This is a genomic window from Pseudomonas sp. SMN5 (assembly GCF_052041925.1).
Classification (GTDB): Bacteria; Pseudomonadota; Gammaproteobacteria; order Pseudomonadales; family Pseudomonadaceae; genus Aquipseudomonas.
The window spans coordinates 54,095-109,615 of sequence record NZ_JBKGGX010000018.1 but is presented as its reverse complement, the minus strand read 5'-3'; the positions used below and the strand labels follow the sequence as shown (position 1 = coordinate 109,615).

Annotated in this window: 54 protein-coding genes (1 of these 54 running past the window's edge); 18 read left to right on the top strand and 36 right to left on the bottom strand. The window is 61.9% G+C overall.

Annotated features, from left to right (window positions below; translation table 11 throughout):
• Positions 1-87: 87 nt before the first annotated feature.
• The 14 genes from nuoF to ACLEJR_RS18835 form a co-directional block, all read right to left on the bottom strand.
• Positions 88-1,446, bottom strand: a complete 1,359-nt coding sequence (gene nuoF / locus ACLEJR_RS18900; protein WP_440792917.1) for an NADH-quinone oxidoreductase subunit NuoF — start codon at positions 1,444-1,446, stop codon at positions 88-90.
• Entirely contained in the window at positions 1,443-1,940 is a 498-nt protein-coding gene (gene nuoE, locus ACLEJR_RS18895) for an NADH-quinone oxidoreductase subunit NuoE (protein WP_042729785.1), read from the bottom strand. Before nuoE ends, nuoF begins: the two co-directional genes overlap by 4 nt.
• Before the next feature lie 2 nt (positions 1,941-1,942).
• Positions 1,943-3,727, bottom strand: coding sequence for an NADH-quinone oxidoreductase subunit C/D (gene nuoC, locus ACLEJR_RS18890; protein WP_440815721.1), 1,785 nt, complete (start codon positions 3,725-3,727; stop codon positions 1,943-1,945).
• A gap of 72 nt (positions 3,728-3,799) precedes the next feature.
• Complete coding sequence (locus tag ACLEJR_RS18885) at positions 3,800-4,474, bottom strand: NuoB/complex I 20 kDa subunit family protein (protein WP_245144832.1); 675 nt, start codon at positions 4,472-4,474, stop codon at positions 3,800-3,802.
• 10 nt (positions 4,475-4,484) lie between these two features.
• Complete coding sequence (locus ACLEJR_RS18880; RefSeq protein ID WP_003180067.1) at positions 4,485-4,898, bottom strand: NADH-quinone oxidoreductase subunit A; 414 nt, start codon at positions 4,896-4,898, stop codon at positions 4,485-4,487.
• Between the two features lie 634 nt (positions 4,899-5,532).
• Positions 5,533-6,858 carry an isocitrate lyase gene (aceA, locus tag ACLEJR_RS18875; RefSeq protein ID WP_041021072.1) on the bottom strand — a complete coding sequence of 442 codons (1,326 nt, stop codon included), beginning with the start codon at positions 6,856-6,858 and terminating at the stop codon, positions 5,533-5,535.
• 494 nt (positions 6,859-7,352) lie between these two features.
• Complete coding sequence (locus ACLEJR_RS18870) at positions 7,353-8,114, bottom strand: secretin N-terminal domain-containing protein (protein WP_440792922.1); 762 nt, start codon at positions 8,112-8,114, stop codon at positions 7,353-7,355.
• Between the two features lie 288 nt (positions 8,115-8,402).
• Complete coding sequence (locus ACLEJR_RS18865; protein WP_440815718.1) at positions 8,403-8,828, bottom strand: GNAT family N-acetyltransferase; 426 nt, start codon at positions 8,826-8,828, stop codon at positions 8,403-8,405.
• Positions 8,821-9,987 (bottom strand): ribosomal protein uL16 3-hydroxylase, encoded by a 1,167-nt coding sequence (locus tag ACLEJR_RS18860; protein ID WP_440815715.1) that lies wholly within the window; start codon positions 9,985-9,987, stop codon positions 8,821-8,823. Before ACLEJR_RS18860 ends, ACLEJR_RS18865 begins: the two co-directional genes overlap by 8 nt.
• 84 nt (positions 9,988-10,071) lie before the next feature.
• A complete protein-coding gene (gene purB / locus ACLEJR_RS18855; protein ID WP_440815712.1) occupies positions 10,072-11,442 on the bottom strand; it encodes an adenylosuccinate lyase in 1,371 nt (456 codons plus the stop codon).
• A 255-nt stretch (positions 11,443-11,697) separates the two neighbouring features.
• Positions 11,698-12,321 carry a high frequency lysogenization protein HflD gene (gene hflD, locus ACLEJR_RS18850; protein ID WP_440792930.1) on the bottom strand — a complete coding sequence of 208 codons (624 nt, stop codon included), beginning with the start codon at positions 12,319-12,321 and terminating at the stop codon, positions 11,698-11,700.
• Positions 12,318-13,442, bottom strand: a complete 1,125-nt coding sequence (gene mnmA, locus ACLEJR_RS18845; RefSeq protein WP_440792932.1) for a tRNA 2-thiouridine(34) synthase MnmA — start codon at positions 13,440-13,442, stop codon at positions 12,318-12,320. Before mnmA ends, hflD begins: the two co-directional genes overlap by 4 nt.
• 59 nt (positions 13,443-13,501) lie before the next feature.
• Entirely contained in the window at positions 13,502-13,948 is a 447-nt protein-coding gene (locus ACLEJR_RS18840; protein WP_440792934.1) for an NUDIX hydrolase, read from the bottom strand.
• Positions 13,949-14,160: 212 nt separating this feature from the next.
• Positions 14,161-16,386: an NADP-dependent isocitrate dehydrogenase gene (locus tag ACLEJR_RS18835; RefSeq protein ID WP_440815710.1), complete on the bottom strand. Its 2,226-nt coding sequence runs from the start codon at positions 16,384-16,386 to the stop codon at positions 14,161-14,163.
• A 481-nt stretch (positions 16,387-16,867) separates the two neighbouring features.
• Between ACLEJR_RS18835 and icd the strand changes: the two genes are divergently transcribed.
• On the top strand, positions 16,868-18,124 hold the full coding sequence (gene icd / locus ACLEJR_RS18830) for an NADP-dependent isocitrate dehydrogenase (protein WP_440792938.1): 1,257 nt from the start codon (positions 16,868-16,870) through the stop codon (positions 18,122-18,124).
• An 81-nt stretch (positions 18,125-18,205) separates the two neighbouring features.
• Here the strand turns inward: icd and cspD are convergent, their stop codons facing one another.
• The gene (gene cspD, locus ACLEJR_RS18825) at positions 18,206-18,460 is read right to left on the bottom strand and encodes a cold shock domain-containing protein CspD (RefSeq protein ID WP_440793085.1); all 255 of its coding nucleotides are present in this window, start codon (positions 18,458-18,460) and stop codon (positions 18,206-18,208) included.
• Positions 18,461-18,700: 240 nt separating this feature from the next.
• Here cspD and clpS point away from each other — a divergent pair, with 240 nt between their 5' ends.
• Positions 18,701-19,063, top strand: coding sequence for an ATP-dependent Clp protease adapter ClpS (clpS, locus tag ACLEJR_RS18820; protein ID WP_245144843.1), 363 nt, complete (start codon positions 18,701-18,703; stop codon positions 19,061-19,063).
• 29 nt (positions 19,064-19,092) lie between these two features.
• On the top strand, positions 19,093-21,363 hold the full coding sequence (gene clpA, locus ACLEJR_RS18815; protein WP_440792940.1) for an ATP-dependent Clp protease ATP-binding subunit ClpA: 2,271 nt from the start codon (positions 19,093-19,095) through the stop codon (positions 21,361-21,363).
• A 252-nt stretch (positions 21,364-21,615) separates the two neighbouring features.
• Here the strand turns inward: clpA and infA are convergent, their stop codons facing one another.
• The 4 genes from infA to trxB form a co-directional block, all read right to left on the bottom strand.
• Positions 21,616-21,834: a translation initiation factor IF-1 gene (gene infA, locus ACLEJR_RS18810; RefSeq protein WP_002553999.1), complete on the bottom strand. Its 219-nt coding sequence runs from the start codon at positions 21,832-21,834 to the stop codon at positions 21,616-21,618.
• Between the two features lie 100 nt (positions 21,835-21,934).
• Entirely contained in the window at positions 21,935-22,642 is a 708-nt protein-coding gene (locus tag ACLEJR_RS18805) for an arginyltransferase (RefSeq protein ID WP_440792942.1), read from the bottom strand.
• Between the two features lie 56 nt (positions 22,643-22,698).
• A complete protein-coding gene (gene aat / locus ACLEJR_RS18800) occupies positions 22,699-23,379 on the bottom strand; it encodes a leucyl/phenylalanyl-tRNA--protein transferase (protein ID WP_440792944.1) in 681 nt (226 codons plus the stop codon).
• 70 nt (positions 23,380-23,449) lie between these two features.
• Positions 23,450-24,409: a thioredoxin-disulfide reductase gene (gene trxB, locus ACLEJR_RS18795; protein WP_440792946.1), complete on the bottom strand. Its 960-nt coding sequence runs from the start codon at positions 24,407-24,409 to the stop codon at positions 23,450-23,452.
• A gap of 270 nt (positions 24,410-24,679) precedes the next feature.
• On the opposite strand from trxB, the gene ftsK reads away from it, so the two are divergent.
• The 6 genes from ftsK to cysG all read left to right on the top strand — a co-directional run bounded on the left by ftsK (position 24,680) and on the right by cysG (position 32,367).
• Entirely contained in the window at positions 24,680-27,133 is a 2,454-nt protein-coding gene (gene ftsK, locus ACLEJR_RS18790; protein WP_440792948.1) for a DNA translocase FtsK, read from the top strand.
• A 58-nt stretch (positions 27,134-27,191) separates the two neighbouring features.
• Positions 27,192-27,815 (top strand): outer membrane lipoprotein chaperone LolA, encoded by a 624-nt coding sequence (gene lolA, locus ACLEJR_RS18785; RefSeq protein WP_440792949.1) that lies wholly within the window; start codon positions 27,192-27,194, stop codon positions 27,813-27,815.
• 164 nt (positions 27,816-27,979) lie between these two features.
• On the top strand, positions 27,980-29,305 hold the full coding sequence (locus ACLEJR_RS18780) for a replication-associated recombination protein A (protein WP_440815708.1): 1,326 nt from the start codon (positions 27,980-27,982) through the stop codon (positions 29,303-29,305).
• On the top strand, positions 29,302-29,676 hold the full coding sequence (gene crcB, locus ACLEJR_RS18775; protein WP_440792953.1) for a fluoride efflux transporter CrcB: 375 nt from the start codon (positions 29,302-29,304) through the stop codon (positions 29,674-29,676). Before ACLEJR_RS18780 ends, crcB begins: the two co-directional genes overlap by 4 nt.
• 15 nt (positions 29,677-29,691) lie before the next feature.
• Positions 29,692-30,972 (top strand): serine--tRNA ligase, encoded by a 1,281-nt coding sequence (serS, locus tag ACLEJR_RS18770; RefSeq protein ID WP_440815705.1) that lies wholly within the window; start codon positions 29,692-29,694, stop codon positions 30,970-30,972.
• The gene (gene cysG, locus ACLEJR_RS18765; protein WP_440815704.1) at positions 30,973-32,367 is read left to right on the top strand and encodes a siroheme synthase CysG; all 1,395 of its coding nucleotides are present in this window, start codon (positions 30,973-30,975) and stop codon (positions 32,365-32,367) included.
• 138 nt (positions 32,368-32,505) lie between these two features.
• Here the strand turns inward: cysG and ACLEJR_RS18760 are convergent, their stop codons facing one another.
• The 7 genes from ACLEJR_RS18760 to ACLEJR_RS18730 form a co-directional block, all read right to left on the bottom strand.
• A complete protein-coding gene (locus ACLEJR_RS18760; protein WP_440815701.1) occupies positions 32,506-33,510 on the bottom strand; it encodes a glutathione S-transferase family protein in 1,005 nt (334 codons plus the stop codon).
• 88 nt (positions 33,511-33,598) lie between these two features.
• The gene (locus ACLEJR_RS18755; RefSeq protein WP_440815698.1) at positions 33,599-34,600 is read right to left on the bottom strand and encodes a glycosyl transferase family protein; all 1,002 of its coding nucleotides are present in this window, start codon (positions 34,598-34,600) and stop codon (positions 33,599-33,601) included.
• Positions 34,597-34,932 (bottom strand): TusE/DsrC/DsvC family sulfur relay protein, encoded by a 336-nt coding sequence (locus tag ACLEJR_RS18750; protein WP_440792962.1) that lies wholly within the window; start codon positions 34,930-34,932, stop codon positions 34,597-34,599. Before ACLEJR_RS18750 ends, ACLEJR_RS18755 begins: the two co-directional genes overlap by 4 nt.
• Complete coding sequence (gene tusB, locus ACLEJR_RS18745) at positions 34,929-35,222, bottom strand: sulfurtransferase complex subunit TusB (protein WP_440792964.1); 294 nt, start codon at positions 35,220-35,222, stop codon at positions 34,929-34,931. Before tusB ends, ACLEJR_RS18750 begins: the two co-directional genes overlap by 4 nt.
• A complete protein-coding gene (tusC, locus tag ACLEJR_RS18740) occupies positions 35,222-35,584 on the bottom strand; it encodes a sulfurtransferase complex subunit TusC (protein WP_440815696.1) in 363 nt (120 codons plus the stop codon). Before tusC ends, tusB begins: the two co-directional genes overlap by 1 nt.
• Positions 35,584-35,976: a sulfurtransferase complex subunit TusD gene (gene tusD / locus ACLEJR_RS18735; RefSeq protein WP_440815693.1), complete on the bottom strand. Its 393-nt coding sequence runs from the start codon at positions 35,974-35,976 to the stop codon at positions 35,584-35,586. Before tusD ends, tusC begins: the two co-directional genes overlap by 1 nt.
• 217 nt (positions 35,977-36,193) lie before the next feature.
• On the bottom strand, positions 36,194-36,529 hold the full coding sequence (locus tag ACLEJR_RS18730) for a DUF6388 family protein (protein WP_440792968.1): 336 nt from the start codon (positions 36,527-36,529) through the stop codon (positions 36,194-36,196).
• Between the two features lie 138 nt (positions 36,530-36,667).
• On the opposite strand from ACLEJR_RS18730, the gene ACLEJR_RS18725 reads away from it, so the two are divergent.
• Positions 36,668-37,018 (top strand): hypothetical protein, encoded by a 351-nt coding sequence (locus ACLEJR_RS18725; RefSeq protein WP_440815691.1) that lies wholly within the window; start codon positions 36,668-36,670, stop codon positions 37,016-37,018.
• A gap of 135 nt (positions 37,019-37,153) precedes the next feature.
• Here ACLEJR_RS18725 and ACLEJR_RS18720 read toward each other — a convergent pair whose 3' ends face one another.
• Complete coding sequence (locus ACLEJR_RS18720; protein ID WP_440815688.1) at positions 37,154-37,576, bottom strand: GNAT family N-acetyltransferase; 423 nt, start codon at positions 37,574-37,576, stop codon at positions 37,154-37,156.
• 109 nt (positions 37,577-37,685) lie between these two features.
• Between ACLEJR_RS18720 and ggt the strand changes: the two genes are divergently transcribed.
• Both ggt and ACLEJR_RS18710 read left to right on the top strand, forming a co-directional pair.
• Positions 37,686-39,413, top strand: a complete 1,728-nt coding sequence (ggt, locus tag ACLEJR_RS18715; protein WP_440815686.1) for a gamma-glutamyltransferase — start codon at positions 37,686-37,688, stop codon at positions 39,411-39,413.
• 81 nt (positions 39,414-39,494) lie between these two features.
• Positions 39,495-39,950 (top strand): cysteine hydrolase family protein, encoded by a 456-nt coding sequence (locus ACLEJR_RS18710; protein WP_440815683.1) that lies wholly within the window; start codon positions 39,495-39,497, stop codon positions 39,948-39,950.
• A 155-nt stretch (positions 39,951-40,105) separates the two neighbouring features.
• On the opposite strand, the gene ACLEJR_RS18705 is transcribed toward ACLEJR_RS18710, so the two are convergent.
• Together ACLEJR_RS18705 and ACLEJR_RS18700 are read right to left on the bottom strand one after the other, a co-directional pair.
• Positions 40,106-40,966, bottom strand: coding sequence for a CAP domain-containing protein (locus tag ACLEJR_RS18705; RefSeq protein ID WP_440815681.1), 861 nt, complete (start codon positions 40,964-40,966; stop codon positions 40,106-40,108).
• Between the two features lie 315 nt (positions 40,967-41,281).
• Positions 41,282-42,244, bottom strand: a complete 963-nt coding sequence (locus tag ACLEJR_RS18700; RefSeq protein WP_440815678.1) for an EamA family transporter — start codon at positions 42,242-42,244, stop codon at positions 41,282-41,284.
• Between the two features lie 201 nt (positions 42,245-42,445).
• Between ACLEJR_RS18700 and ACLEJR_RS18695 the strand changes: the two genes are divergently transcribed.
• Positions 42,446-43,537: an SMP-30/gluconolactonase/LRE family protein gene (locus tag ACLEJR_RS18695; RefSeq protein WP_440815676.1), complete on the top strand. Its 1,092-nt coding sequence runs from the start codon at positions 42,446-42,448 to the stop codon at positions 43,535-43,537.
• A gap of 87 nt (positions 43,538-43,624) precedes the next feature.
• Here the strand turns inward: ACLEJR_RS18695 and ACLEJR_RS18690 are convergent, their stop codons facing one another.
• A complete protein-coding gene (locus ACLEJR_RS18690) occupies positions 43,625-44,677 on the bottom strand; it encodes a LacI family DNA-binding transcriptional regulator (protein ID WP_440815734.1) in 1,053 nt (350 codons plus the stop codon).
• A 165-nt stretch (positions 44,678-44,842) separates the two neighbouring features.
• Here ACLEJR_RS18690 and ACLEJR_RS18685 point away from each other — a divergent pair, with 165 nt between their 5' ends.
• From ACLEJR_RS18685 to ACLEJR_RS18675, 3 genes are all read left to right on the top strand, one after another.
• Positions 44,843-46,009 carry a Gfo/Idh/MocA family protein gene (locus ACLEJR_RS18685; RefSeq protein ID WP_440792984.1) on the top strand — a complete coding sequence of 389 codons (1,167 nt, stop codon included), beginning with the start codon at positions 44,843-44,845 and terminating at the stop codon, positions 46,007-46,009.
• On the top strand, positions 46,006-47,103 hold the full coding sequence (locus ACLEJR_RS18680; RefSeq protein ID WP_440815731.1) for a sugar phosphate isomerase/epimerase family protein: 1,098 nt from the start codon (positions 46,006-46,008) through the stop codon (positions 47,101-47,103). Before ACLEJR_RS18685 ends, ACLEJR_RS18680 begins: the two co-directional genes overlap by 4 nt.
• Before the next feature lie 197 nt (positions 47,104-47,300).
• Positions 47,301-48,533, top strand: a complete 1,233-nt coding sequence (locus ACLEJR_RS18675; protein ID WP_440792986.1) for a nucleoside permease — start codon at positions 47,301-47,303, stop codon at positions 48,531-48,533.
• Positions 48,534-48,557: 24 nt separating this feature from the next.
• Here the strand turns inward: ACLEJR_RS18675 and ACLEJR_RS18670 are convergent, their stop codons facing one another.
• Complete coding sequence (locus ACLEJR_RS18670) at positions 48,558-49,214, bottom strand: polysaccharide lyase family 7 protein (RefSeq protein WP_440815674.1); 657 nt, start codon at positions 49,212-49,214, stop codon at positions 48,558-48,560.
• A gap of 257 nt (positions 49,215-49,471) precedes the next feature.
• Between ACLEJR_RS18670 and ACLEJR_RS18665 the strand changes: the two genes are divergently transcribed.
• On the top strand, positions 49,472-49,807 hold the full coding sequence (locus ACLEJR_RS18665) for a hypothetical protein (RefSeq protein WP_440792990.1): 336 nt from the start codon (positions 49,472-49,474) through the stop codon (positions 49,805-49,807).
• 133 nt (positions 49,808-49,940) lie between these two features.
• Here the strand turns inward: ACLEJR_RS18665 and ACLEJR_RS18660 are convergent, their stop codons facing one another.
• From ACLEJR_RS18660 to ACLEJR_RS18645, 4 genes are all read right to left on the bottom strand, one after another.
• A complete protein-coding gene (locus ACLEJR_RS18660) occupies positions 49,941-51,704 on the bottom strand; it encodes an L-lactate permease (protein ID WP_440792991.1) in 1,764 nt (587 codons plus the stop codon).
• 268 nt (positions 51,705-51,972) lie between these two features.
• Positions 51,973-52,515: a thioesterase family protein gene (locus ACLEJR_RS18655; RefSeq protein ID WP_440792993.1), complete on the bottom strand. Its 543-nt coding sequence runs from the start codon at positions 52,513-52,515 to the stop codon at positions 51,973-51,975.
• Positions 52,516-53,006: 491 nt separating this feature from the next.
• On the bottom strand, positions 53,007-53,387 hold the full coding sequence (locus ACLEJR_RS18650) for a RidA family protein (RefSeq protein ID WP_440815671.1): 381 nt from the start codon (positions 53,385-53,387) through the stop codon (positions 53,007-53,009).
• Positions 53,388-53,493: 106 nt separating this feature from the next.
• Complete coding sequence (locus ACLEJR_RS18645) at positions 53,494-54,177, bottom strand: SOS response-associated peptidase family protein (RefSeq protein WP_440815668.1); 684 nt, start codon at positions 54,175-54,177, stop codon at positions 53,494-53,496.
• Positions 54,178-54,444: 267 nt separating this feature from the next.
• On the opposite strand from ACLEJR_RS18645, the gene ACLEJR_RS18640 reads away from it, so the two are divergent.
• Complete coding sequence (locus ACLEJR_RS18640) at positions 54,445-54,729, top strand: hypothetical protein (protein WP_440792999.1); 285 nt, start codon at positions 54,445-54,447, stop codon at positions 54,727-54,729.
• A gap of 328 nt (positions 54,730-55,057) precedes the next feature.
• Here the strand turns inward: ACLEJR_RS18640 and ACLEJR_RS18635 are convergent, their stop codons facing one another.
• Positions 55,058-55,521, bottom strand: the 3' portion of a protein-coding gene (locus ACLEJR_RS18635) for a LysR family transcriptional regulator (protein WP_440815666.1). The gene runs 451 nt beyond the window's last position; the window shows 464 of its 915 coding nt (coding positions 452-915); the start codon falls outside the window, past its right edge; the stop codon is at positions 55,058-55,060.

Here is a 55,521-nt window from a genome sequence, read left to right as displayed (position 1 = left end):
CATTCGTCCGAATCCAAACAGCCTCGGTGAAAAGGCGTCATCGGACGAAAGGCGAAGGGCACGGACCCTTCGCCTTCTTAAGCGTCGTTACGCGCCGACCATGGTCGGCGAGACCACCTGATTGAGATCGCCCGCGCGGGTGGGCGCGATGCCGGCCTCGAATTCAGGGCGGAAGTATTTGATTGCGCTGCCCAACGGCTCCACGGCACCCGGTGCGTGAGCACAGAAGGTCTTGCCTGGGCCGAGGAAACCGACCAGGCCCAGCAGGGTCTCGATGTCGCCGGGCTGGCCTTCGCCGCGCTCGATGGCCATCAGCAGCTTGACGCTCCAGGGCAGGCCATCGCGGCAAGGGGTGCAGAAGCCGCAGGATTCGCGAGCGAAAAACTGCTCCATGTTGCGCAGCAGCGAGACCATATTGACGCTGTCGTCCACCGCCATGGCCAGGCCAGTGCCCATGCGGGTGCCGACCTTGGCGATGCCGCCGGCGTACATCTGGGCGTCCAGGTGTTCGGGCAACAGGAAACCGGTACCGGCGCCGCCAGGCTGCCAGCACTTGAGCTTGTAGCCATCGCGCATGCCGCCGGCGTAGTCCTCGAACAATTCGCGACCGGTGACGCCGAACGGCAGTTCCCACAGGCCGGGGTTCTTGACCTTGCCGGAGAAGCCCATGAGCTTGGTGCCCATGTCTTCGCTGCCGTCGCGGGCCAGGGATTTGTACCAGTCCACGCCGTCGGCGATGATCGCCGGCACGTTGCACAGGGTCTCGACGTTGTTCACGCAGGTCGGCTTGCCCCACACGCCGACAGCGGCAGGGAAGGGCGGCTTGGAGCGCGGGTTGGCGCGGCGGCCTTCGAGGGAATTGATCAGCGCGGTTTCTTCACCGCAGATGTAGCGTCCGGCACCGGTGTGCACGAACAGCTCGAAATCGAAACCCGAACCCAGGATGTTCTTGCCCAGAAGGCCTGCGGCCTTGGCTTCTTCCACGGCACGGTTCAGGTGCTTGGCGGCGGTGGTGTATTCGCCGCGCAGGAAGATATAGCCACGGTAGGTTTTCAGCGCACGGGCGCTGATCAGCATGCCTTCGATCAGCAGATGGGGCAGTTGCTCCATCAGCATGCGGTCTTTCCAGGTATTGGGCTCCATTTCATCCGCGTTGCACAGCAGGTAGCGGATGTTGATGGATTCGTCCTTGGGCATCAGGCCCCATTTCACGCCGGTGGGGAAGCCCGCACCGCCGCGACCCTTGAGGCCGGAGTCTTTCACGGTCTGGACGATATCGTCCTGGGCCATCTGGGTGAACGCCTTGCGCGCAGCGGCGTAGCCGTTCTTGGCCTGGTATTCGTCCAGCCATACCGCTTCGCCGTCGTCACGCAGACGCCAGGTCAGGGGGTGGGTTTCGGCCGAGCGCTGGATGCGGTTGGCGGGCCCGAAGGAAGTCAGGGTCATACGTAGCCCTCCAGCAGTTTGGCGACGCCTTCAGGTTTGACGTCACCGAAGGTGTCGTCGTCGATCATCAGCGCCGGTGCCTTGTCGCAGTTGCCCAGGCAGCACACCGGCAACAGCGTGAAGCGGCCGTCGGCGGTGGTTTGGCCCAGGCCGATGCCCAGCTTGCCCTGGATCTCGCTGACCACGGACTCGTGGCCACCGATGTAGCAGACCATGCTGTCGCAGACGCGAATGATGTGGCGGCCCACGGGCTGGCGGAAAATCTGGCTATAGAAGGTCGCGACGCCTTCGACGTCGCTGGCCGGGATGCCGAGGATCTCGCCGATGGCGTAGAGCGCGCCATCGGGCACCCAGCCACGTTCCTTCTGGACGATCTTCAGGGCTTCGATCGACGCCGCGCGCGGGTCTTCGTAGTGATGCAGCTCGTGCTCGATGGCCGAGCGCTCGGTTTCGCTCAGGGCGAAACGGTCAGTCTGGATAAGCGTGCTGTTCATGCTTAGCGGTCCACGTCGGCCATAACGAAATCGATGCTACCCAGGTACGCGATCAAGTCCGCGACCATGCTGCCTTTGATCACCGAAGGGATCTGCTGCAGGTGCGGGTAGCTCGGGGTGCGGATCCGGGTGCGGTAGCTCATGGTGCCGCCATCGCTCGTCAGGTAATAACTGTTGATGCCCTTGGTCGCTTCGATCATCTGGAAGGATTCGTTGGCCGGCATGACCGGGCCCCACGAAACTTGCAGGAAGTGCGTGATCAGGGTCTCGATGTGTTGCAGCGTGCGCTCCTTGGGTGGCGGCGTGGTCAGCGGGTGATCCGCCTTGTACGGGCCTTCCGGCATGTTGCGCATGCATTGTTCGATGATCTTGACGCTCTGGCGCATCTCCTCGACGCGCACCATGCAGCGGTCATAGGCATCGCCGTTGACCGCCAGCGGCACTTCGAATTCGAAGTTCTCGTAGCCGGAGTACGGGCGGGCCTTGCGCAGGTCGAAGTCCAGGCCGGTGGCACGCAGGCTCGGGCCGGTGACGCCCCATTCCAGCGCCTGCTTGGTGTTGTAGTCGGCGACGCCGATGGTACGACCTCTGAGAATGCTGTTTTGCAGGGCGGCCTTGGTGTATTCGTCCAGGCGCTTGGGCATCCACTCGACGAAGTCCTTGACCAGTTTTTCCCAGCCGCGCGGCAGGTCGTGGGCGACGCCACCGATGCGGTACCAGGCCGGGTGCAGGCGGAAACCGGTGATCGCTTCGATCACGGTGTAGGCCTTCTGGCGGTCAGTGAAGGTGAAGAACACCGGAGTCATGGCGCCGACGTCCTGGATATAGGTGCCCAGGAACAGCAGGTGGCTGGTGATCCGGAAGAACTCGGCCATCATGATGCGAATCACGTTGACCCGGTCCGGCACGGTGATGCCGGCCAGTTTCTCGACCGAGAGCACGTACGGCAGGTTGTTCATCACCCCGCCCAGGTAATCGATACGGTCGGTGTACGGAATGTAGCTGTGCCAGGACTGACGCTCGCCCATCTTCTCGGCGCCACGGTGGTGGTAGCCGATGTCAGGGACGCAATCGACGATTTCTTCGCCGTCCAGCTGCAGGATGATGCGGAACGCACCGTGGGCCGAAGGGTGGTTCGGGCCGAGGTTGAGGAACATGTAGTCCTCGTTCGCCCCGGAGCGTTTCATGCCCCAGTCTTCGGGCTTGAAGCGCGCGGCTTCTTCCTCGATCTGTTGTTTGGCCAGGGACAGGCTGTACGGATCGAACTCGGTGGCGCGGGCCGGGAAGTCCTTGCGCAGCGGGTGACCTTCCCAGGTCGGCGGCATCATGATGCGGGTCAGGTGCGGGTGGCCGGGGAAGTCGATGCCGAACATGTCCCAGACTTCACGCTCGTACCAGTTGGCGTTCGGCCAGATGCTGGTGACGGACGGCACGCTGAGGTCGCTCTCGGACAAGGCGACCTTGATCATTACGTCACTATTACGCTCCACCGACAGCAAGTGGTAGAACACGGTGAAATCGACACCGTCGGGCAGCCCGTGGCGCTTGGTGCGCAGGCGCTCGTCCACGCCGTGCAGGTCATAGAGCATGACGTACGGCTTGGGCAGGTTGCGCAGGAACGTCAGGACTTCGACGAGCCTGGCGCGGGCCACCCAGAGCACCGGCATGCCGGTGCGGGTCGCCTGGGCGGTGAACGCGTCAGGACCAAAACGGTTGTTCAGTTCGACGACCACATCCTGGTCGTCTGCCTTGTAAGGCGGGATGTACAGAGCACTGCCTGTAGTCATGGTTATTTATCGCTTTCGGTCAACGTAAAGAATGAAGCCAGTGTCTCGTTTCCTGGGCAGGACAGAGCTGGATCAGACTTCGTCGGGGCTGCGCAGGTTGGTGACTGCGATTCGCTGTTCGCGGCGCTCTTCCTTGGTCGACGGCATGTCGGCGCGGTAGACGCCTTGATCACCGACCACCCAGGACAGCGGGCGACGTTCCTGTCCGATGGATTCCTGCAACAGCATCAGGCCTTGCAGGAACGCTTCGGGGCGGGGCGGGCAGCCGGGCACGTAGACATCCACCGGGAGGAATTTGTCGACTCCCTGGACCACGGAATAAATGTCGTACATGCCGCCGGAATTGGCACAGGCGCCCATGGAAATGACCCACTTGGGTTCCAGCATCTGTTCGTACAGGCGCTGGATGATAGGGGCCATTTTCAGGAACGGCGTGCCGGCGATAACCATGAAATCCGCCTGGCGCGGCGATGCCCGGATCACCTCGGCGCCAAAGCGCGCGATGTCGTGGGGCGCCGTGAAGGCGGTGGTCATTTCCACGTAGCAGCACGAAAGGCCGAAGTTGTACGGCCACAGGGAGTTCTTGCGACCCCAGTTGACCGTGCTGTTCAGCACGTCTTCGAGCTTGCCCATGAAGATGTTCTTGTGGACTTGATCTTCTAACGGATCGGCGACGGTTTCCCGCTTGCCGATCGGATACTGCTCGTTAGGAGCATCGGGGTCGATCCTGGTGAGATTGTATTGCATTGCCAAAGCCTCATTGTTTCAGCTTCGCTTGCCGCTTGCGCCGAGCTTCCGGAGCCCAATCAAGTGCCCCCACCCGGTAAAGGTAGACAAGACCTGCCAACAGAATTGCTATGAAAACGAGCGCTTCGACGAATCCGGTCCAGCCGCTTTCGCGGACGGACACAGACCAGGCAAAGAGAAAGAGGGCTTCGATATCGAAGATCACGAAGAGCATCGCGACCAGATAGAATTTGGCTGAGAGCCGCAAGCGGGCGCCACCGGTAGGTAGCATGCCGGACTCGAACGGTTCGTTTTTGCTGCGGCCCCAGGCTCGTGACCCGAGGAGGCTCGACACGCCGAGCATGAAGGCGCACAGGCCGACAACACCCAGAAGGAAAATGGCAAAGCCCCAGTTGTGGGCCATGAGTCCTGTCGCTTCGGGCATGCTGGAAATCCTTAACAGAGGGCAAGGGCCTCTGAGCTTGAAAGAAATAACGCAGTGACGATATGTCGCAGCAATCAATCGCGGTGATTTTATGGCTAAACACCGGGCAAGTAAAATTCCTATAGCGAAATTATTTATTGGAATAAGGACATAGCGCACCTCCACAACCCCACGGCCCCGGCGGGGTAGGCATTGGCATTGATTCTTCAATAATGTTTCGCGTCGGTTGTAACAAAGAAATGTTCGCCTAAATGATAATTGTTATTGTTTGAGCGAGGCTTCCATCATATGCCCGCGCAGTAGTTGAGAACTTTTCTTACAGGGGTAGCGACTGCAATTGTCAGCGCCGGCCGTTTTACTCTTTTTCAGACTCCCTGTTACTGCGTTCGATCAATTTTTTTCGTCGTTCAAACATTTTTCCACTGTGGGAGCGAGCCTGCTCGCGAGGGCGGTGGTCCAGCCTGCATCGATGTTGCATGTGGATACGTCATCGCGAGCAGGCTCGCTCCCACAGAGGGGCATTGCGTTGGTTGTTGAAGCGTAGGCGAAAAAAAGCCCCGAACCAGTCGGGGCTTCAGATCGTCGGTCTTGCGGTTGGTTTTTATCGGTCCCGCAAGGACCGTTCAGCGATGGATCAGTGGAACTGCTCTTCTTCGGTCGAGCCGGTCAGCGCGGTAACCGAAGAGGTCCCGCCCTGGATCACAGTGGTCATGTCGTCGAAGTAGCCGGTGCCCACTTCCTGCTGGTGCGCCACGAAGGTGTAGCCTTTGGCGGCGTCGGCGAATTCCTGCTCTTGCAGCTTCACGTAGGCGGTCATGTCGTTGCGGGCGTAGTCGTGCGCCAGGTTGAACATGCTGTGCCACATGTTGTGGATGCCGGCCAGGGTGATGAACTGGTGCTTGTAGCCCATGGCGGACAGTTCGCGCTGGAACTTGGCGATGGTCGCGTCGTCCAGGTTTTTCTTCCAGTTGAAGGAAGGCGAGCAGTTGTACGACAGGATCTGGTCCGGGTATTCCTTCTTGATCGCTTCGGCAAAGCGACGGGCTTCGTCCAGGTCCGGCTTGGCGGTTTCGCACCAGATCAGGTCGGCGTACGGTGCGTAGGCCAGGCCGCGGGCGATGGCCTGGTCGAGGCCGGCACGTACTTTATAGAAGCCTTCCTGGGTGCGGGTGCCGGTCACGAACGGCTGGTCGTACGGGTCGCAGTCGGAAGTCAGCAGGTCAGCGGCGTTGGCGTCGGTGCGAGCCAGGATGATCGTTGGCACGCCAGCGACGTCGGCGGCCAGACGGGCTGCGGTCAACTTCTGCACGGCTTCTTGGGTCGGTACCAGTACCTTGCCCCCCATGTGGCCGCATTTTTTCACCGAAGCCAGTTGGTCCTCGAAGTGAACGCCGGCGGCGCCTGCCTCGATCATGCTCTTCATCAGCTCGTAGGCGTTCAGTACGCCGCCGAAACCGGCTTCGGCGTCAGCCACGATCGGCGCGAAGTAATCGATGTAGCCTTCGTCGCCCGGGTTCTTGCCGGCTTTCCACTGGATCTGGTCGGCGCGACGGAACGAGTTGTTGATGCGCTTGACCACGGTCGGAACCGAGTCCACCGGGTACAGCGACTGGTCAGGGTACATCGACTCGGCGGAGTTGTTGTCCGCCGCTACTTGCCAGCCCGACAGGTAAATCGCCTGGATACCGGCCTTGACTTGCTGCACAGCCTGGCCGCCGGTCAGGGCGCCCATGCAGTTGACGAAATCTTTCTCAGGGCGGAAGGACGGCTTGGCGCCTTGGGTCACCAGGTTCCAGAGCTTCTCGGCGCCCATTTTCGCAAAGGTGTGCTCAGGTTGAACCGAGCCACGCAGACGGACGACGTCAGCAGCGGAATAATTGCGCTTCACGCCTTTCCAGCGCGGGTTTTCAGCCCAGTCTTTTTCAAGGGCTGCAATTTGCTGTTCGCGTGTCAGTGCCATGGAGATAAACCTCGTCGCATAGGTCTTGGGTGGAAAATTCCTGCTCCTGCCGGCTTCGCCAGACATTGGCGTAGGGGGCTGCTCGCTGGCCAGGGGGCCGGGCGGACAAGTCGGTTCAGGCGGGGTGGCGACGGGATGAACGATGGGCTCGAGGGGAAAGTGAGCAGGTAGAGGCGAACTGCGGGCGCAATCGGGCGTCGTGGGCCTTCATGTGAACTCAGAGTGATGCCGGGTTACCTAGTTACGCTTCCGTCCCTCGGGACAACTTCGTTCCAGTCGCAACCTCGTCAAACACACCTTGTGGGCGGTACAGACACGAATCGGCTCGCAGGGTAGTTGCAAGCGTCGACCCGAAGGCCCTTGCCAGGGCCCCTGATTAGCGGGAGCGAGGCCATCATGCCTTCGGTTTTTTGGCTCGTCAAACGTTTTGTAGTGCTTTTTTTCTAGCACTACATCTTTGGTCTAATACGACTCATCAGTCAGTTTTTGGTGCTTCAGTTCAGGGTGTCGACCTTGACCCGCAGAATCATGTCATCGCGGCCCTGAGTCGAGTAGCTGCGGGTCAGGCCCTGTTTATCGGCCTGGGTCTGGCGATTGACCCCGGCCAGGGTGATCCATTCACCCAGGCGTCCGCTGACAGTTGTGTCGGTACTTTGCACGTTCACTACATCGGGACGCTCCTGACTCATGCGGTCACGGTTGGTACTGATGCTCAGGTGAACGGTTTCGCCGGTGACGCTGGCGGTGACATAGAAACCCTGGGTGACGTTGCGGTATTGGGTCTGGCTTTGCACGCGGCCGTAGCTGTCGCTCTGGCTGCTGGTGAACGGCACGCTCTGGCCAACCTGGATCAGCGCCGGCTGGCCTTCGCTGGCCTGCACCTGCTGTACGCCGCCGTCGCGGCTGGCGGTGCTGCGATTGATGATGCGGGTCTGGCTCGGGGCGGCGCCGTTGATGGAGTAGCCCTGGTCGCCTTGCAGGTTGTTTTCGTTGGTGTCGACCGTGATCAACAGGCGTTTGGGCGCTGTATCGAGTTGGGCTAGAAATTGCCGCAGCTCTTCAATCTTGCCCGGGGCGGCGTTGACGATCAGTTGGTTGCCGTAAGCGCTGACCTGGCCGTCCTTGCCGATGAAGTTCTGCGCCACTGGTAGCAGGTCGGCGCTGGTGCGGTAGTTCAGTGGCACGATCTGCGTGTCGGCCATGACCGACAGGCTGCAGCCGAGCAGCAGGGTGACCAGGAGGGTGCGTAGGGACATTCCATTTCTCCGCGAGACAAAGGCTTGATATTGCCATTTTGTCGGCTTCGGGTGGGGCAAGTTGAATGATAGACGGCAAAACGCCCCGGCATCGGAGAATGGCGGGGCGTTTTGGGTGTTGCCGTGCTCTTATGGCGAGAGTGCTTTTGTGGCGAGGGAGCTTGCTCCCGCTCGACCGGGCTGGCGCACCAGTGCGCAGCGCTCGCAAGCTTCTGGGGCTGCTACGCAGCCCAGCGGGAGCAAGCTCCCTCGCCACAGGTGTTCACCCCGCCTCGGATCAGGGTTGAGTCAGGTCGAACGCCGCACCATATCCACATGAGGAATCCCGGCTTCCAGGAACTCCTCGCTGACCACGGCAAAGCCCAGTCGCTCATAGAACGGCGTGGCATGCACCTGGGCGCTGAGCATTTGTTGTTTGAGGCCGCGTTTCTCGGCCTCGGCAATCACAGCGTGCATCAGCGCGTCACCGACCTTCAGGCCACGCCAGTCCTTGAGCACCGAGACCCGACCGACGTGACCATCGACCAGCAGGCGGGCGGTGCCGATGGGGAAATCGCCTTCGTAGGCGAGGAAGTGCACGGCGCCCTGGTCATCGGCATCCCATTCCAGCTCAGGCGGGACGGACTGCTCGGCAATGAACACCGCTTCACGAATGCGCCGGATCTCGGCGTTATCCTTTTGCCAGTCTGCGACACGAACGTGAATTTTATTCATCGGCGAACCCCAGGCTGCCTTGCTTGACCAATTCGCAGATCAGCCCGCGACCGTCTTCGTCCGCCAGCCACGGACCGAGATTGTCGATGTGCAGGGCGTCGGCGGCGCAGATCATTTTCAGCAAGTCGCGCAGTTTGCCCGGCAGATAACGGCTCTGGCCGCTGGCGAATAGCAGCAGGTCGTCATCGACTTCCGACCAGGCCAGGCGCGCGCTCGGATTGCGGATGATCACCGCGCCTTGTTCCAGGCCGGCCAACAGGTCGTCTTCTTCCAGTTCCGGCCCGACCACCAGTTCCGGGTAGCGCGGTTCGGTCATGAACTGGCCGAACCAGGTCAGCAACAGGCGCTCGTCACTCATGTGTTCGGCCAGCAGGCCCTTGAGGCGGTCCAGGGCATCATGCTGGATCTGGTGCGGATCGCTCACCGGGCGCGCGTCGGCGTCGGTGTAGCGCTCTTCGTCCGGCAGGAACTGGCTGAGGAAGTCGGTGAAGTGGGTCAGCACTTCGGCGGCGCTCGGTGCGCGGAAGCCCACGGAGTAGGTCATGCAATCATCCACGGCCACGCCGCAATGAGCCAGGCGTGGCGGCAGGTAGAGCATGTCGCCCGGTTCCAGGACCCATTCGTCGGTGGCTTCGAAGTCGGCGAGGATGCGCAGGTCGGCATGAGGCAGCAGCGGGCTATCGGAATCGCACATCTGGCCGATCTTCCAGTTGCGCTTGCCGTGGCCTTGCAGCAGGAATACGTCGTAATTATCGAAGTGCGGACCGACGCTGCCACCCGGGGCCGCGAAGCTGATCATCACATCGTCGATGCGCCAGCTCGGCAGGAAGCGGAAATGCTCCAGCAGTTCGCTGACTTCCGGTACGAACTGATCGACAGCCTGTACCAGCAGCGTCCACTCGCGCTCCGGCAACTTGCCGAACTCGTCTTCGGCGAACGGGCCGCGGCGCAACTCCCATGGACGCTCGCCGTGCTCGATCACCAGACGCGATTCGACTTCCTCTTCCAGGGCCAGGCCGGCCAGTTCATCGGCATCGATCGGGCTCTCGAAGTCAGGGATCGCCTGGCGGATCAACAGGGGTTTTTTCTGCCAGTAGTCGCGCATGAACTCCCGTGCCGTGATGCCGCCCAGGAGTTGCAGAGGAATATCAGGATTCATGTGTAACCTATTGAAAAAAAGTATTTTTCTGACGCGAATAAAAACGCCCGGCGCTCGGCCGGGCGTCTCAGGGCAAAGCGTTGATCAGATGCGCTTGGCTTGCGCCGCCGCGTTGCCGATGTAGCTGGCCGGGGTGAGCTTCTTCAACTCGGTCCGCGTTTCGGCGGGCATGTCCAGGCCGTCGATGAAAGTCTGTAATGCTTCAGGGCTGATGCCCTTGCCACGGGTCAGCTCTTTCAGTTTTTCGTACGGGTTTTCGATGTTGTAGCGACGCATCACGGTCTGGATCGGCTCGGCCAGGACTTCCCAGCAGGCATCCAGGTCGGCTGCGATTTTCTGCTCGTTCAACTCCAGCTTGCCGATGCCCTTGAGGCTGGCTTCGTAGGCGATGACGCTGTGGGCAAAGCCCACGCCCAGGTTGCGCAGCACGGTGGAGTCGGTCAGGTCGCGCTGCCAGCGCGAGATCGGCAGTTTGCTCGCCAGGTGTTGGAACAGCGCGTTGGCGATGCCCAGGTTGCCTTCGGAGTTTTCGAAGTCGATCGGATTGACCTTGTGCGGCATGGTCGAGGAACCGATTTCGCCGGCGATGGTGCGCTGCTTGAAGTAGCCCAGGGAGATGTAGCCCCAGATGTCGCGGTCGAAGTCGATCAGGATGGTGTTGAAGCGTGCGATCGCGTCGAACAGCTCGGCGATGTAGTCGTGCGGCTCGATCTGGGTGGTGTACGGGTTGAAGCTCAGGCCCAGTTCGTCTTCGATGAAGGCGCGGGCGTTGGCTTCCCAGTCGATGTCCGGATAGGCCGACAGGTGGGCGTTGTAGTTGCCCACGGCGCCGTTGATCTTGCCCAGCAGCGGCACGGCGGCGACCTGGGCGATCTGGCGCTCCAGGCGGTACACCACGTTGGCCAGTTCTTTGCCCAGGGTGGTCGGCGAAGCCGGTTGGCCATGGGTGCGCGACAGCATCGGTACGTCGGCGAAGCGGATCGCCAGCTCGCGGATCGCCTCGGCGATCTGACGCATCAAAGGCAGCAGCACATCATCGCGGCCTTCGCGCAGCATCAGGGCGTGAGACAGGTTGTTGATGTCCTCGCTGGTGCAGGCAAAGTGGATGAATTCGCTGACCTTGGCCAGCTCCGGCAGCTTGGCCGCCTGCTCCTTGAGCAGGTATTCGATGGCCTTCACGTCGTGGTTGGTGGTGCGTTCGATCTCTTTGACGCGCTCGGCGTGCTCCAGCGCAAAGTCGTCGGCCAGGGCATTCAATACCGCGTTGGCTTCGGCGGAAAACGCCGGGACTTCACTGATGGCAGGGTGAGCGGCCAGACGCTGGAGCCAGCGCACTTCAACCAGGACGCGGGCGCGGATCAGGCCGTACTCGCTGAAAATCGGGCGCAGGGCCTGGGTTTTGCCGGCGTAGCGGCCGTCAACAGGGGAAACCGCAGTGAGCGAAGAGAGCTGCATGGGGTGTTCTCGGACAGTCGGGCAACGAAATGGGGGGCGTATCATACATGAAAATCGGCGCCGGTCCGTCGCCAACTGACCGGCGTGTTACGCGTAACGAAGTACTATTTATTACCTGTGGCGAGGGAGCTTGCTCCCGCCGGGGCGCGAAGCGGCCCTGAAGCCGGGCAATCCGTTGTATCTGCTGGACACAAGGGACTGCGTTGCAACCCGGCGGGAGCAAGCTCCCTCGCCCCAAAAGCAACAGTGAAGCGCCTAGTCGTGGTGCATCAACGAGTAAAGCTCTTTGAGCAATTTGCGTCGGCTGATTACCAATTGCCAGCGATGACCGCCCAATTGTCGCCACAAGCGGGCCGAGCGAATCCCGGCCAGCAGCAGGGCGCGGATCTTCGAGGCATTGCTTGGTTGCTGCAGGTTGCGCATGTCACCGTGGACCTGGATACGCTGGCGCAGGGTACTGAGGGTGTCCTGGTACAGCGCGCCGCAGGCGGCAACCACGTTCTCGTGGGACGGGCCGAAGTGTTCGACCTGGGACTGGATCTGAGGCAGGCGCTTGCCGATGGTCTCCAGCATGTCGTCACGCTTGGCCAGTTGGCGCTCCAGGCCGAGCATCGACAGGGCATAGCGCAGCGGCTCGCGTTGCAGGGCGCTGGGGTCGCGCTCCAGGGCACCGATCAGGGCGCGATAGCCTTCGCGCAGGTTCAGATCGTCGCCGCCGTAGACTTCGAGAGTGTCCTTGGGGTCGCGCACCAGCAAGCTGCCGAGCATGCAAGCAACGCCCGCTTCGGAGGCCTGGCCGGTCTTGGCGATCCGGTCCACCAGCACCGCAGCGAGAAACACCCCGCCCAGCGCGGTCAATTGCTCCTGGATTGGCGTCATGCCTTGCTGCTCCACGGTTCGGCCACTTCGATCACGCCGCCGCCCAGGCAGATTTCGCCGTCGTAGAACACTACGGACTGGCCGGGTGTGACGGCCCGCTGCGGATCGTCGAAGGTGGCGCGATAACCGCTGGCGGTTTTCTCCAGGGTGCAGGGCTGGTCGCTCTGACGGTAGCGCACCTTGGCCGTCAGCCGGCGTGGTTCGCTGAGGTCGATCGGATTCACCCAATAGATGTCGGAGGCGAGCAGGGCGCGGGAAAACAGCCATGGGTGGTCATTGCCCTGGCCGACGATCAACTCATTGTGCTCCAGGTCCTTGATCAATACGTACCACGGCTCTTCGCCGGCATCTTTCAGCCCGCCGATGCCCAGGCCCTGGCGCTGGCCGATGGTGTGGTACATCAGGCCGTGGTGACGGCCGATGACTTCGCCTGAGGGGGTCTTGATCTCGCCCGGCTGGGCCGGCAGGTATTGCTTGAGGAAGTCACTGAACCGGCGTTCACCGATGAAACAGATCCCGGTGGAGTCCTTTTTCTTCGCCGTCGCCAGGTCGTGCTTTTCGGCGATTGCCCGCACTTCGGGCTTTTCCAGTTCGCCTACCGGGAACAGGGTCTTGGCGATCTGCTCGCCGCCGACCGCATGCAGGAAGTAGCTCTGGTCCTTGTTCGGGTCCAGGCCCTTGAGCAGTTCGGTGCGCCCGTCGATATCGCGGCGGCGCACGTAGTGACCGGTGGCGATCAGGTCGGCGCCGAGCATCATCGCGTAGTCGAGGAACGCCTTGAACTTGATCTCGCGGTTGCAGAGGATGTCCGGGTTCGGCGTGCGACCGGCCTTGTATTCGGCCAGGAAGTGCTCGAACACGTTGTCCCAGTACTCGGCGGCGAAGTTGGCGGTATGCAGCTTGATGCCGATCTTGTCGCAGACGGCCTGGGCGTCCGCGAGGTCGTCCATGGCGGTGCAGTATTCGGTTCCATCGTCTTCTTCCCAGTTCTTCATGAACAGGCCTTCCACCTCATAACCCTGCTCGATCAGCAGAAGGGCGGAAACGGAAGAGTCTACGCCGCCGGACATGCCGACAATGACGCGCTTCTTTTTGGTGTCAGAAGGGGCTGGATCGCGCATAGCAGTTCAATGAGTGTCTTGAAAAAGGACGCGATTCTATCAGGCCCGGGCGCGCAAGGCTAAAGAGAAGGACGGATCAGCGTCAGACTGTGGCGATGGCCGGCCAGATAATCGTCGATGCAACGGATGATCAGCTCGCTGCGCCAGTGTTCGCGCTGTTCGAGCAATTCGTCGCGGGTCAGCCACCGAGCGCCGAGGATGCCGTCGTCCAGTTGGTAATCCGGTTGGTGTTGCAGGGCCCTGGCGGCGAAACACACCCGCTGGTAGGTCACGCCATTGCTCGGCGCGGTGTACAGGTAAATGCCGACCACGCTGGTGGGCTCTACGTCCCAGCCGGTTTCTTCCAGGGTTTCGCGCACGGCGGCCTCGATCAGCGTTTCATCCGGATCCAGGTGCCCGGCGGGCTGGTTGAGCACCGCGCGCCCGCCCTTGGATTCTTCCACCATCAGGAAACGGCCGTTGTCTTCGACGATGGTGGCGACGGTGATGTGGGGTTTCCAGTCCATGAAGCGTCCTCGAAAGTTGAGCAGTGAAACACAAACCCTGTGGGAGCGAGCTTGCTCGCGATAGCAGTGGGTCAGTCAATGTTGATGTTGAATGTCATGCCGCTATCGCGAGCAAGCTCGCTCCCACAGGGTAATAGGTTTGTCAGGGAAATGGGGGGCTGGAAACACAAACCCCGGCACAAGGCCGGGGTTTGTGGTGCTTCCTTACAACCTTATACCAGCGCAGCAATCGCTGCGTTGAAGGTGTTGCTCGGGCGCATGGCCTTGCTGGTCAGCTCCGGGTTGGCGAAGTAGTAGCCGCCGATGTCCACTGGCTTGCCTTGGACGGCGTTGAGCTCGGCAACGATTTTCTCTTCGTTGTCGGTCAGGGTCTTGGCCAGGGGCGTGAACTGAGCCTTGAGGGCGGCGTCGTCGTTCTGGGCGGCCAGTGCCTGGGCCCAGAACAGGGTCAGGTAGAAGTGGCTGCCACGGTTGTCGATGCCGCCGACTTTACGCGAAGGCGATTTGTTGCGGTCCAGGAACTCACCGGTGGCCTGGTCCAGGGTCTTGGACAAGACCAGTGCCTTCGGATTGTTGTAGGTCACGCCCAGGTGTTCCAGGGACGCGGCCAGGGCCAGGAACTCGCCCAGGGAATCCCAACGCAGGAAGTTTTCTTCCAGCAGCTGTTGCACGTGCTTGGGCGCCGAACCGCCGGCACCGGTTTCGAACAGGCCACCGCCGTTCATCAGCGGCACGATCGACAGCATCTTGGCGCTGGTGCCCAATTCCATGATCGGGAACAGGTCGGTCAGGTAGTCGCGCAGCACGTTGCCGGTCACCGAGATGGTGTCCTTGCCTTCGCGGGTGCGGGCCAGGGTGTATTTCATCGCGTCGACCGGCGACATGATCTGGATGTCCAGGCCGCTGGTGTCGTGGTCTTTGAGGTAAGCCTGGACTTTTTCGATGACCACGCCGTCATGAGCGCGCATCGGGTCCAGCCAGAAAATGGCCGGAGTGGCGCTTGCGCGGGCACGGTTGACGGCCAGCTTGACCCAATCCTGGATCGGCGCGTCCTTGGTCTGGCACATGCGGAAGATGTCGCCGGCTTCGACAGCCTGCTCCATCAGCAGGGCGCCCTTGCTGTCGGTGACGCGAACCACGCCGTCGGCCTTGATCTGGAAGGTCTTATCGTGGGAGCCGTACTCTTCGGCTTTCTTGGCCATCAGGCCGACGTTCGGCACGCTGCCCATGGTGGTCGGGTCGAACGCACCGTTGGCCTTGCAGTCTTCGATCACCGCTTGGTAGATGGTGGCGTAGCAGCGATCCGGGATCACGGCCTTGGTGTCGTGCAACTGGCCGTCGGTGCCCCACATCTTGCCGGAGTCACGGATCATGGCCGGCATCGAGGCGTCGACGATAACGTCGCTCGGCACGTGCAGGTTGGTGATGCCTTTGTCGGAGTTGACCATCGCCAGGGCGGGGCGCGACGCGTAGACGGCCTGGATGTCGGCTTCGATCTGCGCCTGCTGCTCGGCCGGCAGGGTCTTGATGCGGGCGTACAGGTCGCCGATGCCGTTGTTCAGGTTGAAGCCGATCTGTGCCAGCACGTCGGCGTGCTTGGCCAGGGCATCTTTATAGAACTCGGCGACGATCTGGCCGAACATGATCGGGTCGGAGACCTTCATCATGGTGGCCTTGAGGTGAACCGACAGCAGCACGCCTTGTTGCTTGGCGCTTTCGATTTCAGCGGCAATGAACGAACGCAGGGCGTTCTTGCTCATCACGGCGCAATCGAGGATCTCGCCGGTCTGGACGCTGGTTTTTTCTTTCAGCACGGTAGCGGTGCCATCCTTTGCCACCAGCTCGATTTTCACGGCGTCAGCGGCGTCGATCAGGACAGCTTTCTCGCTGCCGTAGAAATCACCGGTGCTCATGTGGGCGACGTGGGACTTGGAGTCCGCGGCCCAGGCGCCCATTTTGTGCGGGTGTTTACGGGCATAGTTCTTGACCGACAGCGGCGCCCGGCGGTCAGAGTTGCCTTCGCGCAGGACCGGGTTCACGGCGCTGCCCTTGACCTTGTCGTAACGGGCGCGAGCGTCTTTCTCGGCCTCGGTGGTCACGGTTTCCGGGTAATCCGGCAGGGCGTAGCCCTTGGCCTGCAATTCCTTGATGGCGGCTTGCAGTTGCGGGACCGAAGCGCTGATGTTCGGCAGCTTGATGATATTGGCTTCGGGCGTAACGGCCAGGTCGCCGAGTTCGGCGAGGTGGTCGGCTACGGCTTTGTCACCCAGTTGCTCGGGGAAGCTGGCCAGGATCCGCCCTGCGAGGGAGATATCACGGGTTTCCACGGCGATATCGGCCGAAGCGGTAAAGGCTTCGATGATCGGCAGCAGGGAGTAGGTGGCGAGGGCAGGCGCTTCGTCGGTGAAGGTATAGATGATCTTCGAGCGGGTGGGCATATTCGGATTAACTCTCTTCTTTGCTAAAGCATGCGCAGAAACTCGAGGGGCGCCGGGTAAGCGCGTTCGTTCAAAGTCATCCGTGAGCCGAATGTCGAGGTTTCTTCGCGGTGATGTTGGGTTGCATCAGTCGAGCGTCAAGCGGTCGGGCCGCGGTAACGGACCGGCTTTCATTGGCGGAAAGTCTTGTCGTAGAGCAGTCTGCCGTCGTGACCCTGTGGTCAGCGGCGGCATTATACATAGGTAGCTGGCAATCTGCCGATGGTTCATAGACGTTCGTACTCGTCCATTGGTCTAAACGTCGCACTCCTGTGGGGGCGGGCTATGCTCATGTTTGGCGCTTTTCCCCTGGTTTTCAGGCTTGTACGTGGCTAAGTGGCTCTCTTTGGTCTTGATGGGCCGAACGTAGGGTTTGCGTGCCGATACAACTGGGGTACGCTCGAATGCAGCCAGATGTTCAATCCAAGCAATGGAGTTCAGCATGGGGTATCAAAAGATTCAGGTTCCAGCCGTCGGTGACAAAATCACCGTCAATGCAGACCATTCTCTTAATGTTCCCGATAACCCGATCATTCCCTTCATCGAAGGCGACGGGATTGGCGTTGACATCAGCCCGGTGATGATCGAGGTGGTGGACGCAGCGGTGCAAAAGGCCTACGGCGGCAAGCGCAAGATTTCCTGGATGGAAGTCTATGCCGGCGAGAAAGCGACCCAAGTCTACGACCAGGACACCTGGTTGCCCCAGGAAACCCTGGATGCGGTCAAGGATTACGTGGTGTCCATCAAGGGGCCGCTGACCACCCCGGTCGGTGGCGGTATCCGTTCGCTGAACGTAGCCCTGCGTCAGCAACTGGATCTCTACGTGTGCCTGCGTCCGGTGCGCTGGTTCGAAGGCGTGCCAAGCCCGGTCAAGAAGCCTGGCGACGTGGACATGACGATCTTCCGCGAGAACTCCGAGGACATCTACGCGGGCATCGAATGGAAGGCCGGTTCGGCCGAAGCCACCAAGGTCATCAAGTTCCTGAAAGAAGAAATGGGCGTGACCAAGATCCGTTTCGACGAGGACTGCGGCATCGGCGTCAAGCCGGTTTCCAAGCAAGGCACCAAGCGCCTGGCACGCAAGGCTCTGCAATATGTGGTCGACAACGATCGCGATTCGCTGACCATCGTGCATAAAGGCAACATCATGAAGTTCACCGAGGGTGCCTTCAAGGAATGGGCCTACGAAGTGGCGGCCGAGGAGTTTGGCGCGACCCTGCTCGATGGCGGTCCATGGATGCAGTTCAAGAACCCGAAGACTGGCAAGAATGTCGTGGTCAAGGATGCCATCGCCGATGCGATGCTCCAGCAGATCCTGCTGCGTCCGGCCGAATATGACGTCATTGCAACCCTGAACCTCAACGGCGACTACCTTTCCGATGCCCTGGCGGCGGAAGTAGGGGGCATCGGCATTGCGCCGGGTGCCAACCTGTCCGACACCGTGGCGATGTTCGAAGCGACCCACGGCACCGCGCCCAAATACGCGGGCAAGGACCAGGTCAACCCGGGGTCGTTGATCCTGTCGGCTGAAATGATGCTGCGTCACATGGGCTGGACCGAAGCGGCGGACCTGATCATCAAGGGCACCAACGGGGCGATTTCGGCCAAGACCGTGACCTATGACTTCGAACGCTTGATGGAGGGCGCCACGCTGGTGTCATCCTCGGGCTTCGGCAAGGCACTGATCGAGCATATGTAAGCGGGATCAACGCGCATCACAAATGCCCGGTTCGAGTGATCGAACCGGGCATTTTTCGTGGAGCCGGGCGGCGTCTGCCGGTCAGTGGGTCTCGGTGACCCTGACGGTGACCGGTACAGGCGCTTCTTCTATCTTGGCCGGCTCTATATTGACGGCGTGCAGGCCCTTGGGGCCCTGGATAACCTGGAACGTCACAGGTTGTCCGGCTTTCAAGGTCTTGTAGCCATCCATCTGGATGGCCGAGAAGTGGGCGAAAAGGTCTTCATCGGGCATTCCGGCTGCGATGATGAAGCCGAAGCCCTTGGCGTTGTTGAACCATTTCACCTTGCCACTCATTTTGACGACCGACATAAACCATATCCCTCTGCAACGCACTCCATCACTGGAGTATCATCCAGTCAATCCGCAGGCTAATCTTGAAACAGGATAGATTCCACGGACCTTTTTAACCCACGATGGGCTCTATTGGTTGTAACACCGTTTTGCCGATAGTCAAGGTGGCCGGGTGGTCGTGGTTGAAATCGCCCACAAGCGCCCCCATCACTGTATTCGCCAACTAAACGAACCTTTCTTTCCATGCATGCAGTCAGCCAGATTCGACTAACATTCAATCAGGATCGCCCGGATCTACACGACGACGATTCCGCCGGCCTTGCTGTTCAGGAAGCGAAGCCAGCATTACAGGCGCCGCCGATGTACAAGGTGGTTTTGTTCAACGATGACTACACACCGATGGATTTCGTCGTCGAAGTGCTCGAGGTGTTTTTTAACCTGAATCGCGAGCTGGCGACCAAGGTCATGCTGGCCGTTCATACAGAGGGACGGGCAGTATGTGGAGTGTTTACCCGCGACATCGCCGAGACAAAGGCCATGCAGGTCAACCAGTACGCCCGGGAAAGCCAGCATCCGCTACTCTGTGAAATCGAGAAGGACGGTTAACGCCGACCACTTGGGTATGAGGTGAAGCTATGTTAAACCGCGAGCTCGAAGTCACCCTCAATCTTGCCTTCAAGGAGGCTCGTTCGAAGCGTCATGAGTTCATGACCGTCGAACACCTGCTGCTGGCCCTATTGGATAACGAGGCTGCCGCCACCGTTTTGCGTGCCTGTGGCGCGAACCTCGATAAACTCAAGCACGACCTGCAGGAGTTCATCGACTCCACCACGCCATTGATCCCCGTGCATGACGAAGATCGGGAAACCCAGCCAACCCTGGGCTTCCAGCGTGTCCTGCAGCGTGCTGTCTTTCATGTACAGAGCTCGGGCAAGCGCGAAGTGACCGGCGCCAATGTGTTGGTCGCCATCTTCAGTGAGCAGGAAAGCCAGGCGGTTTTCCTGCTCAAGCAGCAGAGCGTTGCACGTATCGATGTGGTCAACTACATCGCCCATGGCATCTCCAAGGTGCCGGGGCATGGCGATCATTCCGAGGGTGAGCAGGAGATGCAGGACGACGAGGGCGGTGAGTCTTCTTCTTCAGGCAATCCACTGGATGCCTATGCCAGCAACCTGAATGAACTGGCGCGCCAGGGCCGCATCGATCCGCTCGTCGGACGCGAGGCGGAAGTCGAGCGCGTCGCGCAGATCCTGGCCCGGCGCCGCAAGAACAACCCGTTGCTGGTGGGCGAGGCAGGCGTGGGCAAGACCGCAATCGCCGAAGGCCTGGCCAAGCGCATCGTCGACAACCAGGTACCGGACCTGCTGGCCAACAGCGTGGTGTATTCCCTGGATCTGGGTGCCTTGCTGGCCGGCACCAAGTACCGCGGTGACTTCGAGAAGCGCTTCAAGGCGTTGCTCGGCGAGCTGAAGAAGCGTCCCCAGGCGATCCTGTTCATCGACGAAATCCACACCATCATCGGTGCCGGGGCTGCGTCGGGCGGGGTCATGGATGCCTCGAACCTGCTCAAGCCGCTGCTTTCGTCGGGTGATATCCGCTGCATCGGTTCGACCACGTTCCAGGAGTTCCGCGGGATCTTCGAGAAAGACCGTGCACTGGCCCGACGCTTCCAGAAAGTCGACGTGTCGGAGCCTTCGGTGGAGGACACCATCGGCATCCTGCGCGGCCTGAAGGGGCGTTTCGAGCTGCACCACAACATCGAATACAGCGATGAAGCCCTGCGCGCCGCGGCTGAACTGGCCTCGCGCTACATCAATGACCGGCACATGCCGGACAAAGCCATCGACGTCATCGACGAGGCGGGCGCCTATCAGCGTCTGCAACCGCTGGAAAATCGGGTCAAGCGCATCGATGTGCCTCAGGTCGAGGACATCGTGGCGAAAATCGCCCGTATTCCGCCCAAGCATGTCACCAGTTCCGACAAGGAGCTGCTGCGTAACCTGGAGCGCGACCTGAAGCTGACGGTGTTTGGCCAGGATGCAGCCATCGATTCGCTGTCGACCGCTATCAAACTGTCCCGCGCGGGCCTGAAGTCGCCGGACAAGCCGGTGGGTTCCTTCCTGTTCGCAGGCCCTACCGGTGTCGGCAAGACCGAGGCGGCCCGGCAACTGGCCAAGGCGATGGGGATCGAGCTGGTTCGTTTCGACATGTCCGAGTATATGGAGCGTCACACCGTGTCGCGCCTGATCGGTGCGCCTCCGGGCTACGTTGGTTTCGACCAGGGCGGTCTGTTGACCGAAGCCATTACCAAGCAACCTCACTGTGTGTTGCTGCTCGATGAAATCGAGAAGGCGCATCCGGAAGTCTTCAACCTGCTGCTACAGGTCATGGACCACGGTACGCTGACCGATAACAACGGGCGCAAGGCGGACTTCCGCAATGTGATTCTCATCATGACCACCAACGCCGGTGCCGAAACCGCTGCTCGCGCTTCGATCGGCTTCACCCATCAGGACCATTCGTCCGACGCGATGGAAGTGATCAAGAAGAGCTTCACGCCTGAATTCCGTAACCGTCTGGACACCATTATCCAGTTTGGTCGCCTCAGTCATGAGGTCATCAAAAGCGTGGTGGACAAGTTCCTTACCGAACTCCAGGCGCAGCTCGAAGACAAACGTGTGTTGCTGGAAGTCACCGATGCGGCTCGCAGCTGGCTGGCCGAGGGTGGTTACGATGTGACGATGGGGGCACGGCCGATGGCTCGCCTGATCCAGGACAAGATCAAGCGTCCGCTGGCCGAGGAAATCCTCTTTGGCGAACTGGCCGAACATGGCGGTGTGGTTCACATCGACATCAAGGACGGCGAACTGACCTTCGACTTCGAAACCACGGCCGAGATGGCCTGATCGCTTAGGGTAATAAAGCAAAAGGCGCCGAAAGGCGCCTTTTTGCTGGTCCAGGAAAAACGACGACGAGCCCTGTGGGAGCGAGCTTGCTCGCGATAGCGTCGGTACATGTAACATCACGGCAAGCTGACCCACCGCTATCACGAGCAAGCTCGCTCCCACAGGGATTTTGTATGGCCACAAGTCCCTGTGGGATCAAATCCCAGGCAAACAAAAACGCCCGGTATCAACCGGGCGTTTTGTATTGACCTGTTAGCGAGCGCGGTAAGTGATGCGCCCTTTGCTCAAGTCATAGGGCGTCAGCTCGACGCGCACTTTGTCACCGGTAAGAATACGAATGTAGTTCTTGCGCATCTTGCCGGAGATATGCGCGGTTACGACGTGCCCATTTTCCAACTCCACACGAAACATGGTGTTGGGCAGGGTGTCGACGACAGTGCCTTCCATTTCGAAGCTGTCTTCTTTCGACATGCAGTAAAGCCCTCGGTGTCCAGTGAATGGCCCGGTGCAACTGCGCCAGGCAAAAGCGGCGTGCATTGTGCCCGAAAAAGGGGGGTCAAGCCAAGGGGTTCTAGTTCAGGACAACCCACCGCTGATTAATCAGCAGTTCGATGGGCCGATATTGCGTCTTGTAGTTCATTTTTTTGCAATTCTTGATCCAGTAGCCCAGGTATACGGCTTCAAGTCCCAGGCGCCGGCATTCGTTGATCTGCCACAGGATGGCATAGCGTCCGAGGCTGCGCCGTTCTTCCTCGGGCTCATAGAACGTGTACACCGCTGAAAGTCCGTTGGGGAGCAGGTCCGTAACGGCAATGGCCACCAGCCGTCCGCCGAGACGGAACTCATAGAAACGGGAAAACGGCAGGTCGCGCACCAGGAACGTAGAAAACTGATCGCGACTGGGCGGGTACATGTCACCGTCGGCGTGACGTTGCTCGATATAGCGCTGGTACAGGTCGAAGTATTCCTCGCTGAACTGCGGCTTGGCGGGCCGGATCTGGAGGTCGGCGTTGCGCTTGAAGATGCGCTTCTGCTGGCGATTGGGGGTAAATCGAGCCACAGGGATACGCGCCGGGACGCACGCGTTGCAGTTCTGGCAATGGGGCCGGTAGAGGTGGTCGCCACTGCGGCGGAAGCCCATCTCCGACAGGTCTGCGTAGACATGCACATCCATGGGCTGGCTAGGGTCGAGGAACAGCGTCGTGGCCTGCTCTTCGGGCAGGTAACTGCAAGAGTGGGGTTGAGTGGCATAAAACTTCAAACGCGCCAACTCGGTCATGATCAACCCTCGGGATAAGCTTTCGGTTAAGTGTAAGCCACCAGCGCCAATGTCGCTCAGCAAACCCAGGTTGCGTGGTTGGGCTGGTCCAGATGCGCCTCGAGGTAACCGGCGAACGCGGTCCGCGGAATCGAACGGGCGCCCAGGCTGTGCAAGTGTTCGGTAGGCATCTGGCAATCGATCAGCACGAAACCGGCCGTCTTGAGGTGTTGGACCAGGGTGGCGAAGCCGAATTTCGAAGCATTGTCGGCCCGGCTGAACATGGACTCGCCAAAAAATAGCTGCCCCATCGCCAGGCCATACAGGCCGCCCACCAATACACCTTGGTCCCAGACTTCCACCGAATGGGCGAAGCCGCGCCGATGCAATTCCAGATAAGCGGTTTGCATGGCTTCGGTGATCCAGGTGCCGTCGGCGTAGGCCCGAGGCGCGGCGCAGGCCTGGATGACTGCCGCAAAGTCCCGGTCGAACGTCACCTGGTAGCGTTGTTTGCGCAACAGCTTGCCCAGGCTGCGGGAAACATGCAGTTCGTCGGGAAACAGTACGGTGCGCGGATCCGGCGACCACCACAGGATTGGCTGGCCTTCGGAGAACCAGGGGAAGCAACCATGGCGATAAGCCTGGATCAACCGGTCGGCGGACAGATCGCCACCGGCGGCCAGCAACCCGTTGGGGTCGCGCATGGCTTTCTCCAGCGGCGGGAAATCGAGGGAGTGGCGTTGTAACCAGGTCAGCATTGGCATCCGGACTTGCAGAAGGGGAGGGCGGGGCTGCCGCAAAGCCGGCCGCCCACCTAAAGATTAACCGTCAAACGGCGGGAATGTCATCGAGATACTTTTCCGCATCGAGGGCCGCCATGCAACCGGCCCCGGCGGAGGTAATCGCCTGGCGATAGACATGGTCGGCGACATCGCCGGCGGCGAACACGCCTTCGATATCGGTTGCGGTGGCATTGCCCTCGCTGCCGCCGCGCACGAGCAGGTAGCCGTCACGCATGTTCAACTGGCCTTGAAACAGCTCGGTATTGGGTTTATGTCCGATGGCGATAAACACGCCCGCCAGGGACAAGGTGCTGGTTTCGCCGGTCTCGCTGTGACGCAGGCGGGCGCCGGTCACACCACTGGCATCGCCCAGTACCTCGTCCAGGTTCTGGTTCCAGTGCAGCTTTATATTGCCGTTGGCGGCTTTTTCGAAGAGTTTGTCCTGCAATATCTTCTCTGAGCGCAGCTTGTCGCGACGGTGGATCAGGTGGACCTCGCTGGCGATGTTCGACAGATACAAGGCTTCCTCGACCGCCGTATTGCCGCCGCCAACGACCGCCACCACCTGATTGCGATAGAAAAAGCCGTCGCAGGTCGCGCAGGCGGAAACGCCTTTGCCGGCAAAGCTTTCTTCCGATGGCAACCCCAGGTACTGGGCTGAAGCGCCGGTGGCGATGATCAGCGCATCACAGGTATAAGTGCCGCTGTCGCCGATCAACTCGAAGGGCCGTTGCTGCAACTTGGCGGTGTGGATATGGTCGTAGACAATCTGCGTGTCGAAGCGCTCGGCGTGCCGCTGCATGCGCTCCATCAAGACCGGGCCGGTCAGGCCTTCGACATCGCCGGGCCAGTTGTCGACCTCCACCGTGGTGGTGAGCTGGCCACCGGCCTGCAGGCCAGTGATGACAACGGGCTTGAGGTTGGCGCGGGCAGCATAGACCGCCGCGCTGTATCCCGCGGGACCGGAACCGAGAATGATCAGGCGTGAATGCTTCACTTCGCTCATAAAAACACCTCATAAGCCTTTGTCACAAAAGACAATGCATGCTCCAATTGGCGCTTGTGCATCCTATTCCTGGCTATGCTGTAAGCCGTCGCGCGGGCAATGCCGGGAGGCGGACAAATCCGTACAATGCTTGGGTTTTGAACGCAGGATCGGCCAAAGATCCAAATCTTCGGCAACACCTGTGGTTTTCTGGATGCACCGCACAGTGGTAAAAGTAGTACCGGTTGTGCACATTCACTTTTTTTACCTGCTCGTGACGGGCAGTTTTTTATGTCATTCAACAGATGGACGCGCCTTTGGCGCAGGAAAAGAAGCGTTTTGAAGAAATCCACCGCAGCACCCAAACCAGTCGTTCCGCTCTGGCGCCAGCAATTGCACTACCGGCTCAAGGAAGGTGCGTTGATCGCCATCGGCGCCTTGTGCCTGTTCCTGATGATGGCCTTGCTGACCTACGGCAAGGACGATCCGGGCTGGAGCCATAACAGCAAGATCGACGACGTGCAGAATTTCGGCGGTCCGGCCGGTTCCTATAGCGCCGACATCCTGTTCATGGTGCTGGGTTATTTCGCCTATATCTTCCCGCTGTTGCTGGCGATCAAGGCCTACCAGATCTTCCGTCAGCGTCACGAGCCGTGGCAATGGAGTGGCTGGCTGTTCTCCTGGCGCTTGATTGGCCTGGTGTTCCTGGTGTTGTCGGGGGCCGCGCTGGCCCATATCCATTTTCATGCACCTACTGGCTTGCCGGCCGGGGCGGGCGGTGCGCTGGGGGAGAGCCTCGGCGACCTGGCCCGCAACGCCTTGAATATCCAAGGCAGCACGCTGCTGTTCATCGCCCTGTTCCTGTTCGGCCTGACGGTGTTCACCGACCTGTCATGGTTCAAGGTCATGGACGTGACCGGCAAGATCACCCTCGATCTGTTCGAGCTGATCCAGGGCGCCGTGAACCGTTGGTGGGCGGCGCGTATCGAGCGCAAGCAACTGGTAGCGCAACTGCGTGAGGTCGATGATCGTGTCCACGAGGTGGTCGCGCCGACGGTGCCGGACAAGCGCGAGCAGGCCAAGGTCAAGGAACGCCTGATCGAGCGTGAGCAGGCGTTGAGCAAGCACATGTCCGAGCGCGAGAAGCAGGTGCCGCCGGTGATCACCATGGCACCGGCCAAGGCGCCGGAGCCGAGCAAGCGCGTGCAGAAAGAAAAGCAGGTGCCGTTGTTCGTCGACAGCGCCGTGGAAGGCACCTTGCCGCCGATCTCGATCCTGGACCCGGCCGAGAAGAAACAGCTCAATTACTCCCCCGAGTCCCTGGCGGCCGTCGGTCACCTGCTGGAAATCAAGCTCAAGGAGTTCGGGGTCGAGGTCTCGGTGGATTCGATCCATCCGGGCCCGGTCATCACCCGTTACGAAATCCAACCGGCCGCCGGCGTGAAGGTCAGCCGCATCGCCAACCTCGCGAAGGACCTGGCGCGGTCCCTGGCCGTGACCAGCGTGCGCGTGGTGGAAGTGATCCCCGGCAAGACCACCGTGGGTATCGAGATCCCTAACGAAGACCGGCAGATCGTGCGCTTCTCCGAAGTGTTGTCGACGCCCGAGTACGACAACCACAAATCGCCGGTCACCCTGGCCCTGGGTCATGACATCGGTGGTAAGCCGGTCATCACCGATCTGGCGAAGATGCCTCACCTGCTGGTCGCCGGTACCACCGGCTCCGGTAAGTCGGTGGGGGTGAACGCGATGATCCTGTCGATCCTGTTCAAGTCCGGGCCGGATGACGCCAAGCTGATCATGATCGACCCGAAGATGCTCGAACTGTCGATCTACGAGGGCATTCCGCACCTGCTGTGTCCGGTGGTCACCGACATGAAGGACGCTGCCAACGCCCTGCGCTGGAGCGTCGCCGAGATGGAACGCCGCTACAAGCTGATGGCGAAGATGGGCGTGCGCAACCTCTCGGGTTTCAACGCCAAGGTCAAGGAGGCCGAAGAGGCCGGCACGCCGTTGAGCGACCCGCTCTACCACCGCGAAAACATCCACGACGAAGCGCCACTGCTGCACAAGCTGCCGACCATCGTGGTGGTGGTGGACGAATTCGCCGACATGATGATGATCGTCGGCAAGAAGGTTGAAGAGCTGATCGCCCGTATCGCCCAGAAGGCCCGTGCGGCGGGTATCCACTTGATCCTGGCGACCCAGCGGCCGTCGGTGGATGTGATCACCGGCCTGATCAAGGCCAACATTCCGACCCGGATGGCGTTCCAGGTGTCGAGCAAGATCGACTCGCGGACCATCATCGACCAGGGTGGCGCCGAGCAATTGCTCGGTCACGGTGACATGCTCTACATGCCGCCGGGCACCAGCCTGCCGATCCGGGTCCACGGCGCGTTCGTCTCCGACGATGAAGTGCATCGCGTAGTGGAAGCCTGGAAACTGCGTGGCGCCCCGGAATACAACGACGACATCCTCAACGGTGTCGAAGAGACCGGCAGCGGTTTCGAGGGCAGCAGCGGTGGGGGCGAAGAGGACGCCGAAACCGATGCGCTCTACGACGAAGCGGTGCAGTTTGTCCTGGAAAGCCGTCGGGCCTCGATTTCCGCCGTCCAGCGCAAGCTCAAGATCGGCTACAACCGCGCCGCACGCATGATCGAAGCCATGGAAATGGCCGGGGTCGTGACGGCCATGAATACTAACGGTTCGCGCGAAGTACTGGCGCCGGGCCCGATGCGCGACTAACAAGCCGGGCGGCCTGCCGATGCGCCGCTCGAACCCCCACGACTTCATGAGGACTCCCATGCGCCTGATTCGCATGTTGCTGTTGCCCGTACTGGCCCTGACCACTTTGTCGGCCCAAGCCAATGAAAAGGACGTGGCTCGCCTGACCCAGCTACTGGATGGCTCCAGGACCCTGACCGCACGCTTTTCCCAGTTGACCCTGGACGGCAGCGGAACCCAATTGCAGGAAACCGCCGGCGAGATGGCCTTGCAGCGTCCGGGCCTGTTCTACTGGCACACCGACGCACCGGCCGAGCAACTGATGGTATCCGACGGCCAGAAAGTCTCCCTGTGGGACCCGGACCTGGAGCAGGTCACCATCAAGAAACTCGACCAGCGCCTGACCCAGACCCCGGCGTTGTTGCTGTCCGGTGACATTTCCAAGATCAGCGAAAGTTTCGACATCAGCGCCAAGGAGGCGGGCGGGGTGATCGACTTCACCCTCAAGCCCAAGACCAAGGACAGCCTGTTCGACAGCCTGCGCCTGTCGTTCCGCAACGGTCTGGTCAATGACATGCAGCTGATCGACAGCGTCGGTCAGCGCACCAATATCCTGTTTACCGGGGTCAAGGCCAACGAGGCTGTTCCTGCTTCCAAATTCAAATTCGACATCCCCAAGGGTGCCGATGTCATCCAGGAATAAACAATAGCTGATTGGAACACTGGACCTGTGGGAGCGAGCTTGCTCGCGATAGCGTCGGTTCAGTCGGCATTGATGTTGAATGTGGTGATGCCATCGCGAGCAGGCTCGCTCCTACAGGGAATTGTGCTGTTCAAGAGTGTCCAGCGGAGGTTGCATAAGCAGTGATGGACTTGTTTCGAAGCGCCCCGATTGCCCAGCCATTGGCCGCCCGTCTGCGAGCGACCAACCTGGATGAGTATGTCGGTCAGGAGCATGTGCTCGCTCGCGGCAAGCCTTTGCGCGAGGCCCTGGAGCAGGGCGCGTTGCATTCGATGATTTTCTGGGGGCCTCCGGGCGTGGGCAAGACCACCCTGGCGCGGCTGCTGGCGGAAGTCTCGGATGCGCACTTCGAAACGGTTTCGGCGGTACTGGCGGGAGTCAAGGAAATCCGCCAAGCGGTGGAAGTCGCCAAGCAGCAGGCCGGCCAGTACGGCAAGCGCACGATCCTGTTCGTCGACGAAGTGCACCGCTTCAACAAGTCTCAACAGGACGCCTTCCTGCCGTACGTCGAAGACGGCACGCTGATTTTCATCGGGGCGACCACCGAGAACCCGTCCTTCGAGCTTAACAACGCCTTGCTGTCCCGGGCGCGGGTCTATGTACTCAAGAGCCTCGATGAGACTGCGATGCGCAAGCTGGTGCACCGGGCGCTGACCGAGGAACGCGGCCTGGGCAAGCGTCAATTGAGCCTCAGCGACGAAGGTTTTCAGATGTTGTTTTCTGCCGCCGATGGCGATGGCCGGCGTCTGCTCAACCTGCTGGAAAACGCCTCGGACCTGGCCGAGGACAACAGCGAGATCGACGTCGAGCTGCTGCAAAGCCTGCTGGGCGACACCCGTCGTCGTTTCGACAAGGGTGGCGAGGCGTTCTATGACCAGATCTCGGCGCTGCACAAATCCATTCGCGGCTCCAACCCCGACGCGGCCCTGTACTGGTTTGCACGAATGATCGACGGCGGTTGCGATCCGTTGTATCTGGCGCGGCGGGTGGTGCGCATGGCCAGCGAGGACATCGGCAACGCCGATCCCCGGGCCCTGGGCTTGTGTCTGTCGGCCTGGGACGTGCAGGAGCGCCTCGGCAGTCCCGAAGGCGAACTCGCCGTCGCCCAGGCCATCACGTACCTGGCCTGTGCACCGAAGAGCAACGCGGTGTACATGGGCTTCAAGGCCGCGATGCGCAGCGCCACCGAGCACGGCTCCCTCGAAGTACCGTTGCACCTGCGCAACGCGCCGACCAAGCTCATGAAGCAACTGGGTTACGGCGAAGAATACCGCTATGCCCACGATGAGCCGGATGCCTATGCCGCTGGCGAAGACTACTTCCCCGAAGAACTCGAACCCCAGCGCTTCTACCAGCCGGTGCCCCGGGGCCTCGAGCTGAAGATCGGCGAAAAACTCAATCACCTGGCGCAAATGGATCGCCTGAGCCCTCGTCAGCGGAGAAAACCTTGATCCCCTTGATTCTTGCTGTGTCCGCCGGCGGGATGGTCGGCACGCTGTTGCGTTTCGCCACCGGCAACTGGATCAATGCAAATTGGCCGCGGTACTTCTATACCGCGACGCTGGCCGTTAATATCGTGGGCTGTCTGCTGATCGGCGTTCTATACGGTCTGTTTTTGATTCGCCCCGAAGTACCCATCGAGGTGCGCGCGGGGCTGATGGTCGGCTTCCTCGGCGGCCTGACGACTTTTTCATCCTTTTCACTGGATACGGTGCGCCTGCTGGAAAGCGGGCAGGTGCCGCTGGCCCTGGGCTATGCGGCGATCAGCGTATTCGGCGGGCTGCTCGCCACCTGGGTCGGCCTGTCCCTGACCAAACTTTGATAACGAGAGACCGACATGCTCGATTCCAAACTGTTACGTAGCAACCTTCAGGACGTAGCGGACCGCCTGGCATCCCGTGGCTTTGCCCTGGACGTCGCGCGCATCGAAGCGCTGGAAGAACAGCGCAAGACCGTCCAGACCCAGACTGAAAAGCTGCAAGCCGAGCGTAACGCGATCTCCAAGAGCATTGGCCAGGCCAAGCAGCGCGGCGAAGACATTGCGCCCTTGATGGCGAATGTCGAGAACATGGGGACCGAGCTCAATAACGGCAAGATCGAACTGGACCGGATCCAGACCGAGCTGGATTCAATCCTGCTGGGTATCCCGAATCTGCCTCACGAGTCGGTGCCGGTCGGCGAGGACGAAGATGGCAACGTCGAGGTGCGCCGTTGGGGCACGCCGAAAGCCTTTGAATTCCCGGTGCAGGACCACGTTGCCCTGGGCGAGAAGTTCGGCTGGCTGGACTTCGAAACCGCCGCCAAGCTGTCGGGTGCCCGTTTCGCCCTGCTGCGTGGGCCGATTGCCCGCCTGCACCGCGCCCTGGCGCAGTTCATGATCAACCTGCACGTCACCGAGCACGGCTACGAGGAAGCCTACACCCCGTACCTGGTCCAGGCCCCGGCGTTGCAAGGCACCGGCCAGTTACCGAAGTTCGAGGAAGACCTGTTCAAGATCGGCCGCGACGGTGAAGCCGACCTCTATCTGATCCCGACCGCCGAAGTCTCGCTGACCAACATTGTGGCCGGCGGGATCGTCGACGCCAAGCAACTGCCGATCAAATTCGTCGCCCACACGCCGTGCTTCCGCAGCGAAGCCGGGGCGTCGGGCCGCGACACCCGTGGCATGATCCGCCAACACCAATTCGACAAGGTCGAGATGGTGCAGATCGTCGAGCCTTCCAAATCCATGGAAGCGTTGGAAAGCCTGACGGCCAACGCGGAGAAGGTCTTGCAACTGCTGGAACTGCCGTATCGCACCCTGGCGCTGTGCACCGGCGACATGGGCTTCAGCGCGGTCAAGACCTATGACCTGGAAGTCTGGATTCCGAGCCAGGACAAGTACCGCGAGATTTCCTCGTGCTCCAACTGCGGCGACTTCCAGGCGCGTCGCATGCAGGCGCGTTTCCGCAACCCGGAGACCGGTAAGCCGGAGCTGGTCCACACCCTCAATGGCTCCGGCCTGGCGGTGGGCCGTACCCTGGTGGCCGTGCTGGAAAACTACCAGCAGGCCGACGGCTCGATCCGTGTGCCCGAGGTGTTGAAGCCGTACATGGGCGGTATCGAGGTCATCGGCTGAATGGACTACTTGCCACTGTTCCACAACCTGCGGGGCAGCCGCGTGCTGGTGGTTGGCGGCGGGGAAATTGCCTTGCGCAAGTCCCGCCTGCTGGCCGACGCCGGCGCGTTGCTGCGGGTGGTCGCACCCGATATCGAGCCGCAACTGCGGGAACTGGTCAGTGGCAGCGGCGGCGAGTGCCTGCTGCGCGGTTACCGTGAAGCGGACCTGGACGGCTGCGGCCTGATCATTGCCGCCACCGACGACGAGCCCCTCAATGCCCGGGTCTCAGCCGATGCCCACAAGCGTTGCGTACCGGTCAACGTGGTGGACGCGCCATCGCTGTGCAGTGTGATTTTCCCGGCGATTGTGGACCGCTCGCCGTTGGTGATCGCCGTGTCCAGCGGCGGCGATGCGCCGGTGCTGGCGCGGTTGATCCGGGCCAAGCTGGAAACCTGGATTCCTTCGACTTATGGCCAACTGGCCGGGTTGGCGGCGCGTTTTCGCAGTCAGGTCAAAAGCCTGTTTCCCGATGTGCAGCAGCGCCGGGCGTTCTGGGAAGACGTGTTCCAGGGGCCGATTGCCGACCGACAGTTGGCCGGGCAGGGCGCCGAGGCCGAGCGTCTGCTACAGGAAAAAATCGCTGGGCAGGCGCCGCAAGCACCGGGCGAGGTTTATCTGGTGGGCGCCGGGCCGGGTGATCCGGACTTGCTGACCTTCCGCGCCCTGCGCCTGATGCAGCAGGCGGACGTGGTGCTTTACGACCGCCTTGTGGCACCGGCAATCCTTGAGCTGTGTCGGCGTGACGCCGAGCGCGTCTACGTTGGCAAGCGTCGTTCCGAGCACGCTGTGCCCCAGGACCAGATCAACCAGCAACTGGTGGACCTGGCCCGACAGGGCAAGCGCGTGGTGCGGTTGAAGGGCGGCGATCCGTTCATTTTCGGTCGTGGCGGCGAAGAGATCGAAGAGCTGGCCGCCCACGGCATCCCGTTCCAGGTCGTGCCGGGTATCACCGCGGCCAGTGGTTGCGCGGCGTACGCGGGCATTCCGTTGACCCACCGCGACTACGCCCAGTCGGTGCGTTTCATCACGGGCCACCTCAAGGATGGCAGCAGCGACTTGCCGTGGGCAGACCTGGTCTCGCCGGCGCAGACGCTGGTGTTCTACATGGGGTTGGTGGGCTTGCCGATGATCTGCAGCGAGCTGATCAGGCACGGCCGCGCTGCGGATACGCCGGCAGCCTTGATCCAACAGGGCACGACGGTCAACCAGCGGGTGTTCACCGGCACCCTGGCGGACTTGCCACGGCTGGTGGCGGAGCATGAGGTGCATGCACCGACGCTGGTGATCGTGGGGGAAGTGGTGCAACTGCGCGAGAAGCTGGCGTGGTTCGAAGGGGCTCAGGGGCAGGTCTGAAGACTGCGTCGCGCCCTTCGCGAGCAAGCCCGCTCCCACATTGGACCGTTGTTCACCATGAATCGGTGGCCATACACGGTCCAGTGTGGGAGCGGGCTTGCTCGCGAAGAGGCCCTCAGTGACAACGGATCTCCCGGATCAATCCCCAGTCCCCCGCCAAATCCCTTTCCCACTCAACCGCGCCCGATCATGGGCCCCGGTGAAGTCCTGCTTCGGCCCCTTCGGTACGATCCCATTGGGGTTGATGGTCTTGTGGCTGCCGTAGTAATGACCCTGGATGTGAACGAAGTCCACGGTCTCGGCGATGCCCGGCCACTGGTACAACTCCCTCAGCCAGTTCGACAGGTTCGGATAGTCGGCGATGCGCCGCAGGTTGCATTTGAAATGGCCGAAATACACTGCGTCGAAGCGAATGAGCGTGGTGAACAGGCGGATGTCCGCCTCGGTCAGGTATTCACCGGCCAGGTAGCGGCGGTTGGCCAACAGGGCCTCCAGCCGGTCCAGCTCGGCGAACAGGCCGTCGAAGGCTTCTTCGTAGGCGGCTTGGGTGGTGGCGAACCCGGCGCGGTACACGCCGTTGTTCACCGCCGGGTAGATCCGCTCGTTGAGCGCGTCGATCTCGCTGCGCAGGTGCGCCGGGTACAGGTCCAGATGATTTTCAGTCAGGCCGTCGAATGCGCTATTGAACATGCGGATGATCTCCGCCGATTCATTGTTGACGATGCGCCCCTGTTGCTTGTCCCACAGCACCGGTACGGTGACGCGGCCGGTGTAGTCGGCGGTGTCGGCGGTGTAGCGCTGGTGCAGGAAGCGCAGGTCGTCCAGTTTGTCACCGGTGGAGCCGTGGGCCTTGTCGAAGGTCCAGCCGTTTTCCAGCATCAGGTAGCTGACCACTGAGACGTCGATCAGGTTTTCCAGGCCTTTGAGCTTGCGGAAAATCAGCGTGCGGTGGGCCCATGGGCAGGCCAGGGAGACGTACAGATGATAGCGCCCGGCCTCGGCGGCAAAACCGCCCTCACCGCTAGGGTCGGCGCTGCCATCGGCGGTCACCCAGTGACGGCGCTGCGCCTGCTCGCGCTGGAAGCGGCCGTCCTTGCTTTCATACCACTGGTCTTGCCAGCGGCCTTCGACTAACAAACCCATCTCGATCTCCTCGACCTATAAACGTTGGAGAGGAGTCTATTCCGATAGGTTCGAACAAAAAGCGCAAAGGTTAGGCGTTAATCATCAGTTAAATCGAACGATCCCGGCTGTCCCAGTACTGTCGGGCGCGCTTGAACGCCGCTTCACGAGTCAGGCCCAGGCCGCGCAAGGCCAAGGCCATGGTGGCGATCAGGGCCAATTGCGGGTAGCTGTCCTGGACGTCACCGCGCCAGACGGCCTTCAAGTGTTCGGGGTCGAGGCTTTCCGGCTTGACGTGGCGCTGTTCGGCCAGTCGCGGCCATTGCTCGTCCCAGCTGACGCCGCCGGACGTTCCGTAGAGGTGGCTGTCGGCGTCCGGGTTGATCTCGATCTCGCCGCCGTCGCCCTTGATCACGATCGCGGTGTCGCCCAGCAAACCGCTGGCTTCGCGGTGCACGGCCTGGTAACCCGGATGGAAAATGCTCTGCAGGCCGCAGCGGGCGCCCAGCGGGTTGAGGATCCGTGCCAGGGAATGGATCGGTGAACGCAGGCCCAGCGTGTTGCGCAGGTCGATCATCCGTTGCATCTGCGGCGCCCAGTCCACCAGCGGCATGAAGGCCAGACCGCCGTGGTCCAGGGCGCTGCCGACTTGCTGCCAGTCCCGGCACAGCGGGATTTGCAGAAAGCCCAGCAATTGTTCGGTGTAAAGCCGACCCGCCGTATGAGCGCCCCCGCCGTGCATGAAGATCCGCACGCCGTTCTGCCCAAGGCATTTGGCCGCCAACAGATACCAGGGCAGATGCCGCTTCTTGCCGGCGTAGGTCGGCCAGTCGAGGTCCACGTTCAGCGCCGGTGCGGCCAGGCGTTCGCGCAAGGCCTCGGTAAAGCCGGCCATTTCCTCGACGCTTTCTTCCTTGTGCCGCAGCAGCATCAGGAAGGCACCGAGCTGGGTGTCCTCGACCTTGTCATCAAGCACCAGGCCCATGGCTTCGCGGGCTTCTTCGCGAGTCAGGTCGCGGGCGCCGCGCTTGCCTTTGCCAAGGATGCGCACGAACTGGGCGAACGGATGTTCAGCCGGCGTTTCAAGGGTCAGCGATGGGAAGTCGGTCATAGGCAATTCGTCGGTTTGGGCAGGCCCGCCAGCTTGGCGGCGAGTTTGGCGGGAGTGCCTTTGAACAGGCGGTTCAGGTGCAGGCTGTTGCCCTTGTCCGCGCCCAGTTTCAGCGCCGTGTACTTGATCAGCGGCCGGGTCGCGGGGGAGAGCTGAAATTCGTCATAGAAGCCGCGCAGCAGTTCGAGGATTTCCCAGTGCTCGGGGCTCAACTCGATGTCCTCGGCCGCCGCCAGGGCGCTGGCGACTTCGGCGGACCAGTCGTTCAGGTCGGCCAGGTAGCCGTCCTTGTCCAGCGCGATGGCGCGGCCGCCCACGTTCAGGGTGTTCATAGCCAGCTGTTGACCTTGTCATGGCGGATCGACAATTCGACGAAGGCCGGGTAATCGATGGCTTCGGCCCAGTCGGGCGCTTGCAAGGCCCGGGCCTGAATGTCTTCGGCCATTACGAACAGTTTCAGGCCGCTGCCTTGCAGTGTGGCAAACGGCACGCTGCCAGGTTGCAGGGCATACGTCGCGTCGCCGCACAGCAGCAGTGCATCCTGTTCGCCCAGGACCCGCAGGCAAGTGGCGAGGCGGCTGTCGCCGAAGGGGGAATGAGACAACACGTGCAAAGTCGACATCAGAGGGTGATCACCTGGTCGTAACGGTCAATGAGAGCGACGATGCCCGGCGCGGCCAGTACCTGGACTTCCTCCAGCGCCAGGGCAGCGGTGTCGACGCCACGCTCGGCGGCGCTGTCGGCGCAGACGAACAGCGCTTCGACACCGAACATGGGCAACGCCTGCAAGTTCGCGCTCAGGTCCTTTTGCTGGAGGGCCTTGGCGTTCTGGTTGGCGCTTAGCTGGAACACGCCGTCGTCAAGAAACAGCAAGCCGATCGGCAGGTCGAATGCGCCACCGGCCAGCACGATGTCCAACGCTTCACGGGCACCGGAGCCGGACCAGGGCGCCTGACGGCTGATCAGCAATAAAGACTTGGCCATCATGCCCCTCCAAAACAGATCAAGCGGTCGGCGTCCTGGATCGCATCGTGCAACTGGCCCAGCCCGGACAGGGCCCACGGCGCTTCGACGCTGACGGCAGAACGCTGGTAGCGGTGGGCTTCTTCTTCGTTCAACACGCCACGACGCAGGGCGGCGGCGATGCAGACCACGCCGTCGAGCCGGTTGTCGCTGACAAATGTGCGCCACTGCTGGGGCAGGTCCTGTTCGTCCTGGGGTGTGACAACGCTGGCGCAGGCGTTGTAGACGCCGTCCTGATAGAAAAACAGCCGGACAATTTCATGCCCACCCGCCAGCGCCGCCTGGGCAAACAGCAAGGCACGGCGCGAGGAGGGCGCATGGGCGGCGGAAAACAGCGCGATGGCGAACTTCATGACAGACCCGATCAGCAAAACTGCGGCCATGATAAAGCTTTATGGGCGGTGGGGCGATTGCCAAGGGATGGTTTGGATGGTGGCTAGAGGGCTCTGTGGCGTGGGAGCTTGCTCCCGCTGGGGCGCGTAGCGGCCCTGAATCGGACAGCGAGCAATCTCAGGCAGAACGGGGGCCGCTACGCAGCCCAGCGGGAGCAAGCTCCCTCGCCACGAAAGCTCAGTGCTCGATGTCCAGGGCATGCAACTCACAATACTCCGCCCAGTCCATGCCGGCCATTTGCGCCACTTCCTTGTGCACTTCCAGGCGCTGGGCCTGGTAGTCCTCGGGCGAGGCGGCGGTCAGTTGCAAGGTCAGTTCCCAGGCAAACAGACCCTGGCGTTCGGCCTCGGCTTCGAACGCTTCATGCAGGCGCTCGGCTCGGTACTGGGCGGCGGTCTCGCCTTTGGCCTGGGCCAGCAGCGGGTTGAGGTTGTCCAGTTCGACGCGCAGCTCGGGGCGTTCGTCGAGAAATTTTTCCAGGGCCTGCTCATGGTGCTGGTCGGTCGTCGCCATGTTCACTCCTTCAAGATTGCGCCAGATGTCACAGGTTGCGCGAAACGCTGGCCACTGTCGCGCTTAAATTTCGATCATGCAGCCCGAAGGCCCGGGTCGCAGTGCTACAGTCCGGGTTTTTAACAATGAGTGAACGCAATGCGAATGTTGACGGTAGCCCTGGCCGCGACCTTGTTGGCCGGCTGCGCCGGTTCGGCGATGAACCAGGCTCGGACCCAGGCCCCCTACAAGACCCTGACCTCGGACAAAACCGAACAGGTCGTCGCCCAATGTGTGCAGTTTTCCTGGCAGGACGAGGCCGTGTTCGGCGTCGATGCCGCCGCCTACCAGCAACCCGGTGAGAAAGGTGGCCTGACGGTCTACACCCGCTCGGCCGAATCGTTTGTCGATGTCCAGGCCGGTGCCAATGGCACCACGTTGAACTACTACGCCCAGCATGACGACTTCATCGCCAAGCTCCGGTTGGCGGCGTTGGCGACTTGTTTGTAGGCAGGCAGACCTGAGAGCCCCCTGTGGGAGCGAGCTTGCTCGCGATAGCGGTGTTTCAGTCAACTACGATGTTGTAGGTACTACCGCAATCGCGAGCAAGCTCGCTCCCACAAGGGGTGGTGTTTGAGTTAGAAATCACAGGCGCTTCTGGAGAAAGAAGTGCTGATGCCCCGGCGGGTAGTCGTCAATCTGACCGACTTGCATAAAACCGTGTTTCTTGTAGAACTCCGGTGCCTGGAAATCGAAGGTATCCAGCCAGATGCCCACGCAGTTTTTCTCCCGGGCCAGGTCCTCCGCCAGCTGCATCAAGGTCGAACCCGTGCCTTGCCCCCGGGCCTGTTCCGGCACCACCAGCAACTCGATATACAACCAACGAAAAAACACTCGCCCGTAGAGCCCGCCGACGATCTCATTGCTGTGTTCATCGCGCACCAGCCAGGCCACGAGTTCGGGTGCCGTACCGCCGGTCCTGGCGGTGTTGTAGGCGCGTAACGGCGCGAGAATGGCCTGGCGTTCTTCGTCAGTGGGAGCGTCCGTACGTTCGATTCGTAGCGTCATCGGCATTATCCATATGCGGGGAAATGATCTGCGCGAGACTACCGCAACAGGCACATTCCGCAAACCCGGCCATACTGCCTAGGTCCCAAAACAAGAAGAGACCTGACTCATGAAGTTCCAATACCTTGCCCGGACCCTCATCGCCACATCCCTGACCCTCAGTTGCCTTTACACCCAGGCCGCCTCCCAGGCGCCGGTGGCTGCCGAAAATGGCATGGTGGTCACCGCCCAGCACCTGGCGACGCACGTCGGTGTGGATGTCCTCAAGAGCGGCGGCAACGCGGTGGATGCGGCGGTGGCGGTGGGGTACGCCCTGGCGGTGGTGTACCCGGCGGCGGGTAACCTGGGTGGCGGCGGGTTCATGACCCTGCAACTGGCCGACGGCCGCAAGACCTTCCTGGATTTCCGCGAAAAAGCGCCCCTGGCGGCCACGGCCAATATGTACCTGGACAAGGATGGCAACGTGGTTCCCGAGCTCAGTACCCGCGGGCACCTGGCGGTAGGTGTGCCCGGCACTGTGTCCGGCATGGAGCTGGCGCTGCAGAAATACGGCAGCAAGCCACGGGCGGAACTGATCGCCCCGGCCATCCGTCTGGCCGAGGAAGGCTTCACCCTAGAGCAGGGCGATGTCGATCTGTTGGAAACCGCCACCGACGTGTTCAAGAAGGACATGCGCGACTCCGGCGCGATCTTCCTGCACAACGGCGAGCCGATGCAGGTCGGCCAGAAGCTGGTGCAGAAAGACCTCGCCAAGACCCTGCGGGAAATCTCCAGCAAGGGCGCCGATGGTTTCTACAAAGGTTGGGTCGCCGATGCGCTGGTGACGTCCAGCCAGGCCAACAAAGGCATCATCACCCAGGCCGACCTGGACAAATACAAGACTCGCGAACTGGCCCCGGTGGAGTGTGACTATCGCGGCTACCACATCGTTTCCGCGCCGCCGCCCAGTTCCGGCGGGGTGGTGCTGTGCCAGATCATGAACATCCTCGACGGCTATCCGATGAAGGAGCTGGGGTTTCATTCGGCCCAAGGCATGCACTACCAGATCGAAGCCATGCGCCACGCCTACGTGGACCGCAACAGCTACCTGGGTGACCCGGACTTTGTGAAGAACCCCATCGACCATCTGCTGGACAAGAACTACGCCGCCAAGCTGCGCGCGGCCATCGACCCGCAAAAGGCGGGTGATTCGCAGAAGATCAAGCCCGGCGTGGCCCCTCATGAGGGCAGCAACACCACCCATTACTCGATCGTCGACCAGTGGGGTAATGCCGTGTCCGTCACCTACACCCTCAACGACTGGTTCGGCGCCGGCGTGATGGCGAGCAAGACCGGGGTGATCCTCAACGATGAGATGGACGACTTCACCGCCAAGGTCGGCGTGCCCAACATGTATGGCCTGGTGCAGGGCGAGGCCAATGCCATCGCCCCCGGCAAGGCGCCGCTGTCGTCGATGAGCCCGACGATTGTCACCAAGGACGGCAAGACGGTCATGGTGGTCGGCACTCCGGGGGGCAGCCGGATCATCACCGCGACCTTGCTGACCATCCTCAACGTGATCGACTACGGCATGAATCTCCAGGAGGCGGTCGATGCGCCGCGTTTCCACCAACAGTGGATGCCCGAGGAGACCAACCTGGAAACCTTCGCCGCCAGCCCGGACACGCAGAAGATCCTGGAAAGCTGGGGCCATAAGTTTGCCGGTCCGCAGGACCCCAACCACATCGCCGCGATCCTGGTCGGCGCGCCGTCGCTGGGTGGCAAACCGGTGGGCAAGAATCGTTTCTACGGGGCCAACGATCCACGTCGCAATACCGGGCTGTCGTTGGGTTATTGACGAATGTCTGGAAGAGGATATTCATGAACACCGCCTTGCTGATCATCGACGGGAGAAGAGGAGTGCTTCGACATTCAGCGCGTGATCCGCACCATCAACGACCTCAGCGCCCGGGCCAGGGCGGCCGACTCGACGGTGATCCTGGTCCAGCATGAAGAGCTCGACGGTTCGCTGCGCTACAACTCGGCCGGTTGGCAGCTGGCCGACGGGTTGCTCACCGCCGCCGATGATCTGCGGGTGCGCAAGACTACGCCGGACGCGTTCTACCAGACCGACCTGCTGTCGCTGCTGCAAGCCCGCGAGATCGATCGGCTGGTGGTCTGCGGGCTGCAAACCGACTACTGCGTCAACGCCACCGTACGCCAGGCCCATGCCTTGGGATACGACGTGGTGCTGGCGGCCGATGCCCACTCCACAGTGGACAACGGCAGCCTGCTGGCGGAGCAGAACATCGCCAATCACAACCACCGACTGGGACGCCTGAGCAGTGCTGTGTCGCGGATCGATGTGGTGCCAGCGGCGGAGATTCGCTTATGACCCCACAATCCCCTGTGGCGAGGGAGCTTGCTCCCCTCGACCGGGCTGGCGCTCGAGTGCGAAGCGCTCGCAAGATCTCCGGGACTGCTGCGCAGTCCAGCGGGAGCAAGCTCCCTCGCCACAGGGGCAGCGGAGGCCATTGGTGTTGCACTCGCTCAAGGCGCCCCAAACACCATCGTCCAATACACCCTCGCATCACTGCGCGAGTCGGTGGCGGACGCGGCGCCCATCTGGGTGAACATCGGGTTCATCAGGTTGGCGCAGTGGCCGGGGCTGGCGAGCCAGTCGCGCATCGCCTGGTTCGGCGAGCTTTGTCCGGCGGCGATGTTCTCGCCGATCTTGCGCCCACGAAAACCGGCCCCCTTGGCCCGGTCGGCCACGGAGCGACCGTCCGGGTCGCGGTGGGCGAAATAGTTACCCCGCGCCATGGCCCGGCTGTGGCCCTGGGCGGCGGTTCCGAGGGAGGTGTTCCAGCTCAGGGGGCGGGCGGCGGCGAAGCGTTGGCGACCACACATCCGTGAGCTGGCCCTGGCGGCGTTGACCTGGGCCAGCAGGGATTTATCCGAGGAGGCCCCGTCGTTCACCCGGCCACCGCCCATGGGCTGTGCCAGGACCACACGCCATTCGTCACCGACCCGGTTGATGCCGATGTCGGCGTACTGGTTGTCCAACAGGGCTGCGCAATGCTCGTCGGCCAGCAGGTCGAAGGCTTCCTCGGCGTCCCGGGCGTCGGTCAGGCGAATGCTGCGCACGGCCCGGGCTTGGTAGCCGGCGTCCTTCAAGGTTTCCCGCAGGCCACCGCGAAAGCCGATCGGCAGGGCCAGGCTCGAGCGCAGCGCCAAGGGCTGCGCGGGGCGGATCGTGCGCCATTCACAACGCCGGGATTGGCTGCGGTAGTCGTTGATCGCCTCCAGCAGTTGCCCTTCGCCCCGGGCATGGACGGGGCTGGCAAATAACGCAAGCAGGCTGATGAGGCAAAGCGAAGCGAGACGGCAAGAGCGAACACTGTGGCGCATGGACGAACGGCTCGGGAGGGGGGAGTTGCCATGGCGCCGGGCGTGGCGCCGATCAACCGCAAGAGGCATCGCCTGGATAGGCGAGGTTTCGCGGCTGGGGTAGGACTGTGGCTTTGAAAACAAGTTTCAGCAGGGCTGACACTTATCTCCAAGCCACCGCCGGCCCCTGTGGCGAGGGAGCTTGCTGCCGCTGGGCTGCGAAGCAGTCCTGAAAATGTTGCGACCGCTACGCGCTGGAGCGCCAGCCCGGTCGAGCGGGAGCAAGCTCCCTCGCCACAATAAATTTCGTCAGTTCAATTGCCTTGGTTCGTCAGGTCAACTACGTGCAGCCGCCCCCGCAGCAGGCTTTTCAACCTGTTCTACCTTGCGATACGTCAGCAGCACGATACCGCTGACCACAATCGCGCCGCCGAGCACCTGGCCCGGGTTGAGCATCTGGTCCAGCACCAGCCAACCGATCAGCAGCGTTGCCAGCGGCTCGATGTTCATCACCGGGGCGTTGCGGGGCATGTCCAGGCGTGGCACGCAAATGAACAGCACGATGAACCCGGTGCCGTAGAGCACCATCAGCGTCGCCAGGGCGAACCAACCGGTGTTGCTGGCCGGCAGATCGAAGCCGCCGGGGAGGGCGCCGGTCAGGCCGGCGAGGTTGACGCTGCTGAACACGATAAAGATCGTCAACAGGCTGCGGACCGAGCCGCGTACCTGGGACAGCTTGTGATCGGTGATCCACAGCGCGCAGGCGAACACACAAGCGGCGCAGAACGCCAGGCCGACGCCGAGCAGCCACTGGGGGCCGACTTCCTGTCCGGACGACAGCCGATCCGGCACCTCCAGCACAAACACCAGGCCTACCAGAATCATGCCCATCAACGCGGCGGTGCGAGCGGTCGGCCGTGGCCCGCCCAACGCCCAGGTCAACAGCGCCAGCAGGATCGGGAAGACGTTCCCCACCAGCAATGCCAAGGCCACCGGCACTCGGGCCACGGCGGAGTACAAACACAGGCTTTGCGCACCGATCAGCAGCCCCAGGGTCAATTGCCAGCGCCAGGCACCGACCGGCAGGCGCAGGCTCTGGCGTTGCCACAGCACCAGCGCAGCCAGCACGAGCAAGGTGCCACCCGAGCGCAGCAGGATCGCCAGCAGCACACCCGCGCCGTCATCGAAGGCTGCCCGTGCGGCAACGTGATTACCGGCGAAGGCGCAGCCCATGCAGAGCAGGACAAGCACCGCCAGGTGACGGGGCAACGGCGTGGGCGCAGCAGTGGATTGATTCATGGCAGGGTTTCTCAAAGGCAAGCCACCGAGGTCATCCTCAGTATGGTTTTAATTATCGGTCGTCGTACAACGATGTAGATTTGTACCGCATAGGGTCGGTCTGGACAAGTATTTACTGAGTCTTCCGGCTTTAACTTGTACGATGTCTTGTTGCGGGGTAAAACTGTCGTCCCGTCCAATAACAATTAACGGAGACGCACGATGGATGTTTCGCAATCTGCAACCGCCGCCGACCAGGGTCGTCGAGTATTCCTGAAGAAATCCCTGGTGGTCTCGGCTGCGGCCGCCACCTTGGGCAACCTGCCCGGGCTGGCCCAGGCCGAACCTTTGAGCCAGCGCTACCCGGATCCGCTGATCAAGATCCTCGACCCCAGCTTCATGGACCTGCGTATCTTCAACGCCAGCGTCGAGAAGCTCGCTACGGGCCTGCGTTGGGCAGAAGGGCCGGTATGGGTCGGTGACGGTCGCTACCTGCTGGTCAGTGACATTCCCAATAACCGCATCGTGCGCTGGGATGAGATCACCGGCGGCCTGTCGGTGTACCGCGAGAATTCCAACTTCTCCAATGGCATGTGCCGTGATCGCCAGGGGCGCCTGTTGGTGTGCGAGGGCTCGACTACCGCCAGCGAAGGCCGGCGCGTGACTCGCACCGAGCACAACGGCAGCATCACCGTGCTCGCCGACAGCTTCGAAGGCAAGCCACTCAATTCGCCCAATGACATTGTCTGCAAACGCGACGGTTCGGTCTGGTTCACCGACCCGCCGTTCCAGACCGGCAACAACTACGAGGGCCACAAGGTCACGCCTGCCCAGCCGCATGCGGTGTATCGCATCGACGGTGAAACCGGCAAGATGACCCGCGTGATCGATGACCTGGCCGGGCCGAACGGGCTGTGCTTTTCCCCGGACGAGAAAATCCTCTACGTGGTCGAAGGCCGGGCTAAGCCCAACCGCCTGATCTGGGCTATTACCGTCAAGGACGACGGCACCCTGGGCGAGCGGCGCAAGCACATCGAAGGCCTGGATTACGCCGCCATCGACGGGATCAAATGCGACGAGAGCGGCAACCTCTGGTGCGGCTGGGGCGGCAACGGTGACCCCAAGGCCGACCTGGAAAAGCTCGACGGGGTACGGGTGTTCAACCCCGAGGGCAAGGCCATCGGGCACATCTCCTTGCCGGAACGCTGCCCCAACGTGTGCTTCGGCGGACGCGAAGGCAACCGGCTGTTCATGGCCGGCAGCCATTCGCTGTACTCGCTGTTCGTGAACACCCGTGGCGCGACCTTTGCCTGATTAACCCAGCCAACCCAATCCCCTGTGGCGAGGGAGCTTGCTCCCGCTGGGCTGCGCAGCAGCCCTGGAACCTGACACCGCCGTGTGTCAGGTTGCATTGATTCCTCTTGTGTCCGCTTCCCGCCCAGCGACAACAGGCTCCCTCGCCACAGCCGCCGAACTACCCCGCACCGTCAACTCGAACGGCAACAACACATGCCGTTGCTCGACCGGTTTCTTCTCGATCAATGCAATCAACATCTGCACCGCCTTCTGACCAAAAGTCTCGGCGGGTTGGGAGATGGTGGTCAGCGGTGGATCGCAATAGGCGGCGAACGGAATGTCATCGAACCCCACCAGGGAAATGTCCTCAGGCACGCGCAAGCCCATCTGCTTGATGCGCTTGAGTGCGCCGATGGCCATCTCGTCGTTCTCGCAGAACAGCGCGCTGGGACGCTGCGCCGATTCCAGCATCGCGCCGGCACCGTCGTAGCCGGCTTTCAACGTGAAGTCGCCATGGCAGATCAGGCTCGGGTCGATGGCGATGCCGGCCAGGCGCAGCGCATCCTCGTAGCCGGCCACTCGGTCCAGGGTCAACGGGCTGCTGCGAGGCCCCTTGATGATGCCGATGCGCCGGTGACCGAGGTCGATCAGGTGCTCGGTCATGGCCCGAGCGGCGGCGCGATTGTCGAGGCTGATGGTCGGGTAGGGAGCCTGCTTGACCACTTCGCAGGCGTTGACCAGCGGCAGCGGTTCGACGCCTGGGGGAAGCGATTCGAACGGGTCGCTGGCGCGCAGTTGAATCACCCCGTCCGCCTGATGGGCATAGACCAGCGCAGCAAATTCGCGCTCGATGGCTTCCTGGCCCTGGGTGTCGCACAGCAGCAAGCGATAGCCCGCCGCTTGGGCGGCCTGTTGCGCACCACTGATGACCCGGGCGAAAAACGTGTTGGCGATGGCCGGCACCAGGATTACCAGGTTGCCGGTGCGGCGGGAGCGGAACTGCACCGCCATCAGGTTCGGCCGATAGCCGGCCTGTTCCACCGCTGCATTGACCTTGTCGCGGGTTTCGGGCAGTACGCGCTCGGGCGATTTCAGCGTTCTTGAAACCGTGGCCACCGACACACCGGCCAGCCGGGCCACTTCACGGATATTGGACAAAATCACCTCGATCAATCGCCAGGGAACGGCGGCATGGGAGGGCAGCTTACCGCAGGTCAGGCGGCTGACAAATGCTCGGTGGGGTTTGACACCCACGAAACTTGAGCCTAGATTCTCGCCATGATGTAACCGGTTACATCATCATTCTGACGGAAGACAAGCGCGATGAAACCTGTAGCACCGAAAATAAGAATGGGCTTCGTCGGCGGGGGCGAGGGCGCGTTCATCGGCCAGGCCCACCGTCAGGCCGCCGGCCTGGACGGTGGCTTTGAACTGGTGTGCGGCGCGTTCAGCCGCGATGCCGCAAACAATCAGCAAACCGGCGCAGCCCTGGGGCTTGCCGCCTCGCGCTGCTACAGCGACTGGCAGCGCATGCTGGACAGCGAGGCGGCGTTGCCGGCGGACCAGCGCATGGAATTGCTGGTCATCGTGACCCCCAATCACTTGCATGCACCGATTGCCGGCCAGGCGCTGAAGGCGGGCTTTCATGTGTTCAGTGAAAAGCCTGCGGCGTTGAATCTGGATGAGTTATTGACCCTCAAGGCCGTGGTCCACAGCAGCCAGCGGCTCTACGGCCTGGCCCACACCTACCTGGGCTACCCCATGGTCTGGCAGGCCCGGGACATGGTGCGCAGCGGCGTGATCGGCACGGTGCGCAAGGTGTTGGTGGAGTACCCTCAAGGCTGGCTCAGCCAGGACGTCGCGGCCCAAGGCAACAAACAGGCCGGCTGGCGTGACGATCCCCGGCAATCCGGGATTGGCGGCTGCATCGGTGACATCGGCACCCATGCCTTTTCCCTGGCGGAATTCGTCGCCGACCAGTCCATCGAACGGATATGCGCCGCGTTGGGCACCCATGTCGACGGTCGCCAGTTGGATGACGATGCAGCGATGCTGTTGCAGATGAGCCAGGGCGCCAGTGGCGTGCTGATTGCCAGCCAGGTCTGCGCCGGTGAAGAAAACTCACTGAAGATCCGGGTCTACGGCGACAAGGGCGGGCTGGAGTGGCGCCAGGAAGAACCGGCGAGCCTGATTCATCGCTGCGTCGATCAACCGCTGCGCGTGCTGCGTTCGGGTGTCGGCCAGCCGTGGCTGTGTGAAGCGGCCCGCCAACGCATGCGCCTGCCGGCCGGGCATCCCGAAGGTTATCTGGAGGCCATGGCCAACCTCTACGGCGACTTCGCCCGAGCCATTCGCGGCCAGGTCGAAGGTCACGACGCGCCCGGCGTGCCGGGCATCGAAATCGGCCTGCGCGGCATGGCGTTCATCGAGGCCGCCATCGCCAACCATCGCGGCAACGCCAAATGGACCGAACTGGTCTGCACGGCATGAACCCGGAGAATCCTGTGTCTTCCATTTCCTCAACCACCGATGGCCTGCGCGGTCCGGGTATTTTCCTGGCGCAGTTCATGTCCGCCGAGGCGCCTTTCGACAGCCTCGCCAGCATCGCCCAATGGGCTGCTGCCCAGGGCTACAAAGCGATTCAATTGCCGACTAGCGGCACCCGATACATCGACCTGGCCCGGGCCGCCGAAAGCCAGGAATATTGCGATGAACTCAAGGCCACCTGCTCCCAGGCCGGAGTCGAGATCAGTGAACTGTCGACGCACCTGCAAGGGCAATTGGTGGCGGTGCATCCGGCGTTCGACGCGCTGTTCGATGACTTCGCCCCGGCCCATCTGCGTGGCCGACCCCAGGCGCGGACCGAATGGGCCATCGAACAGTTGAAGCTCGCCGCTCGTGCCAGCCAGCGACTGGGGCTGACGGCCCATGCGACATTTTCCGGGGCGTTGTTATGGCCGTACATGTACCCCTGGCCGCAACGCCCGGCGGGCCTGGTGGAGCAGGGCTTCGAAGAACTGGCGCGGCGCTGGCGGCCGATTCTCGATTGCTTCGATGCGGCGGGCGTGGACCTGTGCTACGAAATCCACCCCGGCGAAGACCTGCACGACGGCGCTTCGTTCGAGCGCTTCCTGGCCGCGGTCGATCACCATCCGCGGGCGGCGATTCTCTACGATCCCAGCCATTTGCTGCTGCAACAGATGGACTACCTGGGCTTCATCGATCGCTATCACGAGCGCATCCGCATGTTCCACGTCAAGGACGCCGAATTCCGGCCCGACGCCCGTTCCGGGGTGTACGGCGGTTACCAGGGTTGGGTCGAGCGCCCGGGCCGGTTTCGTTCACTGGGCGACGGGCAGATCGATTTCAAGTCGATCTTCAGCAAACTGACCCAATACGATTTCAACGGCTGGGCGGTGCTGGAATGGGAGTGCTGCCTGAAGGATTCGCAACAGGGCGCGGCCGAAGGTGCGGCGTTCATCCAGCGGCACATGATCAACAAGAGTCGCAAGGCGTTCGACGATTTTGCCAGCGTGACGGCGGACGAGGATTTCAATCGACGACTGCTGGGACTTCCGAAGTAACGCCAGACCCCTGTGGCGAGGGAGCTTGCTTGTGACGAGGGAGCTTGCTCCCGCTGGGGCGCGAAGCGGCCCCAAAAAAGCGATGAGCGCTTCGCACTCAAGCGGGAGCAAGCTCCCTCGCCACAGGTAAGCTCCCTCGCCACGCAGGTCCCTGGGTATCAGCGAGTCAATAACAACAATCAAAAACGGTGACTGTCATGACCACGATGAACGCACGGCTGAGCGTGATGATGTTCCTGCAGTTCTTTATCTGGGGCGGCTGGTTCGTCACTCTCGGAACCTTTCTCTCCAGTACCCTGGGCGCCAGCGGTGGGCAGGTCGGCATGGCGTTCTCCACCCAGTCGTGGGGCGCGATCATCGCGCCGTTCGTGATCGGCCTGATTGCCGACCGCTTCTTCAACGCCGAACGTATTCTCGCGATGTTGCACCTGGTGGGCGCAGTGTTGCTCTATCAGCTGTACGCGGCGGCGGATTTCGGCGTGTTCTACCCCTATGTGCTGGCGTACATGGTGGTCTACATGCCGACGCTGGCGCTGGTCAATTCCGTGGCGTTCCGGCAAATGCGCGATCCGGCGCTGGAATTCTCGCGCATCCGAGTGTGGGGTACGGTCGGCTGGATTGTGGCGGGGCTGGTGATCAGCTTCGTGTTCGCCTGGGATTCGCGCGAGGCGATCGCGGCGGGCGGTTTGCGCAACACCTTCCTGATGGCGGCCGTCGCCTCCCTGGCCCTGGGCATCTATAGCTTCACATTGCCGGCCACGGCGCCGCTCGAGGAACAGGCCGGCGGTGGCGGCGTCAAGCAGCTGTTGGGGCTGGATGCGCTGGGTTTATTGAAGGACCGCAGCTACCTGGTGTTCTTCATCGCCTCGATCCTGATCTGCATACCGTTGGCGTTCTATTACCAGAATGCCAACCCGTTCCTGGCCGAGGCCGGCATGACCAACCCGACGGCGAAGATGGCCATCGGGCAGGTGTCCGAAGTGTTGTTCATGTTGCTGTTGCCGCTGTTCATCCAGCGCTTCGGTATCAAGCTGGCGCTGTTGGTCGGCATGCTGGCGTGGGCGTTGCGCTACCTGTTGTTCGCCTATGGCAACAACGGCGACCTGGCGTTCATGCTGTTCACCGGCATCGCGTTGCATGGCATCTGCTACGACTTCTTCTTTGTCTCGGGTCAGATCTATACCGACGCCAAGGCGCCGGGGCACTTGCGCAGCTCCGCCCAAGGGCTGATCACCCTGGCGACCTATGGCCTGGGCATGCTGGTGGGCTTCTGGGTGGCGGGTAAGGTGACCGACCATTTTGCCCTGGATGCAGGCCATGACTGGCACAGCATCTGGTTATTCCCCGCCGGTTTCGCGCTGTTGGTGTTCGTCTGCTTCCTGTTCAGCTTCAGCGGCCGACAAACGATCGTCACACCGGCGAAGGCCTGAAGCTTGGGCAAGTCTGGGCGTCGGTCATTTATGGCTGACGTCCAGTTTGGTGTAGGTCACTCTTCCGCCTTCGCTGGCGTAACCGACATTGTCCAGAGTGTAGACGCCGGCCTTGAAATAAAAGTCGTAGGCGTACCACGACGGGTCGACCTTCACCTGTTTGCCGAGGTTGTTGATCAGTACGGTGAGCTTGCCCTGCTTGTCCATCACCATGGAATAGGTGAAGGTCTTGTTCAGGGCTATGTTCGGCACGCTGAACAGCACCGGGCTCTTCACGTCCTTGGGTTTGACCCGATATTCCACATCGATGTTGCCGTTGCCCTTGGCGTAGCGATACACGAGTTTGAGCAGCGGGGCGGGGGCGTCCTTAGCGTGAATCTGCGCCACCACCACGCGGCCTTCCGAGGGCACCTGGTTCACTGACAAGGTGCCATTGAGGGCATTGATCGCGCTGTTGTAGCGCCAATTGCGCAGCTTGCCGTCCTTGCTGGTCTCACGCAGTTCGGAACGCGGGTAGTCGCTCTTGCCGGTGTGGGAACCGGTGACCGGCGCCCAGAAGACGATGCGTTCGCCGGTGCGATTGAAATACGCGTTCTGCAGGGTCGGCATGGCTTTGGTGGCCACGGTCAGCGCCGGGGTTTGAATAGGAAGGGTGATGTTCCAGACAGTCATGTCGATCATGGTCAAACACTCCAACGGGGCGGCCGTTGTTTATCCGGTTTCAGCCGGCGGGGGAGGAATCTGCCTTGCGTGGCGCATTGATCGGGTTATCGACAGAGGGCTGTCGGGCTGGAGGAGCAACTGACGGATGGCTCTGGACCGAGCCCTTCAGGTCGACGGATGGAGTTGAGGAAGGGGTGATGTCAATCTGATGCTGATCGGTTAGAGTACGCGCCGCCCGAGAGACGGATCCCGGGCGTTTATCCATGGAGTATTCAATGAATCACATCACCAAAGTTGTCGCCTCTGCACTGTTCGGCCTGGCCCTGGCGGGCTGCACCGGCACCCCGATGAAAACCCAGCAGTACGACAGCAGCCAATACACCGTGATCGGCCACAGTGAAGCGAAGGCCACCGGCCTGATGCTGTTCGGCCTGATCCCGATCCGCCAGAACAGCCGTTTCGTCCGCGCGCAGACCGCCGCGATCCAGGCCAAGGGCGGCGACGCGATGATCAACACCCAGGTACAGGAAAGCTGGTTCTGGGCCTGGGTCCTGAACGGCTACACCACCTCGGTGTCCGGTGATGTGATCAAGTTGAAAAACGTTCAGTAATACCTGGCTGAAACCTGTGGCGAGGGAGCTTGCTCCCGCTTGAGTGCGAAGCGCTCACCGCTTTTTTGGGGCCGCTTCGCCCGAGGCGTCGGACCGTCCCAGCGGGAGCAAGCTCCCTCGCCACAAAAGCCAATTAGTGACCACCCACCACCATATGACTGAACGGCGCCACATACGCCTGCAATGTCACCAGCCCGCCCACCAGAATCGCCAGCACCACCGAGTGGAAAAACACGTAGCGCAGGATCTCCCCTTCATGGCCGTACCACCGGGTCGCGGTGGAGGCGACCACGATCGACTGGGCATCGACCATCTTGCCCATCACCCCACCGGAACTGTTCGCTGCAGCCATCAGCACCGGACTTAGCCCCAGTTGCTCGGAAGTTACCCGCTGCAAGCCGCCGAACAGCACGTTCGAGGCGGTGTCCGAGCCGGTCAGCGCCACACCGAGCCAACCCAGCAGGGTGCCGAACATCGGATAGAAAATCCCCGTCGCGGCGAACGCCAGGCCCATGGTGGCGTCCAGGCCCGAGTACCGCGTGAGGAACCCCAGGGCCAGCATCGCGACGATGGTGATCAGCGAATAACGCACCACCCAGAGCGTGCGCAGATAGTGGCGCAGCAGTTGCGGGATGGAATAACCCATCAGCAAGCCACCGAGGATCGCCGCCAGGAAAATCCCGCTGCCGGTGGCGGTGAACCAGTTGAACTTGTAGATCGCTTCCTCGGTTTTGGGTTGGGGCACCACCGGCGGGACTTTTTCGATCTGCTGGTGCAGGGTGCTGAAGGTCACCAGCGGCGAGAAGATCGGGTTCGCCTCGCGCATCGGCTTGCCTTGCGGGTCGAGCCGGACCGACTGGGTCTGCGGGTCCAGTGCCGGGCGGGTGTCGAACAGGTTCTTGAAGCCTTGGGTGCCCCAGGCGAACACGAACACGGTGAGGATGATCCACGGCATCCAGGCCCGCAGCACGGCGGGGCGTGCATCGCTGGCGAATGCGCCGCCGACGACGGGAGGCGCGTCTTCGCTGGCATCGATTTTCGAATCATCGACCCGTCCCGACAAGGCGGCGGAGGTATGCACCGTCGCCGGTTTCCAGACCTTGAGGAAGCCGGTGAGGCAGGCCATGGAAATCAGGGCGGCAATCACATCCACCAGCATCGGCCCGTGATAGTTGGACACCACGAACTGCGGGACCGCGAAGCTGACACCGGCCACCAGGATCGCCGGCCAGATTTCCAGCATCTTGCGCCAGCCGGCGAACGCCCAGATCAACCAGAACGGCACTATCACCGAAAAGAACGGCAACTGCCGGCCGACCATCATCGACAGTTCCATTTCATCCAGCCCGGTGACCTTGGCAAGGGTGATGATCGGCGTGCCCAGGGCGCCGAAGGCCACCGGCGCGGTGTTGGCGATCAGCGCCAGGCCCGAGGCGGCCAGCGGCGAGAAGCCCAGGCCGATCAGGATCGCTCCGGTCACGGCCACCGGCGTCCCGAAACCGGCCGCACCCTCGAAGAACGCGCCGAAGCAAAAGGCGATCAGCAGCAGTTGCAGGCGCCGGTCGTCGGTGATGCGCGCCAGGGAATCCTGCAGCACCTTGAACGAGCCGTTCTCGGTGGTCAGGCGGTGCAGGAAAATGATGTTGAGTACGATCCAGCCGATGGGCAACAGCCCGTTGGCCGCACCATACAACGCTGCCGAACCGGCCATGCCGGCAGGCATGCCAAAGGCGAAAATCGCGATCAGCAAGGCTGAGGCCAATGCCAGCAGCGCAGCCAGGTGTGCCTTGATATGAAAGAACGCCAGGGACGCCAGCATCACCACCACCGGCACCGCCGCCAGGAGCGTGGACAGCACCGCATTACCGAAGGGATCGTAGACTTGTTGCCAGACCATGTTCCACCTCTGCTTTTTATTGTTGGAAGTGCAGGCCCCGGGGGGATTGGCAGAAGAGTATAGAAGGGGAATGGCAGGGGATTTGGATCGGAGCACCGTCGCAAGTTGATCAACGGTCCCCTGTGGCGAGGGAGCTTGCTCCCGCTGGGTGGCGAAGCCGCCCAAGTGGGCTGACGCTTTTTTCCAGGAAAACCGCGCCGGCTGGTTCTGCGCCTGCTGCGCAGGCGAGCGGGAGCAAGCTCCCTCGCCACAGGGGGGTGTATGGCGGCTAGCGTGTTTCCTCCTGGCGCAGTGCCTGGCTCAGGCCATCGCAGCTCTGCGACCAGGCTGTCAACCAGTCGGGCATGGCTGGTGATGCTTCGCTCAAACCCAGCTCCCGGATGAACTCACCCGGCGCCACCGTGCCTTTGGCCGAGCGGAACAGGCCGCGCATGATGACCACGCCCACCACCCGGCCCTGGCTGACAAAACGGTGCTCCATGAACGTCCACTTGGAGTCCCAGCCCAACATCCGCGTGTGCACTTCGAACGCTTCGAACAGCCGCAGCTCACGGCGAAACTTGCCCCAGACATCCCCGACAATCGGCACCGCCCGGTTGCGCAGCGCCACTTTGTAGGCACCGCTGCGCAGCACGTAATCCATGCGGCCGACGTCGGCCAGGGTGAAATAGCGCCCGTTGGTCACGTGACGGTTGAGGTCCAGGTCCAGCGGCCACACGCGCATGCGTACCACCGTGGTGTCCAGGGGCGCCGTCGGCTTGCGCCAGGGACGGCGAAACAGCATCAGCAACAGTCGAAACCAGAGATTCATCGATACGCCGCTCGGGGTGGAAAGCGCCGCACTTTAGACATCCTGCTTGCCCCGGGCTAGGTGCATAACTGACAGATTTGCAGCGAAGCGTGCGTTTGGGTCATGTCTTGCTCAACAAGGCTCACCAAGAGCCCGCCGCTGGCCCCTTGGGCAAACTGTGGGAGCGGGCTTGCCCGCGAAGGCGTCGGTACATCCAGCATCTGTGCAAGCCGGTGTACCGCTATCGCGAGCAGGCTCGCTCCCACAGGGGAGCGGTGGCGGATGCTGGTTCTGTAACACCCACAATCCATGTGGGAGCGGGCTTGCCCGCGAAGGCGTCGGTACATCCAGCATCTGTGCAAGCCGGTGTACCGCTATCGCGGGCAGGCTCGCTCCCACAGGGGAGCGGTGCGGATGCTGGTTCTGTAACACCCACAATCCATGTGGGAGCGGGCCTGCTCGCGATGAGGCCATCACCGCCACCCCAAGCCCATCTGGCTCAACCTGAAGCCTCAGTCCTTGGCCGCCATCGCCGTGACTTCCACCCGCATGCCGTCCACCGCCAGGGCAGCCACACCCACCGCGGCGCGCACTGGCCAAGGCTCGGCGAAGAAGCGCCGGTAAACCTCATTGAAGGCCGCCCGGTCCGCCATGTCGGTCAGGTAGATCGTCAGGTGCAGCACCCGGTCCATGGAGCTGCCGGCGCGTTCCAGCGCGGTCTTCAGTGCTTGCAGTGTGCATTCGCTCTGCGCGGTGATGTCGCCCAGCTCCAGGCTGCCGTCGGGGCGGGTCGGGATCTGGGTGGAGACCAGCAGGCCGCCGAAACCGGCGACGTCCGAAGAAATGGAGTCAGCGTCCGGGTCAGGAATAAAAGTGATGTCTTGGTTCGCCATGAACAATCTCTAGCTGGAAAGAAAGGAGGGGCGGTGCGCCGCCACAATGGCCCGCCAGTCTACCGCCCCTCTCCAAAGCTTTCATTGCTTGCTGGCTGAAGCGTCCTCAGCGTTGACCTTGAACCAGCCGCTGAGCAGGCATCACGTGTTCCAATTGCGGTTCAGCCACCGCCACGTGCGTCGCCATCTGTTGGGCCTGGTCCCAATCCAGGTCAGGCTTGAGCCACTGGAGTGCCTCGTCTCCAGTGAACGCCAGCAGCCGCTGTTGTTGATGGGCGAGGTCACCGTAAGTCACGAGCGCCAGGCCGTCGCACCCGTTGGGCGTTTCGCTGGCCTGGGCCAGGGCGGCGAGGAAGATCGGCCCCGACTCCCGGGAGGTCGTGTAACTCAGGCGTTGGGTCTGGGGTGACGCCTGCGTATCCGAAGCTTCGTACCAACCGTCCACCGCTACCAGCACCCGTCCGTCGCGCTTGATCCGATCAAAGACCTTGGAGCGCATCACCAGGTGCAGCGGCAGGTGGGTCAGTGGCGGCATCGTGCCCATAGACCACACAGGCGACCAGCCCCAGCGGACCTTGATGCATTCCAGGCGCCCATCGCGATTGCGGATGGCGCTGACCTGCATGTTGGGCTTGATCACGCTTTGCCGCTCATGAAGCCTGGGTGCGGCGATCGCGTGCAGGCTTTCGGGTGACAGACGGGTATCGCCGCTGGCGCCCGGGATGTCTCGCTGGGCAAAAAATGCCAGGGAGTCCTTTGAAGAAACAGGCTGAACGAAAAACTCACACATCGCGAAAACTCCCGGCAGCAGATAAAAAGTCCAGCAAGACACCCGTCGTCGAAGCCGTTGGCGTGCGGCGGTGTTATGGCGGTGCCATGGCATTGCCATGTAGTTCCGAGCGGAGTGATGACGCTTGGTTCGAAAATCCTCGGAGTGACCGGATGAGCGGAGGAACGAAGCGATTTTGCTGCACTCGGAAGACCGCTCATCGTCTGTCTGGAGAGGTGAGCGCCGCGGATGGTCGTTGTGTTATCCGAACCGTTGAAGGACACCGCCATGACTGAAACCGACCTTGAGATGGAACTGAAAGCCTGGCGACTGCTGCTGGAGGATGATGTCTATCGCCTGGATTTTCCCCAGGACTATCACGACACCCTGGTCAAGCGTGCCGATGATCTGGTGCTCAGGGAATTCATCACCCTGGAAGATTGGCAACTGCTCAAGGATGCGGCCGACCAGGCCTATGAACGCACACTGGAGATGCTGGCGCGCAACCAGCGTGATTGTCTGAATGCGGCGGCCTTGCGATTGCCTGGGGTGCGGCGTACGGCGGGGGATTGAAGGGGGGTTGAGCGCCGTCATCGCGAGCAGGCTCGCTCCCACAGTGGATGAGGGTTGGTTGAAGGTTTTGTGTGTACAGCTCAGAACCCGGTGGGAGCGAGCCTGCTGGCGATGGCAGTGTGTCAGTCGACAAAAAAGTTAAATGTACTGACGTCTTCGCGAGCGAGCCCGCTCCCACAGAGGAAGGGTGGCTGACAAAAAGATTTGTATATGCCGCCGGTCCCCGTGGCGAGGGAGCTTGCTCCCGCTGGGCTGCGTAGCAGACCCCAAATCGGGGCCGCTGCGCGTCCAGCGGGAGCAAACTCCCTCGCCACAGGTGTTCCAGCGCTCATGCCGGCGGCATATCCCGATTGGCCTGGATGAAATCGACGAAGGCCCTCAGCGGTGAAGGCAGGTAGCGGCGGCCGGGGTAGTAGAGGAACGGCCCGGTGAATCGCACCCACCAGGGTTCCAGGACTGGCACCAGCGCGCCGCTGTCCAGGTACGGGCGCAGCCAGTCCTCGAACAGATAGACAATGCCCAGTCCATCCACAGCGGCCTGCACCGACAGGTCCACGGCGCTGCCGAGGCGCACGATCAACGGGCCGCTGGGATCGACGTTCACGGTTTCGCCGTCCCGCTCGAACTCCCAGAGCGGCATCGCGCCGCTGGCGAATCTGCCTCGCAGGCAGGCGTGCTGAAGCAGGTCTCGGGGATGCTCTGGTTGCCCATGGGCGGCCAGGTATGCCGGGGAAGCGGCCGTGGCGAAACGTTGGAACCGTGGGCCGATGGGGATGGCGATCATGTCCTGCT

What these genes read in the sequence shown, in the direction of transcription:
- ACLEJR_RS18675 (WP_440792986.1), top strand. Translation starts at nt 47,301, where the DNA reads ATGACCACGATGAACGCACGGCTGAGCGTGATGATGTTCCTGCAGTTC.
- ftsK (WP_440792948.1), top strand. Translation starts at nt 24,680, where the DNA reads ATGTCATTCAACAGATGGACGCGCCTTTGGCGCAGGAAAAGAAGCGTT.
- ACLEJR_RS18750 (WP_440792962.1), bottom strand. Translation starts at nt 34,932, where the DNA reads ATGAACACCCTGAACGTGGGCGGCCGCGCCATCGCGCTGGACAAGGAC.
- ACLEJR_RS18870 (WP_440792922.1), bottom strand. Translation starts at nt 8,114, where the DNA reads ATGTCCCTACGCACCCTCCTGGTCACCCTGCTGCTCGGCTGCAGCCTG.
- ACLEJR_RS18695 (WP_440815676.1), top strand. Translation starts at nt 42,446, where the DNA reads ATGGATGTTTCGCAATCTGCAACCGCCGCCGACCAGGGTCGTCGAGTA.
- ACLEJR_RS18840 (WP_440792934.1), bottom strand. Translation starts at nt 13,948, where the DNA reads ATGGACTGGAAACCCCACATCACCGTCGCCACCATCGTCGAAGACAAC.
- tusB (WP_440792964.1), bottom strand. Translation starts at nt 35,222, where the DNA reads ATGTCGACTTTGCACGTGTTGTCTCATTCCCCCTTCGGCGACAGCCGC.
- ACLEJR_RS18700 (WP_440815678.1), bottom strand. Translation starts at nt 42,244, where the DNA reads ATGAATCAATCCACTGCTGCGCCCACGCCGTTGCCCCGTCACCTGGCG.
- ACLEJR_RS18670 (WP_440815674.1), bottom strand. Translation starts at nt 49,214, where the DNA reads ATGATCGACATGACTGTCTGGAACATCACCCTTCCTATTCAAACCCCG.
- ACLEJR_RS18705 (WP_440815681.1), bottom strand. Translation starts at nt 40,966, where the DNA reads ATGCGCCACAGTGTTCGCTCTTGCCGTCTCGCTTCGCTTTGCCTCATC.
- aceA (WP_041021072.1), bottom strand. Translation starts at nt 6,858, where the DNA reads ATGGCACTGACACGCGAACAGCAAATTGCAGCCCTTGAAAAAGACTGG.
- ACLEJR_RS18885 (WP_245144832.1), bottom strand. Translation starts at nt 4,474, where the DNA reads ATGCAATACAATCTCACCAGGATCGACCCCGATGCTCCTAACGAGCAG.
- ACLEJR_RS18660 (WP_440792991.1), bottom strand. Translation starts at nt 51,704, where the DNA reads ATGGTCTGGCAACAAGTCTACGATCCCTTCGGTAATGCGGTGCTGTCC.
- tusD (WP_440815693.1), bottom strand. Translation starts at nt 35,976, where the DNA reads ATGAAGTTCGCCATCGCGCTGTTTTCCGCCGCCCATGCGCCCTCCTCG.
- trxB (WP_440792946.1), bottom strand. Translation starts at nt 24,409, where the DNA reads ATGAGCGAAGTGAAGCATTCACGCCTGATCATTCTCGGTTCCGGTCCC.
- purB (WP_440815712.1), bottom strand. Translation starts at nt 11,442, where the DNA reads ATGCAGCTCTCTTCGCTCACTGCGGTTTCCCCTGTTGACGGCCGCTAC.
- ACLEJR_RS18655 (WP_440792993.1), bottom strand. Translation starts at nt 52,515, where the DNA reads ATGAATCTCTGGTTTCGACTGTTGCTGATGCTGTTTCGCCGTCCCTGG.
- cspD (WP_440793085.1), bottom strand. Translation starts at nt 18,460, where the DNA reads ATGAGTGGCAAGGTGAAATGGTTCAACAACGCCAAGGGCTTCGGCTTC.
- nuoC (WP_440815721.1), bottom strand. Translation starts at nt 3,727, where the DNA reads ATGACTACAGGCAGTGCTCTGTACATCCCGCCTTACAAGGCAGACGAC.
- mnmA (WP_440792932.1), bottom strand. Translation starts at nt 13,442, where the DNA reads ATGCGCGATCCAGCCCCTTCTGACACCAAAAAGAAGCGCGTCATTGTC.
- ACLEJR_RS18865 (WP_440815718.1), bottom strand. Translation starts at nt 8,828, where the DNA reads ATGAATAAAATTCACGTTCGTGTCGCAGACTGGCAAAAGGATAACGCC.
- cysG (WP_440815704.1), top strand. Translation starts at nt 30,973, where the DNA reads ATGGACTACTTGCCACTGTTCCACAACCTGCGGGGCAGCCGCGTGCTG.
- ACLEJR_RS18755 (WP_440815698.1), bottom strand. Translation starts at nt 34,600, where the DNA reads ATGACCGACTTCCCATCGCTGACCCTTGAAACGCCGGCTGAACATCCG.
- serS (WP_440815705.1), top strand. Translation starts at nt 29,692, where the DNA reads ATGCTCGATTCCAAACTGTTACGTAGCAACCTTCAGGACGTAGCGGAC.
- tusC (WP_440815696.1), bottom strand. Translation starts at nt 35,584, where the DNA reads ATGGCCAAGTCTTTATTGCTGATCAGCCGTCAGGCGCCCTGGTCCGGC.
- ACLEJR_RS18725 (WP_440815691.1), top strand. Translation starts at nt 36,668, where the DNA reads ATGCGAATGTTGACGGTAGCCCTGGCCGCGACCTTGTTGGCCGGCTGC.
- clpS (WP_245144843.1), top strand. Translation starts at nt 18,701, where the DNA reads ATGCATGCAGTCAGCCAGATTCGACTAACATTCAATCAGGATCGCCCG.
- ACLEJR_RS18760 (WP_440815701.1), bottom strand. Translation starts at nt 33,510, where the DNA reads ATGGGTTTGTTAGTCGAAGGCCGCTGGCAAGACCAGTGGTATGAAAGC.
- ACLEJR_RS18780 (WP_440815708.1), top strand. Translation starts at nt 27,980, where the DNA reads ATGGACTTGTTTCGAAGCGCCCCGATTGCCCAGCCATTGGCCGCCCGT.
- hflD (WP_440792930.1), bottom strand. Translation starts at nt 12,321, where the DNA reads ATGACGCCAATCCAGGAGCAATTGACCGCGCTGGGCGGGGTGTTTCTC.
- ACLEJR_RS18645 (WP_440815668.1), bottom strand. Translation starts at nt 54,177, where the DNA reads ATGTGTGAGTTTTTCGTTCAGCCTGTTTCTTCAAAGGACTCCCTGGCA.
- ACLEJR_RS18860 (WP_440815715.1), bottom strand. Translation starts at nt 9,987, where the DNA reads ATGAATCCTGATATTCCTCTGCAACTCCTGGGCGGCATCACGGCACGG.
- ACLEJR_RS18640 (WP_440792999.1), top strand. Translation starts at nt 54,445, where the DNA reads ATGACTGAAACCGACCTTGAGATGGAACTGAAAGCCTGGCGACTGCTG.
- ACLEJR_RS18730 (WP_440792968.1), bottom strand. Translation starts at nt 36,529, where the DNA reads ATGGCGACGACCGACCAGCACCATGAGCAGGCCCTGGAAAAATTTCTC.
- ACLEJR_RS18685 (WP_440792984.1), top strand. Translation starts at nt 44,843, where the DNA reads ATGAAACCTGTAGCACCGAAAATAAGAATGGGCTTCGTCGGCGGGGGC.
- ACLEJR_RS18720 (WP_440815688.1), bottom strand. Translation starts at nt 37,576, where the DNA reads ATGACGCTACGAATCGAACGTACGGACGCTCCCACTGACGAAGAACGC.
- ACLEJR_RS18880 (WP_003180067.1), bottom strand. Translation starts at nt 4,898, where the DNA reads ATGCCCGAAGCGACAGGACTCATGGCCCACAACTGGGGCTTTGCCATT.
- clpA (WP_440792940.1), top strand. Translation starts at nt 19,093, where the DNA reads ATGTTAAACCGCGAGCTCGAAGTCACCCTCAATCTTGCCTTCAAGGAG.
- ACLEJR_RS18665 (WP_440792990.1), top strand. Translation starts at nt 49,472, where the DNA reads ATGAATCACATCACCAAAGTTGTCGCCTCTGCACTGTTCGGCCTGGCC.
- nuoF (WP_440792917.1), bottom strand. Translation starts at nt 1,446, where the DNA reads ATGACCCTGACTTCCTTCGGGCCCGCCAACCGCATCCAGCGCTCGGCC.
- ACLEJR_RS18650 (WP_440815671.1), bottom strand. Translation starts at nt 53,387, where the DNA reads ATGGCGAACCAAGACATCACTTTTATTCCTGACCCGGACGCTGACTCC.
- icd (WP_440792938.1), top strand. Translation starts at nt 16,868, where the DNA reads ATGGGGTATCAAAAGATTCAGGTTCCAGCCGTCGGTGACAAAATCACC.
- ACLEJR_RS18805 (WP_440792942.1), bottom strand. Translation starts at nt 22,642, where the DNA reads ATGACCGAGTTGGCGCGTTTGAAGTTTTATGCCACTCAACCCCACTCT.
- aat (WP_440792944.1), bottom strand. Translation starts at nt 23,379, where the DNA reads ATGCTGACCTGGTTACAACGCCACTCCCTCGATTTCCCGCCGCTGGAG.
- infA (WP_002553999.1), bottom strand. Translation starts at nt 21,834, where the DNA reads ATGTCGAAAGAAGACAGCTTCGAAATGGAAGGCACTGTCGTCGACACC.
- ACLEJR_RS18680 (WP_440815731.1), top strand. Translation starts at nt 46,006, where the DNA reads ATGAACCCGGAGAATCCTGTGTCTTCCATTTCCTCAACCACCGATGGC.
- nuoE (WP_042729785.1), bottom strand. Translation starts at nt 1,940, where the DNA reads ATGAACAGCACGCTTATCCAGACTGACCGTTTCGCCCTGAGCGAAACC.
- ggt (WP_440815686.1), top strand. Translation starts at nt 37,686, where the DNA reads ATGAAGTTCCAATACCTTGCCCGGACCCTCATCGCCACATCCCTGACC.
- ACLEJR_RS18835 (WP_440815710.1), bottom strand. Translation starts at nt 16,386, where the DNA reads ATGCCCACCCGCTCGAAGATCATCTATACCTTCACCGACGAAGCGCCT.
- lolA (WP_440792949.1), top strand. Translation starts at nt 27,192, where the DNA reads ATGCGCCTGATTCGCATGTTGCTGTTGCCCGTACTGGCCCTGACCACT.